The following is a 55,914-nucleotide window of genomic DNA, read 5'->3' on the forward strand; positions in this document are numbered from 1 at the left end:
TTCGGCGCCTCGATCGGTCTGTCGAAGGACTGGGCGGTGAACATCATCAAGGCCGTCGGCAATTACGGCGAGATCTTCGAGCGCAACATCGGCGTCAACACGCCGCTGGAGATCCAGCGCGGCCAGAACGCCCTGTGGACCAAGGGCGGCCTGCAGTACGGCATGCCGATCCGCTGATCCGGACTGCATTTCGCCTGATGTGCGGGCGCCCCTCGATCGGGGCGCCCATTTTCGGACAGTGCCGGAACTGGCAGGCCGTCGGCCGTTTGCTGGAGCGTGGGGCGTCGGGCCGCGCGCCCCGCCGGACGATCGCCGGTGCCTTGCCGGAGGTGGGAGTTCGTCGCCATGAGCGTCGAGACTGAGACCATGCCACGCCGCGTCAGCGGCTCGTCGATGCTCAACAATCCGACGGTGCGCAGCATCGTCATCCAGGTTTCGCTGATCGTCCTTCTCGTCGGCTTCACCTGGTGGATCGTCGACAACACGGCGCGCAACCTCGCGGCGGCCAACATCGCCTCCGGCTTCGGCTTCCTGTGGTCGCGGGCCGGCTTCGACATCGCCATCACGCCGATCCCCTATACGTCGAACGAGACCTACGGCCAGGCGCTGATCATCGGCGTCATCAACACGCTGATCATCTCGGCGGCCGGCATCGCGCTGGCGACGATCCTCGGCTTCGTCGTCGGCATCGGCCGGCTGTCCGGCAATTTCCTGATCCGCATGCTCTCGACCGTCTATGTCGAGATCTTCCGCAACATTCCGCCGCTGCTGGTCATCCTGTTCTGGTATTTCGGCGTCCTGTCGGTCCTGAGCGGCCCGCGCGGCCTCGAAGAGAACGCCTTCGGCGTCTATCTGACCAATCGCGGCCTGCAGATCCCGGCCATCATCTTCGGCGCCCTGGCCTGGGCTTCGCTCGCCGCCTTCGTCGTCGGCATCGTCGCGGCGATCGTGATCGCGAGGCGCAACAAGAAGCACCAGCTGGCGACCGGCGAGCGCAAGCCGCTCCTGTGGACGGCTCTCGCCCTGATCGTCGGCCTGCCGATCCTCGTCTTCCTGGTGACGGGCCTGCCCGCGGTGCTGGAATTTCCGACGGCCAATCGCTTCAATCTCGCCGGCGGCGTCCAGATCAGGCCGGAATTCATCGCCTTGTGGCTGGCCCTGTCGATCTATACCGGCGCCTTCATCGCCGAGATCGTGCGCGCCGGCATCATGTCCGTGTCGAAGGGGCAGAACGAGGCGGCTTCGGCGCTCGGCCTCAGGCGCGGCCAGGCACTTCGCCTCGTCGTCGTGCCCCAGGCCTTCCGGGTGATCATTCCGCCGCTCACCAGCCAGTATCTGAACCTCACCAAGAACTCTTCCCTCGGCCTCGCCGTCGGCTATCCGGAGCTCGTCGCGGTGGGCTCGACGGTTCTCAACCAGTCCGGCCAGTCGATCGAGGTCGTCTGCATCTGGATGGCCGTCTATCTGACGATCAGCCTGTCGGTCTCGGTGTTCATGAACTGGTTCAACGCCAAGATGGCTCTGGTCGAGCGCTGAGGGACGGATCGATGGAAGAGCAAGTTTTCCAATACGTGTCGAAGGACCAGAAGGCGGCGCTGCCGCCGCCCGAGAGCGAGGTCGGCGCCTTCGGCATCGTCCGGCGCAATCTCTTCGCCACGCCCGTCGACTCGATCCTCTCGATCGCCGCCGGCCTCTTCGTTCTCTGGGCGGTCTGGAACATCTTCCAGTGGGCGGTCGTCGACGCGGTGTTCACCGGCGAAAACCGCGAGGCCTGCCTGGTCGAGGGCGGCGGCCATGGCGGCGCCTGCTGGGCGTTCATCCGCGCCAAGTTCGGCCAGTTCATCTATGGCGTCTATCCCTTCGGCGATCGCTGGCGAGTGGATTTCCTGTTCGTCGCGCTGGTCGCCCTCGTCGCCGGACTGGCGATCCCGAGAGTGCCCTACAAGCGGCTGAACGCGGTTCTCCTCTTCGGCGTCTTCCCGGTGGTGACGCTGGTCCTCCTCACCGGCGGACGCTTTTCCTTCTCCGGCGGCGAACTGGCGGTGCTCTTCCTGATCGCGGCGGCCGTCACGATCAGCGACGTGTCGTCCGAACCGCAGGTCGGATTCCACAGCCTGCCGGTCAAGATCGCCCTCGGTGCGGCGCTGCTGTCGCTGGTCGCGATCCTGCTTTCCAACTTCGTCAGCGCCCGGACGCTGGTCTTTCTCGACTTCCGCTTCACGCTGCTGTCGCTGGTCTCCTTTCTGGCCGCGCTCGTCGCGCTCGGCCTCGTCGTCTTCCTCGGCTTCATGGCGCGGCGGGGGGAGGGCAACGTGGCACGCCTGTTCTATCCGGCGGCGGCGGTCATCCTCTTCCTCTTCCTGATGTCGACGAATTTCGGCCTCACCCAGGTGCCGACCAATCTCTGGGGCGGCCTGATGCTGACGCTGGTGGTGGCGCTGTCGGGCATCGGCGCCTCGCTGCCGCTCGGCATTCTGCTCGCTCTCGGCCGACGCTCCGACATGCCGGCTGTGAAGCTCCTCTCGGTGATCTTCATCGAGTTCTGGCGCGGCGTGCCGCTGATCACCGTCCTGTTCATGGCGAACTTCATGCTGCCGCTGTTCATGCCGGAAGGCGTGACCTTCAACCAGCTTCTGAGGGCCTGCGTCGGCGTCGCGCTGTTTTCGGCCGCCTATATGGCGGAGGTGATCCGCGGCGGCCTGCAGGCGATCCCGAAGGGCCAGTACGAGGGCGCCGACGCCATGGCGCTGACCTATTGGCAGAAGATGCGGCTGATCATCCTGCCGCAGGCGCTGAAGCTGGTGATTCCCGGTATCGTCAACACTTTCATCGGCCTCTTCAAGGATACCAGCCTCGTCTACATCATCGGGCTCGCCGATCTTCTCGGCACGGTGCGGCGCGGCTTCAACGATCCGAACTGGATCACGCCCTCGACGCCGGCAACCGGCCTGATCTTCGCCGCCTTCATCTACTGGCTGTTCTGTTTCTCGATGTCCCGCTACTCGATCTATACCGAGCGGCGTCTCGACACGGGTCACAGGAGCTGAAATCTTTTCGAGGAATAGCTGCCATGAGTCTCCAGAACGAAGCCGCCGCGAAAGACGATGTGGCCTCCGCCCCGGCGAAGAAGATGAAGGTGTCCGACGAGATCGCCGTCGAGATGATCGGCGTCAACAAGTGGTTCGGCGAGTTCCACGTGCTGCGCGACATCAACCTGACCGTCCGCAGAGGCGAGCGGATCGTCATCTGCGGCCCGTCTGGCTCCGGCAAGTCGACCACCATCCGCTGCATCAACCGGCTGGAGGACCATCAGAAGGGCAAGATCGTCGTCGACGGCATCGAGCTCACCGACGACCTGAAGAAGATCGACGAGGTGCGCCGCGAGGTCGGCATGGTGTTCCAGCACTTCAACCTCTTCCCGCACCTGACCATTCTCGAGAACTGCACCCTCGCGCCGATCTGGGTTCGCAAGATGCCCAAGAAGAAGGCCGAGGAAATCGCCATGCACTATCTGACGCGGGTGAAGATCCCCGAACAGGCGAACAAATATCCGGGCCAGCTCTCCGGCGGCCAGCAGCAGCGCGTGGCCATCGCCCGCTCGCTCTGCATGAATCCGAAGGTCATGCTGTTCGACGAGCCGACCTCGGCGCTCGATCCGGAGATGATCAAGGAGGTGCTCGACGTCATGGTCGGGCTCGCCGAAGAAGGGATGACGATGCTCTGCGTCACCCACGAGATGGGTTTCGCCCGGCAGGTGGCGAACCGCGTGATCTTCATGGATGCCGGCCAGATCGTCGAACAGAACGAGCCGCACGCCTTCTTCACCGATCCGCAGCACGAGCGCACCAAGCTGTTCCTGTCGCAGATCCTGCACTGATCCCGGCGGGTCGTGGCTTCGGCAAGTAAACGGGGGCCGGGGGCCCCCGTTCTTCGTCGCCTCCGGCCGAAGAGCGAGGCGGCCGCTTCATTCTTCCAAAACTATGCCTGGCTTTCGAAAGTGGAAATCAACTTCTAATAATTCCAATTTGCTGTACCCTTCGGGCAACGACGATTCGACCGGGAGGGTTGGCACGATGTCGGGCAGCTTCACGCGATGGCTGGTGGCCATCGCTTTCGCCGCGATGGCGGCGACCTCCGCCGATGCCGCCTGCGTGGCCTTGCAGAAGACGCCTCAGCTTCCCGACGACCTCGCCCTCTGCAAGCGCCTCGATCCGGTCGTGCGCAAGCCCGCCGCCCTGCCGCTCAACGAATACGAGGAAGCGCTCAACCAGTATTTCTCGCATTTCTGCCATCGGGACCCGGCCGCCGGCTGGGTTCGCGACAAATTCGTGCGCGACACCGGCCCCTATGTCGCCAGCCTCGTCAACGGCGCCTGGATGGGATCGGACCGCGGCACCCATGCCCCCGTCGTGATCTGGTATTCGCCGGAAATGCTCGACTGGCTGAAGACCGCGCGCCCTTCCGACGAAGCGGCGCGCCCGGCCGAGGAGCCGCCGGTCCCCGACGGCGCGATGATCGTCAAGGAGATGTATCCGGCGCCGGCGGCGCTCTGCGCCAAGGAAGATCCGGCCATGCTGAAGCCGACCAGCGGCGCGGCCTTCATGGTGCGCGACGCCAAGGCTTCCCATGACGGCTGGTACTGGGGCTGGTACGGCTGGAGCGACGATCCGAAGGCCAATATCGACTGGCCGCCGCGCCCCTCGAACGGGCTGCCCTATCAGGGCTTCGGCCAGTACTGCCTGAACTGCCATGCGTCGGCGCAGGCCAATTCGACCTTTTCCAGCCTGACGAACATCGAGGGCGAACCCGGCCGGCCGATCGCCTTCCTGTCGCAGGACTTCGCCCTCGATCTCGGGGCCGAGCCCCATCACGAGGCGCTGACCGACGTCGCGCCGGCGGTCGACGATCCGAAGCCCGCGCCGAAGGAACTCAATCCCGACGTCGCGGCGCTGTTCGACTACGTTTTCGCGCAGCTGCCGAAGGACGTCGGCTCGCTGCAGATGCCGTCGGCGAGCTACGACACGGTCTGGGTCAAGGAACACGCCGAGACCACCGAAAAGAGCCAGTACCTCACTTCGGACCAGTGCGTCGGCTGCCACGACGCCGGCAGCACCGGGCTGCAGTTCGACATGACCAGGCCGGCGCCGCTCGACAAGGTGCACAATCCGGACGGCTCGAAGCTGATCAACATGTCGCCCTACGGCACCTGGCGGAACTCGCCGATGGGCCTTGCCGGCCGCGACCCGATCTTCTTTTCGCAGCTGGCGAGCGAAACCCAGACCTTTCACCCCGACGTTTCGCCGGAAGTGCAGTCGATCTGCCTCGGCTGCCACGGCATCCAGGGCCAGCGGCAGTTTCAGCTCGACGGCGCCTCGAAGGGCGGAGGCTGCCCGAATTTCGAGCGCTCGATGGCCGACGCCGTGCCCTATCCGCCGAACAATCCCGGCGCCGAGCACGCGGATTTCGGCGCGCTCGCCCGCGACGGCATCTCCTGCACCGCCTGCCACCATGCGATCTTCAAGGATGCCGACATCGCCTTGGCAAAGGACAGCGAGGCCAATCGCTGCATCGTCGCCCGGCAGGATCAGCTCAATCCGAAGGACCTCGCCGAAGGCTTCGCGCGCACCTTCACCGGCAGCTATTTCGTCGGCGCGGCCGATCGCCTGAAGGGGCCGTTCGAGGATCCCAGGCAGGTCCCGATGAAGAACGCCCTCGGGATCCAGCCCGAGCACGACGAGACGTTCCTGAAGTCGGACCTTTGCGGCAGCTGCCACACGGTGCATCTGCCGGTGCTCGATCGGGGCAAGACCCTCGGCTACACCTTCGAGCAGACGACCTATCCCGAATGGGCCTTCAGCGACTACCGCACCGGACTGACGGCGAACGGCAGCCTTCCCGAAGGGGAGGGACCCAAGGCCCAGAGCTGCCAGGACTGCCACATGAAGAGCCACGACGAGACCGGTCAGCCGCTCGTCTCGAAGATCGCCAGCATCCAGGAGCACAGCAATTTCCCCGCGGCGGAAAACGCCCTCGGGCCGGACGCGATCGATCTGGAGCGCCGCGTCGGCTTCGCGCTCCACACTCTCGTCGGCCTCAACGTCTTCCTGATCGAGATGGCCGACCAGTTTCCGGATTTCCTCGGCATCGCCGTCCAGGATCCGATGCTGGTCTCGAAAGGCGTCGACAACATCGTCACGACCCGCGACAAGATGCTGGAGAATGCCGAGACGCTGTCGGCGTCGATTGCGGTGACGAAGGTCAGCCAGGCGGACGGGCGGCTCGCGGCGACCGTGAAGATCGCGTCCGACGTCGGGCACAAGTTCCCCTCCGGCGTCGGTTTCAGACGGGCCTTCGTCGAGTTCCGGGCGCTCGATGCGGCCGGCAAGCCGTTGTGGACGTCGGGCGGCACGAACGCCGCCGGCGTCATCGTCGACGGCAAGGGCGAACCGCTGCCGGGCGAACTGTGGTGGGAGCCGAACTGTTCGGCCCGCGTCGCGCCGCTGGAGCGGCGGCACCAGCCGCATTATCAGACGATCACCAGCGAGAGCGAGGCACAGATCTATCAGGAACTCGTCTCGACGCCGGCCCCCTCCGGCGAGGCGATGTGCGGCCACGACGCGGCGCCCGCCGGCCAACTGACGACGAGCTTCCTGTCGATCTGCAGCCATGTGAAGGACAACCGCATCCTGCCGTCGGGCTATCTGCCCTTCGAGGAGCGCGTGAAGATCGCCAATGCGCTCGGCTCGAAGGGCACGGCGCTCGCCGAGGACACGGGTTCGGTCGCCGTCGGCGACGACCCGGACTACGTCACCGGCGGCGGCGACACGCTCGACTACGAGATCGACCTGGCGTCGCTCGACGGTCAGGTCGCGAGCGTCGAGGCGACCCTCTACTATCAGGCGATTCCGCCCTTCTATCTGCAGGACCGCTTCTGCACGGCGAAGGGGACCGACCGCGACCGGCTGGCCTATCTGACCAGCCAGCTCGACCTCGACGACACCGCGGCGGCGGGCTGGAAGCTGAAGATGGTCTCGTCCGGGCCGGTGGCGGTCGGCGATTGAACGTCGGGTCCGGCTGGCCGAATGTCACGAGGGCGCGTGCCGGGGCGGGTTCTCTCGCCCTCTCGGCGGCGATCGAGCGGGGCCCGCACGACCATGGCGGGCCCTCAGCCTCGGCTATTATCGCGGAACTTTGAAGATCGCGCGCCGTTGAGATGGCAACTTTCGTGTCCGGGGGATGAATTGTCGTCGGAAAAAGAAGCCCACCGGCGGAGCGAGCAGCGCTCCACGACGATTTCCCCGACCATCGGTCTCGTCAACACGCAGAACTTCGAGACGGGCCCGCGCTGGGCCGTGGTCGGCATTTTCTTCATCCTCTTCTTCGGCGCACTCTATCTGACGGCAAGCTTTCTCCTGCCGGTGATCCTGGCAGTGATCTTCGCACTGGTGATGAGCCCGATCGTCCGGTTCCTGCGGCGCCGGCTGAAGATCTGGGAGCCGCTTTCGGCGCTCGTGCTGGTGGTCGGCTCGCTGATGACCCTGACGCTCGGCTTCTACATGCTGAGCGATCCGATCACCAATCTCGTCAACGACGCGCCACGTTACGCGGCGGCCGTCGACGACGAGATGCGGTCGATCCGCGACCGGCTGAACCGCTTCCAGGCGGCACAGAGAGAGGTCCGCACCGCCGCGTCCGAGGCAGCGCCCGGAGACCAGCAATCCGACGACGAGCCGCGGGAAGTGGTGGTCAAGAACCCCGGCCTCCTCGACAACGTCACGCAGACGGCGCCGCAGATCCTCGCCTCGATCGCCTTCTCGCTGATCTTTCTCTATTTCCTGCTCGCCTCCGGGGACCTGTTCTACCAGAAGCTCGTCCGGTCGATGCCGACGATGTCGGACAAGAAGCGGGCGCTGCACATCGCCCACGACATCGAGCGCGAGCTGTCGCGCTACCTCTTCACCATCACGCTGATCAACATCTGCCTCGGCATCGCCGTCGGCGCCTGCCTTTGGTGGGTCGGGATGCCGACGCCGGCGGTGTTCGGGGCGCTGGCGACGCTGCTCAACTTCATCCCCTATATCGGCTCGATCATGGGTATGGCGCTCGTCGGCGTCATCGCGCTGGCGGAATTCGGCCACCTGTCGAGCGCCGCCGTTCCGGTGCTGCTCTATCTCGCCTGTACGGCCGTCGAAGGCCAGTTCCTGACGCCGATGATCGTCGGCCGGCGCCTGGAGATGAACGCCGCCGCGATCTTCCTGTCGGTCGCCTTCTGGGGCTGGATCTGGGGCGTCGTCGGCATGTTCCTCGCCGTGCCGCTGATGGTCTGCATCAAGGTCTTCGCGAGCTATGTCGAGCCGCTGACCGCCCTCGGTGACTTCCTTTCCGCCGAGCAGGCCCGCCATACCGACGACGAAGACGAGGACTGATCGGCGGGAGTGTTTCGGCAGGGTGAGGGAGAAGACCCGCCCCGCCAAGCCGGCACCTGCCGTTCCAGTCTCACTCGGCGTAGATCATCTTGCGCGTCATGCCGCCGTCGACGACCAGAGTCTGGCCGGTGACGAAGCCGGCCTTCTCGCCGTCGAGGAGGAATGCGGCCGCATGGGCGATGTCTTCCGGCACGCCGACGCGGCCGACGAGATGCTGCTGGTGGTCGACCGGGCGCAGTTCATCACCCGAAACGTCGATCCAGCCGGGCGCGACGGCATTGACCCGGACGTCGGGCGAGAGGCTGACGGCGAGCGAATGGGCGAGGGCGAAGAGCCCGCCCTTGGTCGCGGAATAGGATTCGGTGTCGGCCTCCGACATGAAGGCGCGTGTCGAGGAGACGAGCAGCATCGCGCCTTTGGTCTCCCGCAGCTTCGGACCGCCATGCCTGGCGAAGAGGAAGCTCTGGGAGAGGTTGACGTCGAGGACCCGGTGCCAGTCTTCGTAGGACAGGTCCTGCGCGGGAATGCGCTTCATGATGCCGGCGTTGCAGACGATGCCGTCGATCGAGCCGAAATGGTCGCCCGCCCGGCGGATGCAGGCGGCGACGTCGTCCTCCTCGGCAACGTCGCCGACGAAAGTGTGCAGTCGTTCCCTGTCTGTCGTGCCGCCGCCTCGCGACAGCGCGTCGAGGCCGGCCCGGTCGGTGTCCATGGCAAGCACCTTGCCGCCCTCGGACAGCAACTGGAGGGCGACGACGCGGCCGATGCCGGAGGCCGCGCCGGTGACGATGAAGGTCTTGTCGGTCAGGCTCATCGTTCTCGTCCCTTTCATATGGATCGGGCCGGCGCTCCATCGAAGCGTCGGCCCGGTTTCGTTTTCTCGTTCAGCAACGGCCACCAGGAAGCGAGGTTTCCACGGCGGCCGCCGCCTTCGGGCCTGCGCCCTCAGTTGCCGGAGGTCTGGACCGGTTTCACCAGCGAGGTGATCCGGCGCACCGTCACCCGACGGTTTTCGCGGTTCTGCGCCTGCGTATCGACTTTCAGATACGCCTCGCCATAGCCTTGCGTGACGAGGTTTTCCGGCGGAACCTCGAAATATTCCGTCAGCGCGGTGGCGACGGCCTCGGCCCGCCGGTCGGACAGCGCCAGATTGGCGATCTCCGAACCCACTGCGTCGGTATGCCCTTCGATCAGGAAGGTTTCCGACGGATTCTTGTCGACGACCTCCTTGATCGCATCCGCCAGGGCTTCGAGATTGCCCACCTGTTCCTGGGCGATCTGGGAGGAGCCGAAGTCGAAATTGATGGTGTTGAGGTCGATCCGGCGAACCTTGTCGCGAATGCGCTCGGAGCGCACGACCTCGTCGACGGAATAGATCCGCTCGACCGTCTCGACCGGCGGAGCCACGAGCGTGCGATAGTAGAGGTCCTCGTCCGGACGAGCGACGTCGACGACATATTCGTCGCGCGGGATCTCGACTTCGAGCGGCGGCAGGTCGCGGCCGGCATCGATCTCGTAGGTCGGGCGGTCGTCGTCTCCCGAATAGGGATCGTAGAACAGCACGACCTCACGACCGTCCGGCAGGACGCGCGAGCGACGGACGATGTCGCCGTAGCGATTGGTGATGGTGATCACCTGGACGCCGTTCTCGCGGACGATGACCTGGCGGGTCCGGCCGCGCGGCAGCCGCTCGTAATAGGTCTCCTGGGCGTTGCGGGACAGGCGTGGCTGGTCGTCGCCCTTGATGAAATAGCTGGCAGCCGCGCCCGCGACGGCACCCGCCGCGGCGGCGCCGACGATCGACAGGATCTCGCGGCCGTCGTCGTCACGCTTGACCACCTCGACGTTCGGCGGCAGCTCGCCGTCGCGTCCCCGCTGACCGTCTCGCTCGCCGCGAGCCTCGCGGCCGTCGCGTCCGCCTCGGCGATTTCGCTCGCCGCGCTCGCCGCGCGCCTGCGGCTCGATGCGCTCGCCCTGCTCCTCGGTGATCGGCGTGATGTTCACCGGCTCGCGAAGCTGCTGGACCCTGGCGTCGCTGGCGTCGATCCGCCCGTCCTCGACGGGAGCGTTCTGAACGTCGGCCGGGACGGCCTGAGGCTGCTCGGTCGGTCGCTCCTGGGGGGCTGCGGCCTCCTGGCCTTCGCCCTCGCCGGACTGCGGCTGCTCGCCGTTTCCGGCAGGCGCGCCGGCGCCGGTGGCGTTCCGGCCGTCTTCGCCGTTGCCGCGAGGGGCGTCGGCTGCCGGCGCGGCGCCCGGTGCCGCGCTGGTTCCCCCGGCCTGATCGGATCCCTGTTCACCCGGACCGTCCGAGCCGCGCGGCTCGTTCGCGCGGTCTCGTCCACGCGATCCGCGACGCTCCGGTCGGGCGTCGCCCTCGGAGGCGGCGGGTTCGTCGCTCTCGCTCCGGGTCGGAGACGTCGACGGCACGGGGGCTTCCGGCGCCGCCTCGGTGGGCTTTTCGCCGGGGACGGGCTCATTCGCGGGCCGATCGGTCGGCGCGGGGGCGGCTTTCTCTTCCGCAGCGGGCGGGCTCTCGGGCGCCGGCGCGGCATCGGCCGGTGATTGCGTGTCCGTCGCGCCTGCCGGCTCGTCCGGCGTCTCGGCAGGGGCTTCCGCTTCCGGCTGTGCCGGGGCGGGCTCGGGTTCCGGGGCCGCGGCAGCGGGCGCTTCGGGCTCGGCCGGCGCCGGCTCGGCCGGAGCCTCGCTCGGCGCGGGGGCCGGCTCCTCGGCAGCAGGAGGTTCGGCCTGCGCGGGTGCGGGTTCGGGCGCCGGGGCTGGTTCCGGAACTGGTTCGGGTGCCGGCTCGGGCGCCGCCTGTTCGGGTGCCGGTTCCTCGCGAGGCGGGAGCTCTTCGGCCGGCGCTCCGGCTGCGGGAGCCTCGTCCGCCTGGGCGACCCGGAACGATCCCGGCTCGCCCATGTCGCTCGGAGCGGTTCCGGCAGCGACGGCGCTGCGCGCGATCGGCGCGGCGAAGGCTGGCGCTGCGACCGGACCCGAAAGGGCCGTCGATGCGGCGAGGGCGGCGATACCGACGAACCTGCCGCGGCGTTTGATATTCGACATGAAGATTATGACCTTCGCGTTTCGTCCCTTGCAACGGCCTGACGCCCACGGGTGCCGATGGATGGCTCTTCGGCCGTCGTCGGCACCGTTCCCGGGTCGATCAGGGTCAGGACAAACGGTCGGACGCGGCGGGGCGTTCCGTCACCGCGGGACGCCGACGTCGTCGGCGTGCGGACGATCCGCCGCCAGGGCCGGCGCGCGCCAGTCGTAGAGCCAGGCGAGATCGGCCCTCAGCGCGTCATGGGGTCGCAGCGCCAGAGCCATGTCGCGGCCGAGCGAGAAAGGGGCCGGCAGATGGTAGACGAAACGGTGGAACCCGACGCGCTTGCGGACCGCGTCGATGCGCGGCCGTCGTGCGGCCTCGTAGCGGCCGGCAGCCGCACGAGGCTCGTTCGTTCGGACGATCGCTTCGGCGAGGACGGCGGCATCCTCGATCGCCATGCCGGCGCCCTGTGCGGCATAGGGCGCCATGGCATGGGCGGCATCGCCGACGAGGAGGATGCGGCCGTTGCCGAGGGTGAAGGGGCGCGAGCCGGGGGCGGCGAAAAGCGGCCAGGGCGTCGGGGCCGGTGCGCGGCCGATCAGCCCGACGAGCTGCGCGTCCCACCGCGAGAAGCCGGCGATCAGGCGGTGTGCGGCGCCGGGGTCGTCGTCGGAGCGGGTGATCATCACGAGATTGACGGCGCGGCCGGCGCGGATCGGATAGGCGACCGCATGCCGCCTGGCGCCGAGCCAGGCGCGGATGCCGTCCCCGGCGCCGGGGGGCGTCTCGCCGTCGTCCTCGGTCTCGCCGTCGTCCTCGATTGTCGTGCGCCAGGCGGTCGTTCCCGTCGGCGTGGCGGGCGCGAGCCCCATCTGGCGGACGATTGCCGATCGGACGCCGTCGGCAGCGATCACGAAATCGGCGAGGACGGTTTCACCGCCATTCGCCAGACCGAGTTCGACCGCATGCTCGCCCGGGCCGAGGGCGGCGATCTCGGCGCCGAGCCGCAGCGAGATCTTCGGCTCGCGCAGGACGGCGTCGAGCAGCACGGCCTGGAGGTCGGCGCGATGCAGGGAGAGATAGGGTGTTCCGTCGCCGGCATGAACCGGCACCGCGGCGATCGTCCGGCCGCTCGAGCCGCGCTTGAGAACCACGCGGTCCGCCGCGACGCCGACCGCTTTCAGCGCCGGCAACAGGCCCAGCCGGTCCATCACCGAGAGGGCATTGGGCGAAAGCTGCAGCCCGGCCCCGACTTCGGACAATTCGTTCGCCCGTTCGAAGATCGTCGAGGCGAGGCCGACGCGGGCGAGACAAAGGGCGGTCGTGAGGCCGGCGACGCCGCCGCCGACGATCGCGATGAAGGGTTGGCTCTGGCTCATGATGCTGCAGCCGTTTCGGCCGATGGCGCGGAAAAGAAGCCGGCGAGATGCAGTCCCGCCTCCGGGCCGGCCGGTGCGCCTTTCCTCAGGCGGCCGCGGCGAAGAGGCAGCCTTCCGGCCGCGTCTCGTCCGCCTTCAGGGACGGGTCGTAGCGGTAGAGCGTCGAGCAGTAGCTGCAGACGATCTCCGGCTCGTCGCCCATGTCGAGGAAGACATGGGGATGATCATGGGGCGGATTGGCGCCGACGCACATGAACTCCTTGACGCCGACCGAGATGGTCGCGTGCCCGGCGTCGTTCGAAAAATGCGGAATCGGATGACCGGCCATGACTGCTTGCAACCTTAAAAACGTCCTGCCTGCGATGGAGCCGGACCATATTACCGCAATTGCGAAAAGAACAGGGGGTGTCAGGCAGTCTCGCCCGCGCTATCGAATGTCCATGACCCGACGGACCCCCAACAGCATGCAGGAACGGCCATGACCACCGGCACATTCGAACATGACGGGCTCGCCCTCGCCTTTCTCGACGAGGGCGAGAAGGACCGGCCGGCCGTCCTCCTGGTGCACGGCTTCGCCTCCTCGATGCGGGTGAACTGGATCGAGCCCGGCTGGGTCCAGGCGCTGACCGAGGCGGGCTACCGCGCCGTCGCCTTCGATCATCGCGGCCACGGCAAGAGCGACAAGCCGCAGGATCCCGCCGCCTATACGCCGCGGATGATGGCGTCGGACTGTTTCGCGCTGCTCGATCATCTCGGCATCGGCTCGGCCACCTTCTTCGGCTATTCGATGGGCGCCCGGGTCTCGGCCTTCGCGGCGCTGGCCGAGCCGCAGCGCGTGGAGCGGCTCGTCCTCGGCGGTCTCGGCATCGGCCTCGTGAAGGGTGTCGGCGACTGGGATCCGATCGCCGCGGCGCTGCGGGCGCCGTCGCTCGACGACGTCAGCCACCCGCGCGGCCGGATGTTCCGCGCCTTCGCCGACAAGACGAAGAGCGACCGGCTGGCGCTCGCCGCCTGCATCGAGACCTCTCGCGACGAATTGACCGAGGAGGAGGTCGGGCGGATCGGCCAGAAGGTGCTGATCGGGGTCGGCACGGAGGACGACATCGCCGGGGCGCCGGAGCCGCTCGCGGCGCTGCTGCCAAACGCCGAGGTGCTGGCGATCGAAGGGCGCGACCACATGCTGTCCGTGGGCGACCGGCGGTTCAAGCAGCGGGTGATCGCCTTCCTGAACGCGCCCTCTTGAGCTTTTCTCGAAGACCCGTCGAGAAGAACTCGCGGCGACGGCGGCGCGAGGATCCGGCACCCGCCCTTTCCCTTCCCGCGCCGATCGCTTAAATCTCCTCCAACTTGGCGCGCCGGACGACACCCGCCGCAATTTGCCATGGGAGAACACCATGAGCGTCGCAAGCACGAAGAGCCAGGACAGGATCCAGGCCATCGACCCGATCTTCGCGGAGATCCGCGGCGAAGCGAAGGGCGTCGCGGCCGACGAGCCCGTCCTCGCCAGCTTCATCCACGCAACGGTCCTCAACCAGCCGAGCTTCGAGGCGGCGCTGGTGCACCGGATCTCGCAGCGGCTCGACCATCCGGACGTGCCGGCGGTGCTGATCGCCCAGGCCTTCGGCGACATGATCGCCGCCGATCCGGACTTCGCCGAGACGGTGCGCATCGACATCCAGGCGGTCTACGACCGCGATCCCGCCTGCGAGCGCTATCTGGAGCCGCTGCTCTACTTCAAGGGCTTCCACGCCATCCAGACTCATCGGCTGGCTCACTGGCTGTGGGAAACGGGGCGGCGCGACTTCGCGCTCTATCTCCAGTCCCGCTCCTCCGCCGTGTTCCAGACCGACATCCATCCGGCCGCGCGGATGGGGCGCGGCATCTTTCTCGACCATGCCACGGGGCTCGTCGTCGGCTTCACGGCCGTGATCGGCGACAACGTTTCGATCCTTCAGGACGTGACGCTCGGCGGCACCGGCAAGGAATTCGGCGACCGCCATCCGAAGATCGGTTCGGGCGTCCTGATCGGCGCAGGCGCCAAGGTTCTCGGCAACATCAGGATCGGCAACTGCTCGAAGATCGCCGCCGGCTCGGTGGTGCTGAAGGAAGTGCCGGCCAATGCCGTGGTGGCCGGCGTTCCGGCCAAGGTGATCGGCGAGGCGATCTGCGACCAGCCGGCCCGCGAGATGGACCAGGGATTCGGCCGCGAGGAGTGATCCGAGGCCGGAAGTCCGCAAGCGATCAAAAACGAGGCCGGAAGGGATGCCGGCCTGTTCTTCCGTCCGCAATTCGCCTGGGGCGCGGATGACGACGCCCGGCAGGCAGCTGTCGCCCGGTCTTGAAAGGCGCCAAAAGGAGTGGAGCGTCGCCTCCGCGGTCGCCGTTCGCCGGGATGCTTGACCGGGCGGGCATCGTCGGCCGCGGCGAGGTTCTCGCAACGACCGTTCCCGCCTCCCGTGGGGTAACGGATGCCGGATCGCGGGACGCCGACGTATGGACGGCTTCGTTCGCTCCGCTGCATCCGTCATCGGCCCGGACGACCACGAAGGACGGGGCCTCGCCGGAAATCCCCGGCCCCCATCGAACTCGCCGCGATCCACCCTAGCTAAACGTTTACCACAGCAGCGAGGAGAGAGCATTGAGCCCCGCCGAAATCAGAAAGCTCGAAGCCTATCTGAAAAGAACCTTCGATGGCGTCGATCTGTCCGTGCGCGGCATGCCTCGCAAGACGGACTCCGCGGAACTCTACATCAAGGACGAGTTCGTCGGCCTGATCGCCAAGGACACCGATGAGGGCGAACTGTCCTACCACCTGACCATGACGATCCTCGACATCGATCTCGAATGACCGGCTGACCGGAGGGTAACCCGGAGGCTGGACGCCGCGAGCGGCGAGCCAGCCCCCGGAACCTCCCGGGCGGGACGGGTCGCCCGGGGCGGTCTGACGACTCCCGACGGCCGAATCGGCCAGGGCGTCGGTCTTTCAGTGGGGCCGGTCCGGCCGGCGAGGCCCCCGTCGAGGCGGTGGCGACGGGCAGCCGCGGCGGCTGCCGCTCCGCAAAATTCAGCGCACGCTGCCGACGAGGAGATTGCGGTCGTCGACGATGCCGACCCACTTGCCGGCGTCGTTCGCCGACTGCCGCTTCAGATAGGTGTAGCTGGTCGCCTGCCAGGGCAGGATCTGGGTCTCGAGGTTGTCGAGGACGAAGTCGCCCTGGTCGGTCCGCAGCGTGAGCACGGCATGGCCGTCGCCATTGGTCTGCTTGACCACGGTGACGAGCAGGGCCGAGGCCGGAATACCTTCCCGCTCCAGCATGTACTGCTTGAGGAGAGCGAAGTCTTCGCAGTCGCCTTCGCTGGTCGGATAGGCCCAGTATTCAGCGACGCCGTAGATCTCTTCGTCGGTGCGCGGGAAGATGTTGTTGTTCACCGCCGCATTGACGTCGACGATGCGCGCCCAGATCCGCGGCGTCAGCTTGAGCGCCGCCGAGGTGGCGTTGGCCTCGCAGCTCGTCGCATAGCGCTTGCAGAATTCGTAATGGCCGATCGGCTGCGACGTGTAGCCCGTGGTCGGCATGGGCGAGGAAGCGGCCGCTTCGGCGCCCTGGGCCGAAGCCAGAAGGCCGATCATTCCGAGGGCGAAACCCAGCGCCTTCTTGGTCTTGTTCATCGTCGTTCTCCTCGTCGTTGGGAGGAGATTGACATCCGGATTTTACTTCCGATCGAAATGTCGAAGCGAAATTATATTCAAATTTGACGCAATTCGTGGATGGATATACTTGCAATAATATGGACGGCTTGCGCGAAATTGCAGCGTCGACGTTCATCGATCGGAAAGCATGCCGGGCGTGGCGAAATCGGGCGCGCGTGCGCCCTCGCAGCGGGCGACACGCGTCGTCGCCAACGAAACGCCGGCTTTCCAGGGGATCGGCCGATCGCTTCGGACCGCCCGACGTCTTGTCGGGCCATTCCCCATCGCAGTCCAGGCAGCGGCCCATGCGCCCGGATGTCGTCGGTCCGGCCTCTGCGCGTCGCCATCAGGGAGGCCGGCGGGACCCCCGAAAGGTTAATGCGAAGGCGATTCGAGCGCTGGCAGCCCGGAATTTTTCGATCTCGGGCCGTTTGCGTGGTTAACGAAGGGCTGCAACGCGGGGACGCCCGTGCGAGACGAGAATTTTTCGCCCTGCCGATAGGGCACGGCATGGCGAGGGTGCATGCACGGGAAGAAAAAAGAGCTTTCTCGGCCATTTCCATGCGTAAGAAACGGCGCTAAGAGCAAGACGCCGGAACGTCGATTTCGGTTTTTCCTGAAAGGTATCAGTGTCATGAGAACCGCGAGGGCGATCTGTCTCGCCGTCTGCTTCCTTGCTTTCGTCCCGGCGACCCCGGGGCTTGCCGCCGGCGCCATCGCGGTGGACGACGAGGAGGGCATGAAAGCCGGTGACGTCGGCTACGGCACGGCGACCGGCTATTCGACCCGCGAAGCGGCCGGCGCCGCCGCGCTCAAGAACTGCCGGGACGAGGGCAACGGCAATTGCAAGGTCGTGGTGCGCTTCGACACCTGCGGCGCCTATGCCGGCTCCGCCGACTACTTCGGCATCGGCTGGGGCGAGAGCCAGCGAGCGGCGGAGTCCGCGGCGCTCGAGCAGTGCGGCAACAATTCCTGCAGGATCGTCGTCTCCGACTGCGAATGAACCCTGGGTCCGGGCGGCGGGTGTTCTTCACCTGCCGTCCGGCGGCGATCGGCGAGTTCGGCTCGATCGGTGCCCGCTCGCCGGCGCGGAGCGCCTCCTGATCGTGACGGTTTCGAGCCGCCGGAACGCGCGTCCGGCGTTGCCCCTTCGGCTGAGATGGCTTAGAGACGGCGCAACTTCTCACACTCTTCGACACGAAAGAGGCAGCGCGCCATGGCTCGCCAGTTCATCTATCACATGTCGGGTCTCTCCAAGGCCTACGGGAACAAGAAGGTTCTCGACAACATCCATCTGTCCTTCTACCCGGACGCCAAGATCGGCATCCTCGGCCCGAACGGCGCCGGCAAGTCGACCCTTCTGAAGATCATGGCGGGGGTCGACAGGGAATTCACCGGCGAGGCCTGGGCCGCCGAAGGCGCCAAGGTCGGCTACCTGCCGCAGGAGCCGCATCTCGATCCCGACAAGACGGTGTTCGAAAACGTCATGGAAGGCGTCGCCGACAAGCAGGCGATCCTCGACCGCTACAACGAATTGATGATGAACTACTCCGACGAGACCGCGGAGGAGGGGGCGAAGCTCCAGGACGTCATCGACGCCCAGAACCTGTGGGATCTCGAAAACCAGGTCGAGATGGCGATGGACGCGCTGCGCTGCCCGCCGGCCGACGCCGAGATCGCGCCCTTGTCCGGCGGCGAGCGCCGCCGTGTCGCGCTCTGCAAGCTGCTCCTGTCGAAGCCCGACATCCTGCTCCTCGACGAGCCGACCAACCATCTCGATGCCGAGACGATCCTGTGGCTGGAAAAGCACCTGCGCGAGTATGAAGGCTCGGTGCTGATGGTCACCCACGACCGCTACTTCCTCGACAACGTCACCGGCTGGATTCTCGAGCTCGATCGCGGCCACGGCGTGCCCTACGAGGGCAACTACTCGGTCTATCTCGAAAAGAAGGCCAAGCGCATGGCCCAGGAAGGCCGCGAGGACGACGCCCGCATGCGGGCGATCAATCGCGAGCGGGAGTGGATCCAGCAGGGCGCCAAGGCCCGCCAGACCAAGTCGAAGGCCCGCATCAAGGCCTATAACGAGCTGGTCGAGGCGGCCGAGAACAGAAAGCCGGCCGACGGCAAGATCGTCATCCCGACCGGCGAGCGGCTCGGCAACAAGGTGATCGAGGTCGAGAACCTGACCAAGAGCTTCGGCGACCGGGTGCTGATCGAGAACCTCTCCTTCAAGCTGCCGGCCGGCGGGATCGTCGGCATCATCGGCCCGAACGGCGCCGGCAAGTCGACGCTGTTCAAGATGATCACCGGGCAGGAGAAGCCCGACTCCGGCAAGATCGACATCGGCGAGACCGTCGATCTCGGCTATGTCGACCAGAGCCGCGACGACCTCGACCCGAACCACAACGTCTGGGAAGAGATCTCCGGCGGCGTCGACATCATGAAGCTCGGCAAATACGAGATGAACTCGAGAGCCTATGTCGGCAACTTCAACTTCAAGGGCCCGAACCAGCAGCAGAAGGTGGGCACGCTCTCCGGCGGTCAGCGCAACCGCGTTCACCTCGCCAAGATGCTGAAGTCCGGCGCCAACGTCATCCTGCTCGACGAGCCGACCAACGATCTCGACACCGAGACGCTGACGGCACTGGAAGACGCGCTGGAGGAATATGCCGGCTGCGCCGTGGTGATCAGCCACGACCGCATGTTCCTCGATCGGCTCGCCACTCACATCCTCGCCTTCGAGGGCGACAGCCACGTCGAGTGGTTCGAGGGCAACTTCGAGGATTACGAGCAGGACAAGATCCGCCGCCTCGGCCCGGAATCGGTCAATCCGAAGCGCCCGACCTACAAGCGCCTGACGCGGTGAGGGGGAAGCCCCGCAGCCATGCGGGGCGGCTCCTCCCGTTTCGACGGGGAGACCGGATCGCTGCAGAATTTTCCTCCCGCAAGGCCCCGCGATGGCGTAAGATCGCGCGGGGCCTTGCGGGAGTTCGTTCGATGCGCCACTCATGTCTCGTTGCGGCCGGTCTTGCCGCCGCAATGCTTGTCGGCGTCGCGACGACCGCCTCGGCCAAGCCGGCGCGCTGCTTCACCACCGACGACGGCTATTATCCTTGCGACTTCCGTGCGACGGACCGCGCCGGCAGCTTCGACATTTCCGCGCCGGGCAAGCCGACCTTCTCGCTGATCGTCGACCGGCCGGGCTTTGCCTCCGCCTTTGCCGATTTCGGCACCGGCCGGAACGTCTCGCTGCCGGGCATGTATGTGCGCGAGCGCGACGAGCCGGCCTGCTGGTCGAACCCCGAGACCTCGACGAAGATCTGCGCCTGGTAACCCTCGGCCGGGCATCTCTCGTCGGCGTGCCGCCGCCTGGATTGTCATCCATTGCCGGAAGTCGAGGCTGCTCGCGTTCCGAGGGCGCAAAGGGGCCAGTCACCCATGCTTTCGCATGACATTCCCGTGACGGCATGCACTGTGTGCATGGCAGTTCCCGAAATCGCGTGCTTCTGGCGAAATGTTTCCCAGCTTATGTGCAGTGCACCAAAAGCAAAAACATCTCGCTGGAGTCCAGGACAATGCACCGCTCGCGCCTTACGGCCATCGCCATGGATCACGTCGCGCTCGCCCGCGTCACGGGGCGCGGAGCCGTCAACGGCGAGGCCATGCGCCGTCCGCAGCTTTCGATGATGAAGACGCTCGGCATCGACACGCCGTTCATGATGCGGGCGCGCTGAGGCGTCTGCCGCCGCAGCAGACTCGGCTGGTTCGGGCACCGTCGATTTCAGCAGAGACTGGCTTCGAGAAACTGACGCGAAGACAAAAGGGAAAGGCGCCGCGGTTCACCGCCGGCGCCCTTCTTTCGTCTGCGGCATCGTGCGGGGCGATTTCCGCTCCCGCCCTTCGCCTACTCCATCGCCGGCGCGTGACCGGCTTCCCCGCCCGCCTGCCTCTTCGGCGGGCTCATCAGCGCGAGAAGCGGGATGGCGCAGAGCGTGATGATCATCATCATCTTGAAGTCGTCGACATAGGCGACCATCGCCGCCTGCGCCGAGGCGGCCTGATTGAGGACGGCCATCATCGTCGTCTGGTCGAGGGGCAGGCTGCCCGCGACATCGGTGAAATTCGGGTCGAACGGCGTGATGTGCGAGACGAGATCGGCCTTCGAGATCACCATGTTGCGGGCGAGCTGCACCGAGACGATCGAGATGCCGACCGCCGAGCCGATGTTGCGCATCAGGCTGAACAGGGCCGCGCCATCGGCACGAAACCGCGGCTCCAGCGTGGCGAAGGCGAGCGTCGACAGGGGCACGAAGACGAGACCCAGCCCCAGGCCCTGCACCACGCCCGAAACGATGATCAGCGTGTCGTCCATGGTCGTCGAGAAGCCCGACATCTGCCACAGCGAGATCGCCGTGAGCACGAGGCCGGCGAAGATCAGGATGCGCGTATCGACCTTGCCGACGAGGCGTCCGACGACGAGCATCGAGACCATCGTGCCGACGCCGCGCGGGGCGAGCACGAAGCCGGTCGTCACCACCGGATAGTTCAGGATGTTCTGCAGCATCGGCGGCAAGAGCGCGAGGCCGGCAAGCAGGATCATGCCGACGACGAAGATCATCACCAGCGCGATGACGAGATTGCGGTCGGTGAAGATCTTCGGGTCGATGAAGGCGTGCTCGCGCCCGGTGATGTGCAGCGTGAACACCCAGAGGCCGGTGATGGCGAGGCCGAGTTCGATCCAGATCTCGGCCGAAGAGAACCAGTCCGCCTGCTCGCCGCGGTCGAGGAAGAGCTGCAGGGCGCCGATGAACAGCGACAGCATGGCGAAGCCGAAGAAATCGAAGTCGCGCTGGCGTCTCGGCGTGTTCGGCAGGAAGAAGACCATGCCGACAAGCGCCAGGGCGCCGATCGGCAGGTTGACGAAGAAGACGTAGCGCCAGTTGAAGGTCTCGGTCAGCCAGCCGCCGAGCGTCGGGCCGATGATCGGGCCGACCATGATGCCGGCGCCCCAGATCGCCATGGCGCTGCCGTGCTGTTCCTTGGTGTTGATGGTGAGCAGCACCGTCTGGGACAGCGGGACCAGGGCGGCGCCGCAAAGCCCCTGCAGCAGCCGGAAGAAGATCATCTCCTCGAGGCTGGTCGCGATGCCGCAGGCCATCGAGGTGGCGACGAAGCCGGCCGCGGAGGCGATGAAGAGTTGGCGGAGACCGAAGCGGTCCGACAGCCAGCCGGTCACCGGCGTCATGATCGCGGCGGCGACGATGTAGGAGGTCAGGACCCAGTTGATCTGGTCCTGCGAGGCCTGGAGCGAGCCCTGCATGTTCGGCAGCGCGACGTTGGCGATCGTCGTGTCGAGCACCTGCATGACCGTCGCGAGCATGATCGAGACGGTGATCAGGCCCTTGTAGGGGACGTTGGTGGGGTCGACTGCCGCACCCGAGCCGGCGGTGCTCATTGCGAGCGGGTCGCGCCGGCGGCCCCTCCCGTGGTCGTTGCAGCCGGGACGGGCGCGTCGGAGCCCTTCGTCGTGGCCAGCTTGGCGCCGTCCTCGTCGCGGGTGGCGGCGACGGCATTCTGGCTCCGGATCCACTGGTCGAGGCCGAGCGCGGTGGTGACCGGTTCCATGAAGTCCGGGAAGCCGCGCACCTGGCCGGTATCGACCGTGACGTCGGCGCTCATGCCGGCGCGCAGCGGCGGCAGGTCGGCGTCCTTTTCGATGTGGATGCGCACGGGCACGCGCTGAACGACCTTCACCCAGTTGCCGGTAGCGTTCTGCGCCGGCAGGAGCGCGAATTCCGAACCGGTGCCGGCGCCGATCGAACCGACGATCCCGTCCAGCGAGACGTCCGGATAGGCGTCGAAGGTGAGGGTGACGGGCTGTCCCGCCCGCATGTGGGTGAGGTCGGTTTCCTTGTAGTTCGCGTCGACCCAGCTTTCATCCCCTTCGACGATCGCCATGACCGACATGGAGGGCGTGACGTACTGGCCGACCTGGAGCCTGTCGGTCTGGCTGACGACGCCGGGCTCGGAGGCGCGGACGACGGTGTGGTCGAGATCGAGCTGGGCGGAATGAAGCGCGGCGAGCGCCTGCATCACGGTCGGATGCTTGTCCGTGGCGATGTTCGGATCGCCGGCGAGGGCGGCTTTGGCCGAAATCACCGCCTGCTGGGCGCTGGCCTGATCTCCCTGCGCCTTCTGCAGCGCCAGGCGGGCGTCGTCGAAGGTGCTCTGGGAGGAGACGCCGTGCTTCACCAGGGCCTGCTGGCGGTCGAAGGTCGCCTGCGCGGTGGCGACGGAATCGCCCGTCGTCCTGGCGTCGACGACGGCCTGCTGGTAGGCGGCCTTCAACTTCTCGACCGTCAGCCGCGCGCTTTCCAGATTGGCCTTCGCCTGCTCGACCGCGGCGCGGTAGGCACTGCCGTCGATGGTGAAGAGCACCTGCCCGGCGCCGACCTCCTGGTTTTCGGCGACCTCGACCTCGGCGATCTCGCCGGACACCTGCGGCATGACGGTGACGCGGTCCTGATGGACATAGGCGTCGTCGGTCTCGACGTAACGGCCGCCGGTCACCCAGTAGTAGGCGCCGGCGACGGCGAGGACGAGAGGAACCGAGACGATCAGGAGACGGCGGAGGCCCCCGCGCTTCTTCTTGGCGGGCGTCGAAGCCGTATCGGGCGCGGCACTCTCCGCGGCGGGCTCCGCTTCGCCCGTCGCGGTCTTGGCGCCGTCGTCCGACTTTGCGGTCTCCGCCGGAGCGTCGGCCGGAAGCGGCTTCGCCTCGGCCAAGTCCTGCTTGCGAGGCTGGGCATTCATGCGGTGGTCTCCTGACGGGCTTCGGCACGGCGACGCGGAGCAGCGGCTTCGGGCGCGCTCATCGCCGTTTCGGCATCGGATAGGTTCTTGACGACGACGGACAGTGCCTCGTGAAGCTGCCGCCGCGCCTCCTCGGACAGCCCCTCTTGCGCCTCCGCGAAGATCTCCTCGGCTCGCAGGCGCATCGGATGGATCAGCTCGCGCGCCTTGTCCGTGGTGAAGAGCTGACGGGCGCGGCGATCGTTCGGATCCTGCTTGCGGACGACGAGGCCGGCGCTCGCCATGCGATCGATGTGCCGGCAAAGGGTCATCGGCTCGAGATCGACCAGCGTGGCGAGGCCCACTTGGCTGATGCCCTCGTTGCGCGACAGCCGCGCGATGATGCGCATCTGGGCGGAGGTCATGTCGATGTCGCGGCTCTTCTGCTCGAAGCGGCGGCGCATCAAACGGGCGGCATCGGCGAGCAGGAAGCCGAGGCTGAGATCGGCGGAAAGGGGATCTTGGCTTTGCATGCCATGTATATAATAAGCGTAGTTATGATAGGCAAGCCGAGAATGACCCGGATTGCTGCCGGTGCATCTGAAAACCGGTGGGCAAGAGACGTCTCGGCGCAGGCCGCGGCGCGCGGGAGGAAAAGCTGCAATCTCCTGCGCTGTCACGCGTAGGGCAGCATCAAACTGGAGCGATCGAGGGATTCTGCGCCGGTGTCGCGATCGGACGGCGGCGGCGCCGGCGGTTCGGCGACGGACCCGCCTGCCGGCGCGGAAAGCGAGGCGGCGCGCGACGAGGAAGACTGCGGCCTGCCGGTCACACCGCCAGGGCGCGGGCCTCGTAGGGCGTTTCGCCGAAGATGCGCTTGTAGCGCTCGACGGCTTCGGGCTCGCCGGTGGCCTTGGCGGGATTGTCGGAGAGCTTGACCGCCGGGCGGCCGTTGACCGAGGCGACCTTGCAGACCAGCGAGATCGGATCGAGGCCGCCCATCGGCTCGGGCGCGACGCCGCGGAAGTCGTTGGTCAGGTTGGTGCCCCAGCCGAAGCTCGTGCGCACGCGCCCGTCGAAATGGCGATAGGTCCGCTCGATCGTGTCGGAATCCATGCCGTCGGAAAACACCAGCAGCTTCTCGCGCGGGTTCTCGCCCATCATCCGCCACCAGGCGATGATCTCCTCGCCGCCCTGGATCGGCGGCGCGGAATCCGGCCGAAAGCCGGTCCAGCGCGCGAGCCAGGCCGGCGCCTTGGCGAGGAACGAACCGGTGCCGAAGGTGTCGGGCAGGACGATCAGCAGGTTGCCGCCGTAGTAGCTCTGCCACTCGGCGAGCACCTCGTAGGGCGCCTCCCGCAGGTCTTCGTCGGTCTCGGCGAGAGCCGCCAGGACCATCGGCAGTTCGTGGGCGTTCGTGCCGATCGCCTCGAGATCGGCCTCCATGGCGAGGAGGACGTTGGACGAGCCGATGAAGCGATCGCCGAGCCCTTCCTTCAGGGCTTCGACGCACCAGCGCTGCCACAGGAAGGAATGGCGCCGCCGCGTTCCGAAATCGGAGATCTTCAGCTTCGGCAGGGCCTGCAGGCGCTCGACCTTCTCCCACATCTTGGCTTTGGCGCGGGCATAGAGGACGTCGAGTTCGAAGCGCTTGAACTCCTTCATCACGGCGCGCGAGCGCAGCTCGTTGATGATCGCCAGCGCCGGGATTTCCCACATCATGGTGTGGGTCCAGGGGCCGTGGAAGTCGAGTTCGAACTGGCCGTCGACGCGCCGCAACTCGTATTCCGGCAGCCGGAAATCCGCCAGCCATTCGAGGAAATCCGGACGGAAGATCTGCTTGGTGCCGTAGAAGGTGTTGCCGGCGAGCCAGATCATCTCGCGTTTGGAGAAGGTCAGTTCGCGGGCATGATCGAGCTGATCGCGGAGTTCCGCCTCGTCGATGATGTCGGCGAGCCTCACGTCCCGCGACCGGTTGATCAGCGAGAAGGTGACGTCGACGTCCGGGTGCAAGCCGCGAACCATCTGCAGCATCAGGAGCTTGTAGAAGTCGGTATCGAGCAGGCTGCGCAGGATCGGGTCGAGCTTGAACGTGTGGTTCCAGACCCGGGTGGCGATATCCGTCGCGACCATTCCGTTCATCGATCCATCTCGCTCAACTCGTGCGGCAAGCGGGCGACCCTCGCGACATTGCGGCCGGGCGCCGTCGTCTGCTTCATGCGGGGCGAGACGCCGCCGCGTCAAGCGATGCCGTCTTGTCCGGGCGGTGGCCGCTCTACCGCACAGGCCGCCAAGACCGTCGGCCGGAGCGTCCGGGACGATCGGCCGACGTCGTCACCACCGGCGGCAAGACGCGCCCTGGCCTGGAAAGAAAGGCGCTTTCCACAAGGGTTCCGGTCAGCCCTTGCGGCCGTCGATGCGGTTGACGACGCGCTTCAGCGACGTCATCGACTGGGTGACGTTGCGGCAATCGTGCTGGGCTTCGGCGAGGGCCTCGGCACTGACCGGCTGGCCGTTTTCGAGATCGGCCAGGAACTCGCAGATCTCGCTGACGCGAGTGCCGATCGAATCGATCGCGCCCTCGAGGTCCTTCGACGTGACGCTCATCTTCACCTGCCCCTCTGACCCCCGCAGGCATCCCGCCGTGCGAGCGACACCCCTGCCGCTCGCCCATCAATATCCCATGGCCGGGGTGGTGAAAAGAACCTGCGAGAGAGCGACGTCGCCGAAGGTTGGAGGCGCTATGCCACCAGCCCGGCCATCGGCCGGACGCCGATGCTGTCTGGGAAGATTTCGCGCGCGAGGGTCTTTTCCGAGAGACCGAGATGGTCCTTGAGGACGCCCTTCAGCACGGCGCGCAGGTCGGTGGTCGGCTTGAGGTCGCGGCCTTCGTGGAGATCTGCCTCGCGCAATCCCGGCCAGTCCGCGACGACGCGGCCGCCTCTCACCGCACCGCCGAGGAGGAATGCGGTCGTGCCGGTGCCGTGATCGGTGCCGCCGCCGCCGTTGCCCCAGGCGGTCCGGCCGAATTCCGTGACGACGGCGACCACCGTGTCCTTCCAGGCCGGGCCGAGACCGCGCGCCAGATCGTCGAGGGCGAGATCGAGCGCGGTGAGATTTCGCGCCAGGCGGCCGTGATCGGCGCCTTCCTGAACGTGGGTGTCCCAGCCTTCGTAGCTGATCGCGGCGAGGCGCGGGCCGTCTTCCTGGGCGAGCAGCTTTGCCGCTCCGTTGGCCATGATGCGAAACGAGCGGGCCGGTCCTTTCTCGATGTCGAAGGGCGTACCCGCCATCATCCCGTCGGTCACCAGTCCTTCCGTCAGGAGCTTGGCGAGTTCGTGATCCGTCTCGCCATAGAGTGAAGCGAGGCGCATCGCGGTATCCTCGCGGGCAGGCCGGAAGTTCTGCGGAGACCATGTCAGCGTGCCAGCCGGCCCCGCGAGGATGAGGGGGATCGTCGGGCCGATCGCGAGACCGGACTGTGTCCTGACCCGCTCGCCGGCGGGCAGTGCGGTGGCGACCCGGTTCAGCCAGCCGCTCTGGGTCCCCGAAGGGCCGTCGAGGCCGCTTTCGAGAACGTTCTGCCCGTCGAAATGCGATCGGTCGCGGTAAGGCGTCGCGGCAGCATGGACCACGAGCGCCTGGCGCCGGGCAAAATACGCGTCGAACTTCGGCATCGCATCGTTGAGAGCGAAGAAGCCGTCGTTCAGCGGAAGCACCTCCCTGCCGCCCTCACCGAGAGCGAGCGCGCCTCGCAACGATCGATAGTTCGGATCGCCGATCGGGGCGACCGCCGCTAGCCCATCGAGCGCGCCGCGCAGGATCACCACCACGAAACGTGGATCTCGGGCGCCGGCAAAGCCGACCTTGGGCATGGTCGCCCAAGCGGCGAAGACGCCGGATCCGACGAGAAACCTTCGACGCGACAGGGCGGGATAATTGCAGCGTTCCATCACGCTATCTCCGCTGGAATTCGGGGCTCATCACGAGCAGCGCATAGGCCTGGCCGGGAGTCTCCGCCCGTTGGATCGCCTCCCGGGTCGAGGCGGAAAGGAGATTGCCCAGAACCGCATCCGCCAGCGCCTGCGTATCGACCGGGCGCTTGCGCGCGGCAAGAAACTGCGCGACGTCGAGCCGATTGGTCATCGCATCGGCAGCGAGCCAGTAGCGCGAATCGCCGGGATAGCCAGCGGGAGAATTCGGTTGCCAGAACATCTGCCCGAGCATCGCCAGGGCCCGCCGGGCTTCGTTCGGCCGAAGCGGAACATCGAGGGCGCGAACCGAGGCAATCACGAATTCCTGAGGGCTGCGGAGCTTGGACCGCGGTGCCTCCCAGCTCTCCGGCGAGGTGACGAGCGCCTTGGTCACGGCGAAGAGATCGCCGTCGGTTCTCAGATAGACGTCGGCAAGCCGGGCGACGAGGTCGGCCGGAGGTTCGTCGGCGACGAAAGCTTGCACGAGTTTGCGGGAGAGATGTCGGGCCGTCGCCGGATGGCGGGCGAGATCGGAGATGATCGCCGCAGCCTGTTCCTCGCCCTTTTGCCCGTAGTTCGTGCCGAGGACCGTGACGGGGCCGGGCTCGTGCATTCCCGGTCTGAACACGAACGTTCCCACCTCTTCGGGGCGTTTGATGTTCAGTCCCATCGTCCAGCCCGACAAGGCGTTCGCCAAGGCTCTGACATCGGCCTGATCATATCCGCCGTCGACCCCGAGCGTGTGGAGCTCCAGCAGCTCGCGGCCGAAATTCTCGTTGAGCCCGCGGTCCTTGCGGATCGTCGCCGCCCGGCTGTGAACGCCCACCGACAGCCAGTTGTCGAGATAGGTCAGCATGGCCGGATGCCGGGCGACGGCAAGCAGCATGGTCTCGAAGCGACCGAGAACATGAGGCCTTATGGCCTCGCGCTCATACGCGCCGATGGTCGCGCGGGTGTAGAAGGACTTGTCGACCTCGATGGCGAAATGGTTCGACCAGAAATCGACGAGGCGCTCGAAAAAGCCGATCGGAGCGGTGAATTGGCGGTCGAGTTTGGCTGCGAGATCGGCCTCGTACGCGACGATGTGGGGCGGCTTTCCGCCGTCCGGCTCCGATTTCATGCCGGGCCCCGGCCGTTCGTTCGTTTCGGCCATCGACATGGAGCGGACCTTGGCGGAAGGTTCGACATCCGCGGATTTTTCCGCTCTGGTCAGCGCCACCTGGCGAGCCTGATAGGTCCGGAAGTCCAGCAGGATCTCGGGTGTCGTCCGCAGCCCGCCGTCGGCGAGCGGGATCTTCGATTGGGCCATCGCCTCGTCGAGGAGTGCCGCTGCCGGATCGCCTCCCAAGGATGCGCCGTCCTGCGAACGCAGTCCAAGCCCGAAACGGCATGCTGCAAAGGCGGCAGAACTTTTCGTCATGGCGCACTGTCTTGGTCTTTGCCGCACCGGCAAGGCGATCGGCTGCCGCCCTTCGACGATCCTGCGCACGGCCCTGATCGTAACGGCGGCTTATCCGCGCCCAATGCGTCTGAACGAAGGCGCGCGAAGCCGAAATGCCCCGACTTCCACGATTTGTTGCACGGGGCGTGCGTCCGGGTGAGATGCGCCCGGACCGCTCGCGAAATCCGGCCCGACCCCATTTCTGTTTGCCTGCGCTTGCGTTAGACGCGGAGTGAGGCGCGCGCCGCGCCACCGATTCCAAACTTCGACGGGAGGGCAACATGGCTGACGCGCAGCATGTCTCGGACGCGCCTTCTCCCGAACCGAGAAGCGGCATCTACGATGCGGACGGCTATCTCGCCGAGGACTTCCTCGACCGGGTCAAGCAGGCGATCGAGGCCGAGGACGCGGCCTATCTGCGCGAGACCGTCGGGCCGCTGCACGAGTCCGAACTCGGCGACGTCCTGCGCAATCTCGGCCATGACGAGCGCCAGGCGCTCGTCCGCCTCATGGGCGAAGAGTTCGACTATACCGCGCTGACCGAGGTCGACGAGGCGATCCGCCTGTCGATCGTCGACGCGATGCCGAACGAGCAGGTCGCGGAAGCCCTGCGCGAACTCGATTCCGACGATGCCGTCTACATTCTGGAGGACCTCGAGGAAGAAGACCGCAAGGAGATCCTCGCCAAGCTGCCGTTCCGCGAGCGGCTGCGGCTTCGGCGGTCGCTGGAATATCCGGAGGAATCGGCCGGCCGGCGCATGCAGACGGAGTTCGTCGCCGTGCCGCCCTATTGGACCGTCGGCCAGACCATCGACTACATGCGCGACGAGGAGGACCTGCCGGAATCCTTCGCCCAGATCTTCGTCGTCGACCCGACCTTCAAGCTTCTGGGCGCGGTCGATCTCGACCGCATCCTGCGCACCCGCCGCCCGGCCAAGATCGAAGAGATCATGCACGAGACGCGGCACGCCATCCCGGCCGAGACCGACCAGGAAGAGGCGGCGCAGATCATCGAGCAGTACGATCTCCTGTCGGCCGCCGTCGTCGACGAGAACGAGCGGCTGGTCGGCGTGCTCACCATCGACGACGTCATCGACATCGTCCAGCAGGAGGCCGAGGAGGACATCCGCCGCATGGGCGGCGTCGGCGACGAGGAGATCTCCGATACCGTCGTCACGGCGGCGCGCTCGCGCTTCCTCTGGCTGTTGATCAATCTGGCGACGGCGGTCCTCGCCTCGCTGGTCATCGGCATCTTCGACGCGACCATCCAGCAGATGGTGGCGCTCGCCATCCTGATGCCGATCGTCGCCTCGATGGGCGGCAATGCCGGCACCCAGACGATGACCGTCACGGTGCGGGCGCTCGCCTCCCGCGATCTCGACATCTACAATGCCGGTCGCATCGTCAGGAGAGAGGTGCTGATCGGCCTTCTCAACGGCGTCGTCTTCGCCGTCGTCATCGGCATCGTCGCCTCGCTCTGGTTCGAGGACGTCGCCCTCGGCCAGGTGATCGCCATCGCCATGGTCGTCAACATGCTGGCGGCGGCGCTGGCCGGCATCCTGATTCCGCTGCTGCTCGATCATTTCGGCGCCGATCCGGCGATCTCCTCGGGCACCTTCGTGACGACGGTGACCGACGTCGTCGGCTTCTTCGCCTTTCTCGGCCTGGCAGCATGGTGGTTCGCGCGGTGAAGGAGCGGTGATCGTTGCATGGCCGTCCGGTCAGTCGATCAGGTCCTGCCAGCGCCGGGCGCCATGCAGGACGCGGATGATCTCGGCGTCGTCGTCGCCGCTTTCCCGGTAGAGAATGAGATAGTTGCCCACCGGAAAAGTCCGCAGGTCCGGCCGGATTTCCGGCCTCGCGACCCCCGCGCGCGGCATCCGACCGAGATTGCGGCAATGCTTCAGGATGTCGTCCTGCCAGCGCAAGGCGGCCTTCGGGCTATGACCGGCGATGTAGAGTGCGATCTCGGTGATGTCCGTCTCGGCCCGCGGCGTGAGACGAAACGCCATCAGTCGTCGCCGCTTGCGAGGCGTCCGTCGACCCTTCGCCGAATCCGGGCGAAAGCGGCTTCGCCATCGGTCGGTAGTCCGCTCGCCAGCCCTTCGTCCCAGAGCCGGCCGAGCTCCTGACGGGCCTGATGTCGGTCGGTCCGGCGAATTTGCCAGTCGCGCAGAGCCTCGCTCATCACCTCGTCCTGCGAGGCGTATTCGCCCGAGGCGACGGCCGTGCGCAGGGCGGCTGCCAGTTCCGCCGAGACGGAGATGCTGAGTTTTTCCTCTTGCGCCATGACATGCCTTCTCCGACTGCCTACACGATGGGAACATCGGAGAGGATATACAATGGACGGGGACGTTTGGAGTAAATATCGCCGCTGCCGCTGATGGGATGGTTGGGGAAGGCGGTCGCTCGATGCGGATTTGACTTTTACGTAAGTCGTGGCGCAAGCATGGCCGGGGCACGTCTGCAGCCGGGGAACCCATGCGGGAACACTACACGATCACTGAACTCACGCGCGAGTTCGGCATCTCGACGCGGACGATCCGCTTCTACGAGGACGAAGGTCTCATCCATCCGATCCGGCGCGGCCGCACCCGGCTGTTCCGGCCGTCGGACCGCCAGCTCCTGAAGAACATCCTGCGCGGCAAGCGGCTGGGCTTTGCGATCTCGGAAATCCGCGAGATCGTGCAGATGTATCGCGAGCCGCCCGGCGAGGCCGGGCAGCTGCGCGCCATCCTGCGCAAGGTCGCCGACCGGCGGGGCGAACTCGAACAGAAGCGCCGCGACATCGACGACATGCTCGGCGAATTGGAAGCGGCGGAGGAGGCCTGCCTCACCCGCATGGCCGAACTCGGCGTCGGCCAGACCGTGCGCTCGGGCTGATCCCGGCCCGCGACTGCTCCCTCCTCGGCTCGCCCGTCACTCGCCTGCGGGCCGCGCGGCGTCGAAGCTGCAGGAGGTGGTGATCTCCCGGATGCGGGTCATCTCGCCCGGGCCGGCGTCGTTCTCCATCAGCATGTCGAACAGGTCCTCTTCCTTCAGCCGCCGCTCGGCGCAGCCGCAATAGCGTTCGCAGAAGGCGGCGTCCTGGCTGGCGAGGCAGGCCTTGTTGCAGTCGGCGCGGAAGATCGCCTCGCGATCGGCCGGCGCGACGAAGGAAAACAGCGCGACGAGGCCGAAGAGCAGCGGCTGGTGCAACAGATAGACGATCAGCGCGTGGCGGCCGGCGAAGGCGAGAGGCGACAGCCGCTTCAGCCGGTCGTTCCAGCCGCGCATCACGGCGAGGACGTCTCTGTCGACGGCGATGCGCCCGGCCGCGATGCCGATCAGCACCGCCCCGAAGAACGGGAAGATCGGCACCAGATCGTTCGACAGCGGCATCGTATCCGAAAACCAGCCGATCCAGGCGAGCCAGCGGCTGTCGAAGCCGGGCAGGCTGACGAAGCTCGGCGCCGCGACGACGAGAATGCCGGCAAGCGCCGTCAGAAAGGCCGGCAGCCGCAGGAAGGCGAGACCGATGAGGCTCGCCAGCGCGATGTGGTGCAGGATGCCGAAGAAGACGAAGCTGTTCGGCGTGGCGAAGAGCGTCGCGATCGTGACGGCGAGGGCGCCCGCGACGATCTGTCCGAGCCGGATTGCGTATTTCCGCCAGCGGATCCGCTCGCCATGGGCGAGCACTAGGGAGAAGCCGACGAGGAAGAGGAAGCTTGAGGCGATGCAGCGGGCGAAGATCCGCCACCCGCCATGGGCCGTCAGACCCTCCTGGACGTAGGAGAAATGCTCGAGATCCCAGGTGAAATGGTAGATCGCCATCGCGACGATGGCGACGGCCCGGGCGAGATCGACGATCTCGATCCGGCCGCTCAAGGGCGGTTTGACGCTGTCTGACACGGACGACCCCTTTGACGTCCGGCAGGCTCTACAGGGTTCGTCGGCGGCGCGAAAGCCGGACGCCTCGCCGCGGGCGATGGAACACGGGCGGCACCGCCTAATTTCCTCTTTTTGAACAGCGCCGAACCGATGGCGCCCGCAGACCGCTCGAAAGGGAACCCATGAAAGTCATCGAAGCCGGCCCGGCGAAAATCCCGGCCATCGGTCTCGGCACCTATACGCTCGAGGGCGACACCTGCATCGACATGGTGCAGCGGGCCATCGAGGCGGGTTACCGCCACATCGACACCGCCAGGATGTACGGCAACGAGCGCGAGGTGGGGGAAGGGATCCGCAGGAGCGGCATCGCGCGGGACGAGGTGTTCGTCACCACCAAGATCTGGTGGACCGACCTCGGCGAAACGGCGCTGGCCACGGCCGCGCGCGATTCGATCGAGACCATCGGCATCGGCGCCGTCGACCTCCTCCTCATCCACTGGCCGAACCCGGACGTCGCCCTCGAAGAATCGATCGACGCTCTCTGCGCGACGGTCGACGACGGGCTGACGAAGCACGTCGGCGTCGCCAACTTCACCTCGACCCTCCTCGACGAAGCGGCGACGATGGCGTCCCGCCCGCTGGTCTGCAACCAGGTCGAATACCATCCCTTCCTCTCGCAGGAGCAGGTCCGCGCCGCCTGCCGCCGCCACGACATGGCGATGGTCGCCTATTCGCCGATCGGCCGCGGCGGCGAGGTCCTCAGCCATCCGGTGATCCGCAGCGCCGCCGAGCGCCACGGCAAGTCGCCGGCGCAGATCATCCTGAGATGGGAGATCGAGCAGGACGGCGTCGGCGCCATCCCGCGGACCTCCAGGCCGGAACGGCTCGCCGAGAATCTCGAGATCTTCGACTTCGAACTCTATGACGACGAGCGGGCCGCGATCACCGCCCTGACGAAGCGCGACGAACGGCTGGTCGATCCGTCCTTCGCGCCGAACTGGGACCGCGCGTGATGGACTCGGCGCTGCTGGGGCGCATCGAGACCCAAGTTTCCGGCTGGGTTCATTCGGCGCTGCAGTTCTTCTATCAGCCGTCGACCCTGGCGCAGATCGCGGCGATCGCGATCTGTGCGCTTCTCGCCTTCGGCCTCGACCGTCTCACGCGAGGCGCGATCGAGGCGCAGGCGCGCAAGATCCGCGCCGCGCCGAGCCTTCTCAGGATCATCGTGGCGCTGCGCCGGCGCATGAAGCTGGTCTACTTCGTCTTCGGCCTCTGGCTCCTGACCCTCGCCGACAGCGCCGCCGGCGGCCCGCGATCCTCGCTGATTTCGGTCGTCTTCAACCTGGCTCTGGCCTATCTGGTGATCTCGGTCGGCTCGCGGGTCGTCCGCAACCGCCTCGCCGCCCGGATCATCACCATCACCGCCTGGATCGTCGCGGCCCTGTCGATCCTCGATCTGACGGAGCCGGTCTCCCGTGCCCTCGACGCGACGGGTGTCTCGATCGGCGAAGCGCGCATCTCCGCACTTCTGGTGATCAAGGCCGTGATCGTGCTGGCGATCACCCTGTGGTTCGCCTCGATCGTCGGCAACTTCCTCGACACCCGCGTCAAGCGCAGCGAGGAGCTGACGCCGGCGCTGCGGGTCTTGATCGGCAAGCTGCTGAAGGTCGGGCTGATCCTGATCGCCTGCGTCGTCGCGCTGGCGGCGGTCGGCGTCGATCTCACGGCGCTGACGGTGCTCTCCGGCGCGCTCGGCGTCGGGCTCGGCTTCGGCCTGCAGAAGGTCGTGTCGAACTTCATCTCGGGAATCATCATCCTGACCGACCGGTCGATCAAACCGGGCGACACCATCTCGCTCGGCGATACCTTCGGCTGGATCCGTGAACTGCGCGCCCGCTTCGTCTCGGTGATCACCCGCGACGGCAAGGAATATCTGATCCCGAACGAGGACTTCATCACCAATCAGGTGATCAACTGGTCGTTCTCCAACGAACTCGTGCGAATCGACGTCACCTTCGGCGTCTCCTACGATTCGGATCCGCACACGGTGATCCGCATCGCCAAGGAGGCGACGGGTTCGGTCGGCCGTGTCGTCTCGGACCGGCCGGTGGTCTGCTGGATGACCGGCTTCGGCGATTCCTCCCTCGACTTCGTGCTGCGCTTCTGGATCCGCGATCCCCAGGCGGGTCTCACCAACGTCAGGGGCGAGGTGCTGCTGGCGCTTTGGGACGCCTTCAAGGAAAACGGCATCAACATCCCGTTCCCGCACCGCGAGATCCTGATGAAGACGCCGGTGACGCTGGCCGGCGAAGGGCCTGCGACTCCGGCGCCGGAGGAAAGCGTCGAAGCGACGGCGGCGAGGCGGCAGGGCGCCGACGGGGCGGAAAGCGAGCAAGGGGAGGGCGGATCGCCGGCCGCGGCCAAGTAGCAACAGCGTCGGGCAAAGCCCTTGCCGGCGGCTGTGCGCCGGCCGCGAGAGGGCTATGGTCCGCGCCATCTGCCCCCGTTGGACCGTCCCGGAGTATCAGGCCCTGTTCTTCTACGTCGCCAAACTCGGCTGGTTCGTCGTTCAGCCGCTCGTCGCCATTCTCCTCCTGGCGGCGCTCGGCCTCGTTCTCGCGTGGCTGGGCCGGCGCCGGTTCGGACCATCCCTCGTCGTGCTTGCGCTCGTCCTCCTCGCCGTCGTCAGCCTCAGCCCGCTGGGCCTGGTGATGACCGCGGCGCTGGAAGACCGGTTTCCGCGGCCCGAACTGCCGGAGAGGGTCGCCGGCATCGTCGTCCTCGGCGGTGCCTTCGACACCCGGATCGCGCGGACGCGCGGCAATACGGAGTTCAACGACGCGGCCGACCGGGTCACCGAGGCGCTGATTCTCGCGCGCCGCTACCCTGAGGCCAAGGTGATCTTTTCCGGCGGCGACGCCTCGATCCTCGCCGAGGACGTTCCCGAGACGCTGTCGGCAAGGGACTTCTTTCTCGGCGCCGGCCTTTCGCCCAACCGGCTGATCCTCGACGGCAAGGCCCGCGACACCTTCGAGAATGCCGTTTACGCCAAGGAGTTGGCCGCGCCGAAGCCGGGCGAGACCTGGCTTCTGATCACCTCGGCCTTCCACATGCCGCGGGCCGTCGGCTGTTTCCGCCAGGCGGGTTTTCCGGTGCTGCCCTATCCAGTCGACTATCGCACGCCGGCGGGGACCGAGGTGCTGCGCCCGTCCACCGCCTCGATCCGCAACGTCGAAAAGGTGCATTTCGCCATTCGCGAATATCTCGGCCTCCTGGCCTATCGGCTGCAGGGGCGAACCGACGCGCTTTTCCCGGCACCGAGGGCCGGTGACGGAGCGCCTATTCCCGAAGCATCCGGATCGCCGGCGAGCGGAACTGCCGGTTGACGAGGATCGCGACGACGAAGGCGGTCGAGGCGATCAGCACGATCGGGCCGATCAGCCAGCCGAGATAGGCGACGGCGAAGAAGATCGCCCTCAGGCCCGCATTGAAATGCCGGCCGGCGATCTGGTTGATCAGAATCGTCCGCTCGACGGCGCGCTCGGCGCCGGCGGGATCTGCCGCTGCGTCCTCGCGCATCGGCACCGCGCCGATCAGGATCGAACAATAGTTGAACAGCCGGTAGGACCAGCCGAACTTGAAGAAGGCGTAGCAGAAGATCACCACCAGGCCGAACAGCTTCAGTTCGACCAGTGCCTTGTCGAGGCCGCCGGAAAACGGCAGGTCGGCGGCGATCGCCGAGATCCGCTCGGCCGAGCCCAGAAGGGCGAAGCAGCCGCCGATGGCGAAGATGCAGGCCGAGGCGAAGAAGGCCGTGCCCTGCTGCAGCCCGGCCATGATCGCCGTGTCGATCATCCTGAGGTCGCGGGTCAGCATCGCCCGCATCCACACCGCCCGCTGGACGTTCATCGCGCCCGAAAGCCCGATGCCGCGGCGTGCATATCCGTCGAGCACGAGATTGTAGACGAGCCAGCTCCCGAGGAAGACGGAGACGGCGATGCTGTCGGCTGGGGAGAGGATCATGTCGATCGGACACCGTAGCGAGATCGAAACCACGTCGGCAGGGAACAGGCCTTCTTCATTCCCCGTTAGGCGCCGGCATGCAAGCTCGAGGTCAAGTCCGGCGCAAGGCTGCCATGCAAGATCGGATGGGAAAATTAGGTGCGGGGCCCGCTTGTGGACGCCCGTATTAAGCGATAATTAACGCGCGGGTCACCCGATCGGGGGAAATGATCGGTGACTCGGGATTCTGGGGTTCAGGACAGCTTCTGATCATGGATGACAGCGTGCGAAAGTCGTGCTGGGGCGTTACCGTTTGGACGGTCGCGATCTTCTCGGCACTGATGGTGCTGGGTTTTCTCTGTTCCAGCGCCGAGACGGTGGCGATAGCCGCCAACTAGCCGAGCGGATCGGCAATCGATCGCGACGTGCGGACTCCGCCGGATCGACGATCGAATCCGAACGGTTCGCCGGCAATGCCGCCCTCGCCGGGGCGAGGCGGCCAAGGCAAGATCTCAGCTTCGATACGGATGACGCGAGCGCGCCGCCTTCGCCGCCGGCGAAAACGCGCGTGCTCTTCGGCTCGTTCGGCGTGAGGACACCGCCTCGCGGTGCGGCTCGCCGGCCACGTGATCGGCCGGGGTCGTCGCCGTCTGCCGTCGTCACCCGGCGTTGCTGGGGATTACGGCGACGCGGCCACGGGCGGTGCTTGGAAAGGCAAGCGCGATTGGCCACATTGGGCCGATGGCTCTCCACCTGCTCAAGCTCTGCGTCGGCGCCGTCAGCGCCGAGGATCTCGCCGCCCATATCGACCGTCGCCTCGCATTGAGCGGGGCGCCGACCTATTGGCACGTCACCCGGATGGTGCCGAAGCGTGCCGAGGAACTCTCTTCGGGCGGTTCGCTCTACTGGATCATCCGCGGCAGCGTGCAGGCGCGCCAGCAGATCCTCGGGATCGAGCCCTTCACAGACGAGGAGGGGATCGGTCGCTGCAAGATCCTGCTCGACCGGAACCTCGTCCTCACCCGCCACCAGCCGAAGCGCCCCTTCCAGGGCTGGCGCTATCTGAAAGGCGAGGACGCGCCGGCCGATCTGCGCGCTTTCGACGAGGCCGGCGACGGCCTGCCGCCGGAACTCGCCTCCGCCTTGCAGGAACTCGGCGTCATCTGACGACGGGCGGACGCGTCTGCGTCCAAGCCCCGTGAGACGCCATCTTCCCCGGGCTGGCCGGCGGAAGGGATCGCCGTCTCAGCGGAACCGCATGCGAACGGCGGTCGAGCCGTTCGGCGCGATCGAGCGGATCCGCGTGTGGCTGACCGGCTGCGAGGCGCGCCACGCCCTGGCGCCGTAGGACAGGAGCAGACCGACCAGCTCCTTGGCCTTCATCCGCGAGCGGCCGTCGCGGGCTTCGCCCAGCCGCAGGGCCGCCTGCTGGAGAGGATGGACGCCGACCGGAACCGCATCCGGCCGGGAACCGGACAGGGTCGGAACGATCAGGTTTCGGCCGTGATTCTCCATCGACATGACTTCCCCTCGGAACGCTTCACACAAAGGGCGGCGGATCGTGCTTGCCGGGCCGCCACCGGAACCATCGGGCGGATCGGCCCGCCCTCTGCGCATCTCCGCCGCCGCCCATCCCCATGGGCCCGGTCGGTATCCGCGCGACTTTCCGTCATTGCGGCGTCATGCCGTCGGACCGGTCGGCGTGGTGCTGCCGTCACCGGCAGACCGTCTCCCCCGGCGCCAGCCGGTCCCCCGGGAGGGGCACAAACAGGCCCCCTGGCGAGACGTCATGCCTCACCGATCCCCGTCTCGATGCGGCGCCGTGTGCCGGCGCCCCGCCTACGTCCGTGTCAGTTCGCCACGGCGTAGCAGTTGTAGGAGTTGCGCTTCAGCGCCGCGCAGGCGTCCCACGCCTGGTCCTTGCTGTGGAAGCCGGCGAAGCGTGCGCGGTAGAGCGTGCCGCCGCCGGTGTCGACGCTTTCGGTGAACGGCTCGGCCGTGGCGAGCTGCGCGCCGGCGGCGCTCTTGGCCTTCTTCAGCATCGTCATCGCCTGCGAGGCCGATTCCGTCGCCGCGATCTGGACGACCCAGGGCGAGGGCTTCGTCGGCTGCACCACCATGGCCGGGACGTTCTGGGCGACGGAACCGGTCGCCTGGACGTCGACGTCGCCGCGCAGGAGGGCCGCGGCCTTGCGCCCGTCCTGGGCTGCGGGCCGGGCGAGCGGCAGGATCGCGGCGACGGCGCTGGAGGCGGCGGGGCGCTCTTCGACCAGAGCGGCGCGGATCGCGTCGCGGCCCATCAGCGGACGGGAGGTCGGCGTCGGCATCCGCGCGGCGATCTGCTCACCCTCGTCGCTGCCATAGGCCATGGCGATCCGGTCGTTGATCGAGATGCCGCCCGCGGTCGGACGGAAGTCCGGGATCGGGCCCTTCTTCGGCAGGTCCGGCTCGATCGCCGCGACCACGACGTCGGCACTCGGCTTGGCGGCGATCAGCGGTCCGCCGTCGCGCCGGCTGGCCTTCGGCATGGTGCGCTTCAAAAGGTCGACCATGTGGTCGTCGCGTGAGCGGCCCGAGGTGCCGCCGAAGACGGCGGCGACGACGCTCTTGCCATCGGTCTTCACCGAGGTGACGAGGTTGAAGCCCGACGCGTTGATGTAGCCGGTCTTGATGCCGTCGACGCCGTTGTAGCGGTTGAGAACGCGGTTGTGGTTGCCGATCCGCGCGCCGCGGAAATTGAACGAGCGCGTGGAGAAGTAGTCGTAATATTCCGGGAAATGCTCGCGGAGCGCGATGCCCAGCGTGGCCATGTCGCGGGCGGTCGTATGCTGGGCGGGATTGGGCAGGCCGTTGGCATTGCGGAACTCGGTGCGCGACATGCCGAGGCGATGGGCCTTGTCGGTCATGCGCTTGGCGAAGTCGGTCTCGGAGCCGGCGAGAAATTCCGCCAGGACCACCGCCGCGTCGTTCGCCGAGCGCGTCACCAGCGAATAGATCGCCTCTTCGACGGTGAGCGTCGTGCCGGGGCGCAGCCCGAGCTTCGACGGCGGCCGGGCCGAGGCATAGGCCGACACCGGCATCTTGTCGTTCTTCGAGATCTTGCCGCTCTTCAACGCCTCGAAGGTGAGGTAGAGCGTCATCATCTTGGTCAGCGACGCCGGATAGCGGTATTCGTCGGCGCGGTCCTGATACAGCACCTTGCCATTGTTGGCGTCGATGACGAAGCCGGCATATTTCGGATTGGCGGCATCAGCCGCTCCGGTTCCCCCGGCAAGGCAGATGCCGGCGCCGACGAGGGCGACGGCGATCGTCCGGGTGAAGGTTCTGGCGGCACGTCTGAATTGCGACAGGTCGATTGGCACGCAAAAACTCATCGATCGTGTTGCTGGCACGGTAGTTTCGCTCCGGCGCTGGTCGACGAGCGCGACGCGAACCTTCCAAGGGGCCGTTCTGATGTCCGTCAGGCTAAGCCGCGTCGCTTACCAATCGGTTTATATCATTCGGATTGTGTTCACCTTGCCCGGCTTTTTCCGTGAAACGCGTCATTCCACAATTTCGTGAGGAGAGTGTGGTCGCGATTCGATTCGCATCGCGGCGCACCCGTTGAAACCCGTTGTGCAGTGCAATATATTTACGGTCAGACACGAGAGCGGGGCGTCGCCCCGGCGTCGCCCGTGGCGCCGACGGCTCCCGCCCGGACCGTATGGAAAGGAAAACCGACATGAGCATGACGATGAACGCCTATGACGACGCCGGCAAGCTGACCAAGGAAGCGATGGACAACACGCTGCGGTCGTTCGCTGCCATGACCAAGGGCTTCCAGCAGATTTCGGCCGAGACGGCCGACTTCACCAAGCGGTCCTACGACCAACAGACCGCCATGATGGAGAGGCTGTTCCAGGCCAGGACCCTCGACAAGACGATCGAAGTCCAGAGCGACTTCGCCAAGACGGCCTACGAGGCCTGGGTCGCGCAGATGACCAGGATGAGCGACATCTACGCCGGCATCGCCAAGGAAACCTACAAGCCGTTCGAGCAGACGGCCAAGTCGGCTTCTGCCGTCGCGACCAAGGCCGCGATAGACACGACGTCGCAGGTCGATCGGGCCGCCGGGGAAGCGGCGGACGTGGCTGAGCACGCCGTCGATGCCGCCGAGCAGCAGGCTCACGAGACCGCCCACTGAGGCCGTGAAGGCCTGGCGTCTGCGAAGCCGGAAGGGCTTCGCAGACGTCCGTGAGTGACGAATTTGATTGCCGGGCCCGGTTCCAGCCGGGCCTTTTTGCGTTACGTTGAGGCTTGCGTCTGCGGGGCGCGATCGGTGCAGCGGTTGCGCTGCAACGGCGGCGCCGCATCGGCTCCTTAAAATCTCATGACACATGCATACATACGATCCATGGCGATGCTGGCTGAACGGACACGACGAGGGATGGACCAGAAGCTGGGCGGCAGGCCGATCAGGCTTCAGGGCGGGGACGAAAAGGGCGGGGGCACCGATCGCGGTACTTCCGTCATCACCCGGACCAGCCCGAAAACCAAACGACCGAGCCTTTACAGAGTGCTGCTTCTGAACGACGATTACACTCCGATGGAGTTCGTCATTCACGTCCTCGAACGCTTCTTTCAGAAGGATCACGAGGCCGCGACCAGAATCATGCTGCACGTTCACAACCATGGCGTCGGCGAGTGTGGAGTCTTCACCTTCGAAGTGGCGGAGACGAAGGTCACCCAGGTCATGGATTTTGCCCGCCAGCACCAGCATCCGCTGCAATGCGTGATGGAAAAGAATTGAGGTGACGCTTGCCGACATTTTCGCAAAGCCTTGAGAAGGCACTTCATCAGGCGCTCACTCTGGCCAACGAACGCCATCAGGAATTCGCGACGCTGGAGCACCTGCTCCTCGCTCTTCTCGAAGACAAGGACGCTTCGGCCGTGATGCGCGGCTGCAGCGTCGATCTCGACCTGCTTCGCAAGAACCTGGTCACCTACATCGACACCGAACTCGCCAATCTCGTCACCGGGCACGAGGAAGATTCCAAGCCGACGGCCGGCTTCCACCGGGTGATCCAGCGGGCGGTGATCCACGTCCAGAGTTCCGGCCGCGAGGAAGTGACCGGCGCCAACGTGCTCGTCGCGATCTTCGCCGAGCGCGAGAGCCATGCCGCCTATTTCCTGCAGGAGCAGGAGATGACCCGCTACGACGCGGTGAACTTCATCTCCCACGGCATTTCCAAGCGCCCCGGCGGCTCGGAGAGCCGGCCGCTGCGCGGCGCCGAGGACGAAGCCTCGACCATCGGCCCGGACGAGGAAGGCAAGCGCAAGGCGGCGCCGGATGCGCTGACGGCCTATTGCGTCAACCTCAACGAAAAGGCCCGGGGCGGCCGGATCGACCCGCTGATCGGGCGGGCCGAGGAGATCAACCGGACGATCCAGGTTCTCTGTCGGCGCTCCAAGAACAATCCGCTCTATGTGGGCGATCCCGGCGTCGGCAAGACGGCGATCGCCGAGGGCCTCGCCAAGCGGGTCGTCGAGGGCGACGTGCCGGACGTTCTCGCCGACGCGACGATCTTCTCCCTCGACATGGGCACGCTGCTCGCCGGCACCCGCTACCGCGGCGACTTCGAGGAGCGGCTGAAGCAGGTCGTCAAGGAACTCGAGGAGTATCCGGGCGCCGTCCTGTTCATCGACGAGATCCACACGGTGATCGGCGCCGGCGCCACCTCGGGCGGGGCGATGGACGCCTCGAACCTTCTGAAGCCGGCGCTCTCCTCCGGCGCGATCCGCTGCATCGGTTCGACCACCTACAAGGAGTATCGCCAGTTCTTCGAGAAGGACCGGGCGCTCGTGCGGCGGTTCCAGAAGATCGACGTGAAGGAGCCGTCCGTCGACGACGCGGTGTCGATCCTCAAGGGCCTGAAGCCCTATTTCGAGGACTTCCACCGGGTGAAGTTCACCAACGACGCGATCAAGTCCGCCGTCGAGCTTTCGGCCCGCTACATCACCGACCGCAAGCTGCCGGACAAGGCGATCGACGTGATCGACGAGACCGGCGCCTCGCAGATGCTCCTGCCGGAAAACCGGCGCAAGAAACAGATCGGCGTGAAGGAGATCGAGGCGACGATCGCGACCATGGCCCGCATCCCCGCCAAGTCCGTCTCCAAGGACGACGAGGAGGTGCTCGCCCATCTCGACGAGCAGCTGAAGCGCGTCGTCTACGGTCAGGACGAGGCGATCGCCAATCTCGCCTCGGCGATCAAGCTCGCGCGCGCCGGGCTGCGCGAGCCGGACAAGCCGATCGGCTCCTATCTGTTCTCCGGCCCGACGGGCGTCGGCAAGACCGAGGTGGCACGCCAGCTGGCGTCGTCTCTCGGGGTCGAACTCCTGCGCTTCGACATGTCGGAATACATGGAGCGGCACACGGTCTCGCGGCTCATCGGCGCGCCTCCGGGCTATGTCGGCTTCGATCAGGGCGGCCTGTTGACCGACGGGGTCGACCAGCATCCGCATTGCGTGCTCTTGCTCGACGAAATCGAGAAGGCCCATCCGGATCTGTTCAACATCCTGTTGCAGGTCATGGATCACGGCCGGCTGACGGATCACAACGGCAAGCAGATCAACTTCCGGAACGTGATCCTGATCATGACCACCAATGCCGGCGCGGCGGAGATGGCCAAGGCGACGATCGGCTTCGGCCATTCGCGCCGGACCGGGGCGGACGAGGAGGCGATCAATCGCCTGTTCACGCCGGAGTTCCGCAACCGTCTCGACGCGGTCATCCCCTTCGGCCCGCTGCCGACGCCGGTGATCCATCAGGTGGTCGAGAAGTTCGTCATGCAGCTCGAGGCGCAGCTTTCGGAGCGCGGCGTCACCTTCGAGCTGTCGCCGGAAGCCATCGCCTGGCTTGCCGACAAGGGCTATGACGAGAACATGGGGGCGCGGCCGCTCGCCCGCGTCATCCAGGAGCACATCAAGAAGCCGCTGGCCGACGAGGTGCTGTTCGGCAAGCTGAAGCGCGGCGGTACGGTGAAGGTCACCGTCGTCGACGACGGCGCCGGCGGCAAGAAGATCGCCCTTGAGGCGATCGCCGACGAGGTTCCGCCGCCGAAGGCCGGCAAGTCTGCGAAGAAGCGGGCCGTGGTTGCTGCCGACGGATCGGACTTCGACGAGCCGGTCGACGACGACGAGGCCGGCGACGACGGTGACGAGGACGAGGACGAGGACTCGTCTCAATCTTCGAACCAAGCGGCGGCAGCGCCGGCGAAGAGCCGCGTGAGTTCGGTGCCGAAGGTGCCGCGGCGCTCCAACTGACGAACGGCGGCGGCCGCCGGCCTTTCGGCGGTCGCTCGGCGCCGCGGATTTGACGGCGGCTGTCGTCAGTCACTATGACGAACGAGGCCCGGTCGGCGATGCGCTGGTCGGGCCTTCTTCTTTTGCCCACCTCGCGGAACCGCCTCGGGCTCATGACCACGCATCTTCCCGCCGTTTCCGAGCGCTCCGACCTCGGCTGGATCGCCCTCGGCATGAAGGGGATCCTGAGCCCGCCGGCGCTGATCCTGACGACGGCCTTCTTCGGCTTCGCCGGGCTCTGCCGCGAGGCCGGCATCTCCTGGCAGGAAGCGGGCTTCATGACCGCCGTCGTCTGGGCACTGCCGGCCAAGATCATCCTCCTCGGCGCGATCACCGCCGGCACCTCGCTGCCCGCCGCCGCCTTCGCCGTCGCGCTGTCCTCGCTGCGGATGACGCCGATGGTGGTGGCGCTGATGCCGGAAATTCGCGGGCCGAAGACGAAGGTGCCGACGCTGCTCTTCCTGTCGCATTTCGTCGCCATCACCGCCTGGGTCTTCGCCATGGAGCGGATGGGCGACGTGCCGCGGGACAAGCGGACGCTCTATTTCGGCGGCTTCGCCGTGACGCTGACGGCGATGAACACGGTGCTGGTCGCCATCGTCTTCAACCTGATGGGCCAGCTTCCGGCGCTGGCGACGGGGGCTCTCGCCTTCCTGACGCCGGTCTATTTCTTCAATTCGCTCTACGGCTCGGCCCGGGACGCCACCGGCCGTCTGGCGCTGTTCTGCGGCATGGCGGCACTGCCGCCGGCGCACTGGCTTTCGCCCGGCTACGAACTCCTCATCGCCGGGATCTGCGGGGGGCTCGCCGCCTATGTCGGCGGCCGCCTCCTCAAGCTCCGCCGGGGCGCCGCCTGATGGCCGACTGGGTCTATTCCGACGTCGTGCCCTGGTGGCCCTACGTCTTCATCCTCCTCGCCGGCTGGCTGCCGACGGACATGTGGCGCTATCTCGGCGTCGTCTCGGCGAGCCGGATCGACGAGACCGGCGAGGCGGCCAAGATCGCCCGCACCATCGCGACGTCGCTGGTGGCCGCGGTGATCGCCCAGCTGGTGTTCTTTCCGTCGGGGGCGCTCGCCGGGATCCCGACGCTCGTCCGCCTGCTCGCCCTCGCGGTCGGCTTTGCCGCCTATCTCGCCTCCCGAAGGCGGATCCTGGTCGGCATCGTCGCCGCCGAGCTAGTGATCGGCGGGTGGGCGCTGGTGGCGGCTCTGGATTGAACTGGTCTCGGGAGAGGGGCAGGGGGCCTTCGACATATGTCGGGCGGTAGCGCCGAGGCACCCCCCGCTGCTCTCGAAGCCATGGATCACGACGAGAACCAAGCCGAAAAAGACGAGCCGGCCGGCAGCAGGACGCGGACGGAAAGCCTACCCCTTCGCCAGCGCCGCCCGGATCGCCTCGGCATGCTCCTTGATCGTCTCCATCGGCACGTCGCCGAAGGCGTGGCGCTTCAGTTCGACGCCCCGATACATCGGGATGACGTGGAAGTGCAGGTGGAAGACGGTCTGGCCGGCCGGCTCCTCGTTGAACTGGGCGACGCGGACGCCATCGGCGGAAAACGCCTCCTTCGCCGCGCGGGCGAGCCGCGCCACCCGCGGCATCACCGCCTCCAGCGTCTCGTCCGACGCGTCGAGGAGGTTGCGCGAGGGCGCCTTGGGAACGACCAGGCAGTGACCCTTCGACTGCGGCATCACGTCCATGATCGCGACGGCGACGTCGTCCTCGAAGAGCTTTTCGCTCGGGATCTCGCCCTTGAGGATCTTGGCGAAGACGTTGTCGTCTTCATAGGCGGGCGTGGCGGGGGTCATGAGGACTCCTGAAGCTGTGATTCGTCGTGCCGGATGGTAGGCCACGCAACAATCGAGTCCATGGAGGCGCGATCGAGGATCGCTTCGAACGTCGGGCGGCCCATCATCGCCGATTCATGCTTGCATTTCTGTATGCTACACGCACCTTTGTGCGGGCGCTTTGGAATGAGGAACGGCGTGATGTCCGAAGTCGATTTGAAAGACGCGCATAGGGATCTCGTCACCCTCGTCGAGCGCGCCGCCGGCGGCGAAACCGTGACGGTCACGAAAGCGGGCAAGGCCGTGGCAACGATCGCGCCCGTCACGGAAGCGACAGAGAGATCCGACCAAGGACCAGGCTCCCGGCCCAGCCTGGCGGAGTATCTCCAGACCTTGCCGGTCGATATCGAATTCGAGCGCAATCGCTCTCCGTCGCGAGACGTCGATCTTTGACGGGATTTCTTCTCGATACGAATGCCATCTCCCTGCTGGCGCCGACCAAGGCGAAGCCCGTTCCGGGGTTCGCCGAATGGGTCGAGCGCCGGGATTTCGAAGGAAAGATCTTTCTGTCGGCAGTCAGCATCCACGAAATGCAGAGAGGCATCCATCGTCTTGACGCGGCTGGGGCGGTGAGGAAGGCGGAAGCGCTCAAGAGGTGGCTCTTGGGACTGATCGAAGGCTACGACGAGAAGATACTTCCCGTCGCCTTGTGGACTGCGATTCTTTCCGGCCAAGCGGAAGCAGCAGCCATCGGGGCAGGTCGAAATCCCGGGATGGCAGATGCTCTGATCGCTGGAACGGCAAGAGAATTCGATCTCATAGTCGTGACTGATAACCTCGGCGATTTCATCGCCTGCGGAATGTCGCCGTTGCGCCCGATCGATGCGGTTGGACAGGAGTGAGTGCCGGTTTCCGGGAGGATCACCGACGGCTCGTCAGAATTACCCCCGCCGGAACGGCGTGTGCTCGCCGAGCACCTCGCCGACGCGCTCCACCTCGTCGCGTTCGGCCGTGAGATAGTCGCGGATGGCGCGGCGCAGGCCCGGATGGGCGATGTAGTGGGCCGAGTGCGTCGTCACCGGCTCGTAGCCCCGCGCGATCTTGTGCTGGCCCTGCGCTCCCGCCTCGACCACGGCGAGCTTGTTCTCGATCGCGAAGTCGATCGCCTGATGGTAGCAGATCTCGAAATGCAGGAACGGATGGTCCTCGATGCAGCCCCAGTTGCGGCCAAAGAGGGCATCGGCGCCGATGAAGTTCAGCGCGCCTGCGACGTAGCGGCCTTCGCGCTTCGCCATGACGAGGAGGATGCGGTCCGCCATCCGCTCACCGATCAGCGAGAAGAAGCGGCGGTTGAGATAGGGCCGGCCCCATTTGCGGCTGCCGGTGTCCATGTAGAAGGCGAAGAAGGCGTCCCAGGCGGCTTCGGTCAGATCCTTGCCGGTGAGCCATTCGACGGTGATGCCGTTCGCCAGCGCCTCGCGCCGCTCCTTCTTCAGCGCCTTGCGCTTTCGCGAGGCCAGCGTCTCGAGAAACCGGTCGTAGCTGTCGTAGCCGCGGTTGAAGAAGTGGAACTGCTGGTCGATGCGGTGCAGCCAGTCGGCCTCCGACAGGGCTGCGACGTCGGCTTGGTCGAGAAAGGTCGCGTGGACCGAGGAGATGCCGGTCTGGGCGAGATAGGCCCGCGCGCCGGCGGCGAGCGCCGTTCGGTTCGCCGCGGCGTCCGGCCCGTTGCCGACGAGCAGCCGCGGCCCCGTGACCGGCGTGAACGGCACCGAGATCTGAAGCTTGGGATAATACTCGCCGCCCGCCCGTTCGAAGGCGTCGGCCCAGCCGTGGTCGAAGACGTATTCGCCCTGGCTGTGGGATTTCAGATAGGCCGGCGCGACGCCGACCACCTCGCCGTCCTCGCCCTCCAGGACCAGATGCTGGGGCAACCAGCCGGCGCGCTCGCCCACGCAGCCGGCGTCCTCGAGCGACTTCAAAAAGGCGTGCGACAGAAACGGATTGGCGGGCGACGGCCCGCTCTTGCCGCCGGAAGCGGCGGTTGCGGCCGTACGCGTCTCGGCCAGCCCGTCCCATAGCACCGGGTCGACCGCCGAAATCGTGTCGGCGACCCTGATGGTGACCGCCCGCTCGCGGGCTTCGCGCTGTTGCGTCATGGGCTTGAGAAGTAAGCCTTCGCAGCCGCAGCGCAAGGGATCATTGCTGCGGCGCGAAGTCCTCGAAGGTGATCTGGTCGGCATGCCGGCAGCTGACGGCATACTCGTCCTCGTTGCGGACGGTCCAGGAGATGACCGGCGCCCGGCGCTCTTCCCGCACCCAGCCGACGAAACCGTTCGGCAGATCGTGGACGTCGTAGGAGACGAAGTCGCAGCCGCGCTCGAAGACGGTGCGGTGGGCGGCGAGGACGCTCGCCCGTCTTCCGTCCGCCGTCAGCCCGATCGGTCGGCCTTCCGGTCGGTCGGCGAGCATCTGGTCGACCAGCCAATCCTCGAAGGACATCAGCGCCAGGGGACCGGAATAGGCGTCGACCAGCGGCTTCACCCGGCTGAAATAGTCCCGATCGCGGGTCTTGTCGTTGCTCTTCAGTTCGATCACCACCGGAACCTGGCCGGCAACGACGGCAAGGAACCGCTGCAGCGTCGGAATGGTCGCGGTCGAGCGGCCGAGGGTCAGGCCGGCGAGGTCGCCGTCCGACTGCGTGGCGACCGCGGCGTGGCGTCCGGTCATCCGGTTCAGCGTCGCGTCGTGGAAGACGTGCGGGGTGCCGTCGGCGGACATCTGGACGTCGCACTCGATGGCATAGCCCGCCGCGATCGCGGCGAGCGCGGCGGGAACCGAATTCTCCGGGATGGCACGGTTGCCGTCGTGCAGGCCGCGGTGGGCGATGGGCCGCTCCACGAGCCAGCGGAACGGCCCGTCATAGGATGTCGTCACGTCAGGCGATCTCGAACGTCGCTTCGACTTCGACGGCGGCATTCATCGGCAGGGCCGGCACGCCGACGGCCGAGCGGGCATGGCGGCCCTTGTCGCCGAGGATCTCGACCAGGAAGTCCGACGCGCCGTTCGCCACCTTGTGCTGCTCGGTGAACGACGGGTCGCTCGAGACGAAGACCGTCAGCTTCAACAGCCGGCCGATCTTCGACAGATCGCCGCCGAGCGCGGACTTCGCCTGGGCGAGAACGTTGATGGCGCACAGCCGCGCCGCCTTCTGGCCGGTCGCGACGCCGACCTCGCCGCCGAGCTTGCCGGTGACGGCGAGGGCGCCGTTCTCCATCGGCAACTGGCCGGACGTCTGCAGGATCTTGCCGTAGGTGACGGTCGGAACGTAGTTGGCGGCGGGCGCGGCGGCCTCGGGCAGGGTGACGCCGGCGGCCTGGAGGCGGGTTTCGATCGTATCGGCCATGATGTTGTCTTCCTTTTCTGACGCGGATAGGACGAAGTGTCGCGTCGCCCGGCGGTGTCCGGCTGCCGCGACGATCGGCAAGTTGCGCTGCAGCGTCGGTAGCCGATCCTCACAGCGAGTGAAAGATTGAACTTGATGTCGCAACGCGGCTTGCCATCGCATTTTCTCGCCGCAGCGCTCGTGACGGGGATGGGGCTCGCCATGCCGGCCGGCGCGGCCGGGGCCGCCGAGCCCGTCGCCCTCAGCCCGCACCGGGCGTCCTACGAGGTCGCCCTCGACCAGGCGAGCGAGGATCTCCTCAGCGTCGACGGCCGCATCGCGGTGGCCCTCGGCGAGCCCGGCGACTGCAAGGGCTACGGCATCGACTACCGGTTCGTGGCGCGGTTCCTGAAGGACCAGGAGATCGTCGTCACCGACCAGCAGATCCGGCTGACCGAAAGCCGCGACGGCAAGGACTTCGCCTTCGATGCGGAGAGCTTCGTCGATTCCCTGCCGGACATGACGACCAAGGGGACGGCCAAGACTGCGGGTGACGCCACCGTCGTCACCTACGAGGAGCCGGTGGCCCGCGAGATCCGGCTGCCGGCCTCGACCTTTCCCGTCCATCACACCCGGCACGTCGTCGAAGCCGCCAAAGCGGGGGTGCCGATCTTCGAATCCCACGTGTTCCAGGGCGATGCCGACGCCGAGAAGACCATGACGAGCACCGTCGTCATCACCCCGCTCGGCACCGAGGCGATCGCCGGAGAGATCGCCGGCTACGGCGGGGCGCCGTCGCGAAAGGCAGAAGTGAGCGACGGGGCCTCGGGCGAGGATGGCACGGGCGCGGCCGGCGACGCCATGGCCGCGGGGGAGCCGGATGGAGCACCCTCGAGGGACGAGGCGGCGGAGCCGCAGAACGACGCGGCGGCCGGCGATGACGCACCGCCCGTGGCCGCCACGCCCGCCGATGCCGATGCCGCGGGCAAGGATCCGTCTGCCTCCGATCCCGCCGCGATCGCCGAACGGCTGAACGGGCTGAAGGCCTGGAAGATCACCGAATCCTTCTACAATTCCGACAGCGACGAGGACGGACTTCCGGTCTTCGAGACCAGCTACACGCTGTTCGAGAACGGCGTCACCGGCAACCAGATCCTGAAATACGACGGCTATACGCTGAAGGCGCGGCTCTCGAGCCTCGAACTCGAAACCGCGCCCGATTGCCCGGCCCCGGCCGGGGAGTGACCGAGCGCCTCTCGCGGCGGGCATCCATGCCGGGCCGCCATCCTGTGATGATGCGGGCCGTCAGATCGCTGCGGCGAAACCTCACTCGAACGGCGTGTTCGTTCGATTCCTACGACCAAGCGTGATACAGCCAGAACGTGCCGTTGAAAATCACGTTCGACCCTATGAAGCGCGACGATGTCCTCAGAGAACGAGGCGTCGATATCCTCTACGCCGCGCTTATCTTTGAAGGGGAAACCCTCGATGTCGTCGACGAAAGACACGACTACGGTGAAAAGCGGATCATATCCATCGGCAAGGTCGGGGACGAGTACTATACGGTCGTGCACGTGGATCACGATGAGCCCATCCGTATCGTGACTGCCTGGAAAGGAGGACGGCGTGCGAAAAAGAAATATGATGACCGTCACGCTTGAAGAGATCCGGGCGATGCAGGCGCGCGGAGAATTGTGCCACAATCCCGACGCGCCCGAGGGACCGGACCTGCCGGACGAGTTCTGGAACGGCGCGGAGGTCGTGACGCCCGAGAGCCGCGAGCTGATTTCGATGCGGGTGCCGCCGGAAGTCAAGGCGTTCTTCCAGGGCGAAAGCGAAAAGGGCTACACACGCCGCATGGCAGAGGTGCTGACGGCTTACGTTCGGGCACAACGAGCCAAGTCGTGATTTGATTGCCGGCAGCGCCGCCCGGGCGATCCTCCTGGCGGGCGAGCTTGAAGCCCGCATGCGTCGTTGCCATCTTCCCGGTATGGCGTCCTGAAGCCTCTTTCTGCGCGGCATGATTTGCCAAAGCCGGCGGTTTGCTGTATGGCGCGCCCCATTCCACACACGGAAACCGGGTTGGAACGGCTGGAACGAAGGTTCCGGTCCGCTCCCGCCCACCGGTGGCGACGTCGCGTCGCTTCTTTCCGTGGAGGCATAACCGGTCAAAGGAAGACACTGATATGGCTCTGCCAGACTATTCGATGCGCCAGCTCCTCGAGGCGGGCGTCCACTTCGGCCACCAGACCCATCGCTGGAACCCGAAGATGTCGCCCTATATCTTCGGCGCGCGCAACAACATCCACATTCTCGATCTCGCCCAGACGGTTCCGCTGCTGCATCGTGCGCTGCTCGCCGTCTCGGATACGGTCGCCCGCGGCGGCCGCGTGCTCTTCGTCGGCACCAAGCGGCAGGCCTCCGAGCTCGTCGCCGACGCGGCGCAGCGCTCGGCCCAGTACTACGTCAATTCGCGCTGGCTCGGCGGCATGCTGACCAACTGGAAGACCATCTCCCAGTCGATCCAGCGGCTGCGCAAGCTCGACGAAATGCTCGCCGGCGGCGAGGCCCAGGCCTTCACGAAGAAGGAGCGGCTGACGCTCACCCGCGAGCGCGACAAGCTCGACCGGGCGCTCGGCGGCATCCGCGACATGGGTGGCGTGCCGGACATGATCTTCGTCATCGACACCAACAAGGAGTCGATCGCGATCGAGGAAGCCCGGCGCCTGCACATCCCGATCGTCGCGGTGGTCGATTCGAACTGCGATCCGCTGCCGATCGACTATCCGATCCCGGGCAACGACGACGCCGCCAGGGCCATCGCGCTCTACTGCGACCTGATCGCCCGGGCCGCCGTCGACGGCATCGCCCGCCAGCAGGGCGACATGGGCATCGACATCGGCGAGATGGAAGAAGCCCCGGTCGAGGAACTGCCGGAAGAGGCGGCGACCGGTGGCGGCTCTGCCGAACAGGCGGCCGAACTCGCCGACAACGCGACCGGCCAGCCCGCCGCAGGCTGATCCGTCCTTTCGGGACGAGGGCGGCCAGCCGGGGCTGCGTCGCACCTCGAACCGTTCGTGCGTGTAATCACTGCGTCACAATTTCGGCGCACCCAGCTTGTTGCGAGCCGGTGCGCCAAATCATTTCCGAGGAAGGCTAAGATGGCAATTTCCGCTTCGATGGTGAAGGAACTCCGCGAGAAGACCGGCGCGGGCATGATGGACTGCAAGACCGCACTCGCCGAGACCAACGGCGACATGGAAGCTGCGATCGACTGGCTGCGCAAGAAGGGCATCTCGAAGGCCGACAAGAAATCCGGGCGCACCGCCGCCGAGGGTCTGATCGGCGTCGCCGCCGAAGGCACGAAGGCCGTCGTCGTCGAGGTCAATTCCGAGACCGACTTCGTCGCCCGCAACGAGGCCTTCCAGACGCTCGTCCGCGACGTCGCGACCGTCGCGCTGTCGACCGACGGCACCGTCGAGGCGGTTTCCGGCGCGACCTATCCGGGGTCGGACAAGACCGTTCTCGAGAGCGTCCGCGAGGCCGTCGCCACCATCGGCGAGAACATGAGCCTGCGCCGGTCGGCGCTGCTCTCGGTCTCGGACGGCGTGGTCGCCACCTACATCCACAACCAGGTCGCCGACGGTCTCGGCAAGCTGGGCGTGCTGGTCGCGTTGGAATCGACCGGCGACAAGGACAAGCTCGCCGCCTTCGGTCGGCAGGTGGCGATGCACGTCGCCGCGACCAACCCGCTGGCGCTGTCGGCCGACGAGATCGATCCGGCGGTGGTCGAGCGCGAGAAGGCGATCTTCTCCGATCAGGCCCGCCAGTCCGGCAAGCCCGAGAACATCATCGAGAAGATGGTCGAGGGTCGGCTGCGCAAGTTCTACGAGGAGGTCGTTCTCCTCAAGCAGAACTTCGTCATCAACCCGGACCTCACCGTCGAGAAGGCGCTCGCCGAAGCGGAGAAGGACATCGGCGCGCCGACGAAGATCGCCGCCTTCGTGCGCTTCGCCCTCGGCGAGGGCATCGAGCGCGAGACCAGCGACTTCGCCGCGGAAGTCGCGGCGGCCGCCGGCAAGAAGTAAGCGCCGCTCCGGCCGTTGCGCCGGAACCGGCCGACGTCGCCGCGCGCGGCGATGATCGGCCCTAGCGGAACAACTCGGGCGGGCGCTCGCTTCACAAGCGGGCGCCCGTATTGTATCGGCAGGCAGAAGCGCGGCGGCAGAAGGCCTTCGCGACAAGGGCCCTTCGGGTGCGGCGTGCCACGGCGCGCCGACCGTGGGCAGAGGACAAAGACGGTCCGACGCGTGGCGATGCGGGGCGTTTCGACTGGAACGGGATACTCGATGACCTCAGAAATCCGCTATCGCCGCGTCTTGCTGAAGGTCTCGGGTGAAGCTCTCATGGGCGAGCAGGGCTTCGGCATCGACGTCGCCGTGGTCGACCGGATCGCGTCCGACATCGCCGAGGCGCGGGCGCTCGGCGTCGACATCTCGGTGGTGATCGGCGGCGGCAACATCTTCCGGGGCGTCGCCGTCGCCTCGAAGGGCGGCGACCGCGTCACCGGCGACCACATGGGCATGCTCGGCACGGTCATCAACGCGCTCGCCTTGCGCACCTCGCTCACCAAGATGGGCGTCGACGCCATCGTCCTGTCGGCCATCGCCATGCCGGAGATCTGCGAAAACTTCACCCAGCGCGCCGCACTCGCCCATCAGGCGGCCGGGCGCGTCGTGATCTTCGCGGGCGGCACCGGCAATCCCTTCTTCACGACCGATTCGGCCGGCGCGCTGCGCGCCGCCGAAATGGGTGCCGCGGCGCTGTTCAAGGGCACCCAGGTCGACGGAATCTATTCCGCCGATCCGAAGAAGGTGCCCGATGCCGAGCGCTACGAGCACCTGACCCATTCGCAGGTCATCGACCGCGGCCTGCAGGTCATGGACATCGCCGCCGTCGCGCTCACCCGCGAAAACCACATTCCGATCGTCGTCTTCTCGATCCACGAGAAGGGGGAATTCGCCAGAATTCTCGCCGGCACCGGCCGCGCGACGACCGTGTCGGACTGAAGACCCCCGGCCCGACCCGCCAGCATCCCACGAGAGGAAACGACCATGGCCGAACTCGATCTCAACGAACTGAAGCGCCGCATGGAAGGCGCGATCAACAGCCTGAAGAGCGATCTGGCGGCGCTGAGGACGGGCCGCGCTTCGGCCAATCTCCTCGATCCGATCACCGTCGAGGCCTACGGGTCGCAGATGCCGCTGAACCAGGTCGCCAACGTCTCCGTGCCCGAGCCGCGCATGGTCGCGGTGTCCGTCTGGGACAAGCAGATGGTCGGCAAGGTCGAGCGGGCGATCCGCGAATCGCATCTCGGGCTGAACCCGATCACCGACGGCACCACCCTGCGCATCCCGCTGCCCGAGCTCAACGAGGAGCGGCGCAGGGAACTCGTCAAGGTCGCCCACCAATATGCCGAAAGCGCCCGCGTCGCCGCCCGCCACGTGCGCCGCGACGGCATGGACAGCCTGAAGAAGAGCGAAAAGGCCGGCGAGATTGGCCAGGACGACAGCCGGCAGCTTTCGGACAAGGTCCAGAAGATGACCGACGACACGATTGCCGAAATCGACAATTTGCTTTCCGGCAAGGAAGCCGAAATCATGCAGGTGTAGGATCTTACGATCGCCGACCTTTCGCGTCGGCAGTCGTTTCGCAGGAGAGGGCGAGGATGGTGCGGCATCCCCGACATGTGGCCATCATCATGGATGGCAACGGGCGCTGGGCACGGGCACGTGGCCTGCCGCGCAGCATGGGCCATCGCCGCGGCGTGGAGGCCGTGCGTTCGGCCGTCCGGGCCGCCGGCGAACTCGGCATCGACTATCTGACGCTGTTCGCCTTCTCCTCGGAGAACTGGCGCCGTCCGAAGGACGAGGTCGAGGAACTCCTGGGCCTGCTCAAGCACTTCATCCGCCGCGATCTCGCCGATCTCCATAAGGAGAACGTCCGGGTGCGGGTGATCGGCGCACGCGACGACCTGTCGCCGGACATCCGCGGGCTTCTCGAAGAGGCGGAGAACCTTACCAAGGATAATGATCGCCAGACCCTGGTGATCGCCTTCAACTACGGCGCCCGCGACGAGGTCGCCCGTGCCATGCGGCGGATCGCCGAAAAGTTCGCCGCCGGCGAGGTCACCCTCGACGCGCTCACGGCCGACTATCTCGGCGAACACATGGATACGGCCGGCATTCCCGATCCCGATCTGATCATCCGCACCAGCGGCGAACTCAGGCTGTCGAACTTCCTCCTGTGGCAGGCCGCCTATTCGGAATTCGTCTTCCTGCCGTGCCTGTGGCCCGACTTCGACCGTCAGGCCTTCGAAGGCGCCCTTGCCGAATATGCCAGCCGCGACCGCCGCTTCGGGGGCTTGTCGCGGGAAATCGCTTCCTGACCGGATGGGGCTCGGCGTCAGACGGTTCTTCAGCGAGGGAAGCTGGAGCGATCTGAGATCGCGGCTGATCTCCGCCCTGGTGCTCGGCATCCTCGTCTGCCTGCTGGTCTTCGCCGGCGGCTGGGGGTTCCGCCTGCTCTGCTGTGCCACCGGCTTCATCGTCTTCGACGAGTGGTCGCGGATCACCCGGGCCCGGCGGCTGAGGCCGCATTTCACCTTCGGACGGCGCGTCTTCTATTTCTCGCTCGTCGCCTTCGCATTCGGCTTCGAACTCGCCGCCATCGTGATCTTCCTCGCCGGCACCGGCTTCCTCGCCTTCATCGATCGCGA

The 55,914-nt window shown here is 66.6% G+C and carries 57 protein-coding genes (2 of these 57 only partly in view); 35 read left to right on the top strand and 22 right to left on the bottom strand.

Annotated elements, in window-relative coordinates; translation table 11 throughout:
* From LZD57_RS04655 to LZD57_RS04680, 6 genes are all read left to right on the top strand, one after another.
* Positions 1-177: the 3' end of an amino acid ABC transporter substrate-binding protein gene (locus LZD57_RS04655; RefSeq protein ID WP_233717966.1), read on the top strand. It extends 843 nt beyond the left edge of the window; 177 of the gene's 1,020 nt are visible here — the last part of the coding sequence; its start codon lies beyond the left edge, outside the window; the stop codon is at positions 175-177.
* 168 nt (positions 178-345) lie between these two features.
* Positions 346-1,536 carry an amino acid ABC transporter permease gene (locus LZD57_RS04660; protein WP_233717967.1) on the top strand — a complete coding sequence of 397 codons (1,191 nt, stop codon included), beginning with the start codon at positions 346-348 and terminating at the stop codon, positions 1,534-1,536.
* An 11-nt stretch (positions 1,537-1,547) separates the two neighbouring features.
* Positions 1,548-3,047 carry an amino acid ABC transporter permease gene (locus tag LZD57_RS04665; RefSeq protein WP_233717968.1) on the top strand — a complete coding sequence of 500 codons (1,500 nt, stop codon included), beginning with the start codon at positions 1,548-1,550 and terminating at the stop codon, positions 3,045-3,047.
* 59 nt (positions 3,048-3,106) lie between these two features.
* Positions 3,107-3,877, top strand: coding sequence for an amino acid ABC transporter ATP-binding protein (locus LZD57_RS04670; RefSeq protein WP_338034683.1), 771 nt, complete (start codon positions 3,107-3,109; stop codon positions 3,875-3,877).
* A 196-nt stretch (positions 3,878-4,073) separates the two neighbouring features.
* Positions 4,074-7,061, top strand: a complete 2,988-nt coding sequence (locus LZD57_RS04675) for a cytochrome P460 family protein (RefSeq protein WP_233717969.1) — start codon at positions 4,074-4,076, stop codon at positions 7,059-7,061.
* A 180-nt stretch (positions 7,062-7,241) separates the two neighbouring features.
* The gene (locus LZD57_RS04680) at positions 7,242-8,426 is read left to right on the top strand and encodes an AI-2E family transporter (RefSeq protein ID WP_233717970.1); all 1,185 of its coding nucleotides are present in this window, start codon (positions 7,242-7,244) and stop codon (positions 8,424-8,426) included.
* A 70-nt stretch (positions 8,427-8,496) separates the two neighbouring features.
* On the opposite strand, the gene LZD57_RS04685 is transcribed toward LZD57_RS04680, so the two are convergent.
* The 4 genes from LZD57_RS04685 to LZD57_RS04700 form a co-directional block, all read right to left on the bottom strand.
* Positions 8,497-9,240: an SDR family oxidoreductase gene (locus LZD57_RS04685; protein WP_233717971.1), complete on the bottom strand. Its 744-nt coding sequence runs from the start codon at positions 9,238-9,240 to the stop codon at positions 8,497-8,499.
* Positions 9,241-9,371: 131 nt separating this feature from the next.
* Positions 9,372-11,489, bottom strand: coding sequence for an OmpA family protein (locus tag LZD57_RS04690; RefSeq protein WP_233717972.1), 2,118 nt, complete (start codon positions 11,487-11,489; stop codon positions 9,372-9,374).
* A 141-nt stretch (positions 11,490-11,630) separates the two neighbouring features.
* Positions 11,631-12,851 (bottom strand): FAD-dependent monooxygenase, encoded by a 1,221-nt coding sequence (locus LZD57_RS04695; RefSeq protein ID WP_233717973.1) that lies wholly within the window; start codon positions 12,849-12,851, stop codon positions 11,631-11,633.
* Positions 12,852-12,936: 85 nt separating this feature from the next.
* Positions 12,937-13,179, bottom strand: coding sequence for a zinc-finger domain-containing protein (locus LZD57_RS04700; RefSeq protein ID WP_233717974.1), 243 nt, complete (start codon positions 13,177-13,179; stop codon positions 12,937-12,939).
* A gap of 150 nt (positions 13,180-13,329) precedes the next feature.
* On the opposite strand from LZD57_RS04700, the gene LZD57_RS04705 reads away from it, so the two are divergent.
* The 3 genes from LZD57_RS04705 to LZD57_RS04715 all read left to right on the top strand — a co-directional run bounded on the left by LZD57_RS04705 (position 13,330) and on the right by LZD57_RS04715 (position 15,699).
* On the top strand, positions 13,330-14,094 hold the full coding sequence (locus tag LZD57_RS04705) for an alpha/beta fold hydrolase (protein WP_233717975.1): 765 nt from the start codon (positions 13,330-13,332) through the stop codon (positions 14,092-14,094).
* A 151-nt stretch (positions 14,095-14,245) separates the two neighbouring features.
* Positions 14,246-15,067: a serine O-acetyltransferase gene (gene cysE / locus LZD57_RS04710; RefSeq protein ID WP_233717976.1), complete on the top strand. Its 822-nt coding sequence runs from the start codon at positions 14,246-14,248 to the stop codon at positions 15,065-15,067.
* Positions 15,068-15,489: 422 nt separating this feature from the next.
* Complete coding sequence (locus tag LZD57_RS04715; RefSeq protein ID WP_233717977.1) at positions 15,490-15,699, top strand: DUF3126 family protein; 210 nt, start codon at positions 15,490-15,492, stop codon at positions 15,697-15,699.
* A 216-nt stretch (positions 15,700-15,915) separates the two neighbouring features.
* Here LZD57_RS04715 and LZD57_RS04720 read toward each other — a convergent pair whose 3' ends face one another.
* Positions 15,916-16,521, bottom strand: coding sequence for a transglutaminase-like cysteine peptidase (locus LZD57_RS04720; protein ID WP_420844742.1), 606 nt, complete (start codon positions 16,519-16,521; stop codon positions 15,916-15,918).
* A gap of 655 nt (positions 16,522-17,176) precedes the next feature.
* Here LZD57_RS04720 and LZD57_RS04725 point away from each other — a divergent pair.
* The 4 genes from LZD57_RS04725 (at position 17,177) to LZD57_RS04740 (ending at position 20,276) form a co-directional block, all read left to right on the top strand.
* On the top strand, positions 17,177-17,545 hold the full coding sequence (locus LZD57_RS04725; RefSeq protein ID WP_233717978.1) for a DUF4189 domain-containing protein: 369 nt from the start codon (positions 17,177-17,179) through the stop codon (positions 17,543-17,545).
* Positions 17,546-17,758: 213 nt separating this feature from the next.
* Positions 17,759-19,408 carry an energy-dependent translational throttle protein EttA gene (ettA, locus tag LZD57_RS04730; RefSeq protein ID WP_233717979.1) on the top strand — a complete coding sequence of 550 codons (1,650 nt, stop codon included), beginning with the start codon at positions 17,759-17,761 and terminating at the stop codon, positions 19,406-19,408.
* A gap of 131 nt (positions 19,409-19,539) precedes the next feature.
* Positions 19,540-19,875, top strand: a complete 336-nt coding sequence (locus LZD57_RS04735) for a hypothetical protein (protein WP_233717980.1) — start codon at positions 19,540-19,542, stop codon at positions 19,873-19,875.
* 242 nt (positions 19,876-20,117) lie between these two features.
* Positions 20,118-20,276, top strand: a complete 159-nt coding sequence (locus LZD57_RS04740; RefSeq protein WP_233717981.1) for a hypothetical protein — start codon at positions 20,118-20,120, stop codon at positions 20,274-20,276.
* A 170-nt stretch (positions 20,277-20,446) separates the two neighbouring features.
* Here the strand turns inward: LZD57_RS04740 and LZD57_RS04745 are convergent, their stop codons facing one another.
* From LZD57_RS04745 to LZD57_RS04775, 7 genes are all read right to left on the bottom strand, one after another.
* Positions 20,447-21,997, bottom strand: a complete 1,551-nt coding sequence (locus LZD57_RS04745) for a DHA2 family efflux MFS transporter permease subunit (RefSeq protein WP_233717988.1) — start codon at positions 21,995-21,997, stop codon at positions 20,447-20,449.
* A complete protein-coding gene (locus LZD57_RS04750; protein WP_233717990.1) occupies positions 21,994-23,355 on the bottom strand; it encodes an HlyD family secretion protein in 1,362 nt (453 codons plus the stop codon). Before LZD57_RS04750 ends, LZD57_RS04745 begins: the two co-directional genes overlap by 4 nt.
* Positions 23,352-23,867 (bottom strand): MarR family winged helix-turn-helix transcriptional regulator, encoded by a 516-nt coding sequence (locus LZD57_RS04755; protein ID WP_233718000.1) that lies wholly within the window; start codon positions 23,865-23,867, stop codon positions 23,352-23,354. Before LZD57_RS04755 ends, LZD57_RS04750 begins: the two co-directional genes overlap by 4 nt.
* A gap of 295 nt (positions 23,868-24,162) precedes the next feature.
* A complete protein-coding gene (pncB, locus tag LZD57_RS04760; protein ID WP_233718618.1) occupies positions 24,163-25,467 on the bottom strand; it encodes a nicotinate phosphoribosyltransferase in 1,305 nt (434 codons plus the stop codon).
* Between the two features lie 264 nt (positions 25,468-25,731).
* Positions 25,732-25,941, bottom strand: a complete 210-nt coding sequence (locus tag LZD57_RS04765; RefSeq protein ID WP_233718001.1) for a hypothetical protein — start codon at positions 25,939-25,941, stop codon at positions 25,732-25,734.
* A 134-nt stretch (positions 25,942-26,075) separates the two neighbouring features.
* The gene (locus LZD57_RS04770) at positions 26,076-27,287 is read right to left on the bottom strand and encodes a DUF1501 domain-containing protein (protein ID WP_233718002.1); all 1,212 of its coding nucleotides are present in this window, start codon (positions 27,285-27,287) and stop codon (positions 26,076-26,078) included.
* A 4-nt stretch (positions 27,288-27,291) separates the two neighbouring features.
* The gene (locus tag LZD57_RS04775; RefSeq protein ID WP_233718003.1) at positions 27,292-28,656 is read right to left on the bottom strand and encodes a DUF1800 domain-containing protein; all 1,365 of its coding nucleotides are present in this window, start codon (positions 28,654-28,656) and stop codon (positions 27,292-27,294) included.
* A 374-nt stretch (positions 28,657-29,030) separates the two neighbouring features.
* Between LZD57_RS04775 and mgtE the strand changes: the two genes are divergently transcribed.
* Entirely contained in the window at positions 29,031-30,440 is a 1,410-nt protein-coding gene (gene mgtE, locus LZD57_RS04780; RefSeq protein WP_233718011.1) for a magnesium transporter, read from the top strand.
* 30 nt (positions 30,441-30,470) lie between these two features.
* On the opposite strand, the gene LZD57_RS04785 is transcribed toward mgtE, so the two are convergent.
* Positions 30,471-30,761: a type II toxin-antitoxin system RelE/ParE family toxin gene (locus tag LZD57_RS04785; protein ID WP_233718013.1), complete on the bottom strand. Its 291-nt coding sequence runs from the start codon at positions 30,759-30,761 to the stop codon at positions 30,471-30,473.
* Positions 30,761-31,039 (bottom strand): ribbon-helix-helix domain-containing protein, encoded by a 279-nt coding sequence (locus LZD57_RS04790; protein WP_233718015.1) that lies wholly within the window; start codon positions 31,037-31,039, stop codon positions 30,761-30,763. The genes LZD57_RS04785 and LZD57_RS04790 overlap by 1 nt, the downstream gene beginning before the upstream one ends.
* Before the next feature lie 191 nt (positions 31,040-31,230).
* On the opposite strand from LZD57_RS04790, the gene LZD57_RS04795 reads away from it, so the two are divergent.
* Complete coding sequence (locus tag LZD57_RS04795; RefSeq protein WP_233718016.1) at positions 31,231-31,632, top strand: MerR family transcriptional regulator; 402 nt, start codon at positions 31,231-31,233, stop codon at positions 31,630-31,632.
* A gap of 36 nt (positions 31,633-31,668) precedes the next feature.
* Here LZD57_RS04795 and LZD57_RS04800 read toward each other — a convergent pair whose 3' ends face one another.
* Positions 31,669-32,640: a heparan-alpha-glucosaminide N-acetyltransferase gene (locus LZD57_RS04800; protein ID WP_233718018.1), complete on the bottom strand. Its 972-nt coding sequence runs from the start codon at positions 32,638-32,640 to the stop codon at positions 31,669-31,671.
* A 161-nt stretch (positions 32,641-32,801) separates the two neighbouring features.
* On the opposite strand from LZD57_RS04800, the gene LZD57_RS04805 reads away from it, so the two are divergent.
* Genes LZD57_RS04805 through LZD57_RS04815 form a run of 3 tightly spaced genes read left to right on the top strand, consistent with a single transcriptional unit; the run spans position 32,802 to position 36,005 of the window.
* Positions 32,802-33,632 carry an aldo/keto reductase gene (locus tag LZD57_RS04805; RefSeq protein ID WP_233718027.1) on the top strand — a complete coding sequence of 277 codons (831 nt, stop codon included), beginning with the start codon at positions 32,802-32,804 and terminating at the stop codon, positions 33,630-33,632.
* A complete protein-coding gene (locus tag LZD57_RS04810; protein ID WP_233718032.1) occupies positions 33,632-35,047 on the top strand; it encodes a mechanosensitive ion channel family protein in 1,416 nt (471 codons plus the stop codon). The genes LZD57_RS04805 and LZD57_RS04810 overlap by 1 nt, the downstream gene beginning before the upstream one ends.
* 55 nt (positions 35,048-35,102) lie before the next feature.
* Positions 35,103-36,005, top strand: a complete 903-nt coding sequence (locus LZD57_RS04815; RefSeq protein ID WP_233718034.1) for a YdcF family protein — start codon at positions 35,103-35,105, stop codon at positions 36,003-36,005.
* Here LZD57_RS04815 and LZD57_RS04820 read toward each other — a convergent pair.
* Entirely contained in the window at positions 35,959-36,642 is a 684-nt protein-coding gene (locus LZD57_RS04820; RefSeq protein ID WP_233718036.1) for a DUF599 domain-containing protein, read from the bottom strand. The genes LZD57_RS04815 and LZD57_RS04820 overlap by 47 nt on opposite strands.
* 720 nt (positions 36,643-37,362) lie before the next feature.
* Here LZD57_RS04820 and LZD57_RS04825 point away from each other — a divergent pair.
* Positions 37,363-37,788, top strand: a complete 426-nt coding sequence (locus tag LZD57_RS04825) for a DUF1489 family protein (protein ID WP_233718038.1) — start codon at positions 37,363-37,365, stop codon at positions 37,786-37,788.
* 78 nt (positions 37,789-37,866) lie between these two features.
* Here the strand turns inward: LZD57_RS04825 and LZD57_RS04830 are convergent, their stop codons facing one another.
* Positions 37,867-38,142 (bottom strand): hypothetical protein, encoded by a 276-nt coding sequence (locus LZD57_RS04830; RefSeq protein WP_233718040.1) that lies wholly within the window; start codon positions 38,140-38,142, stop codon positions 37,867-37,869.
* 329 nt (positions 38,143-38,471) lie between these two features.
* Positions 38,472-39,983, bottom strand: coding sequence for an SPOR domain-containing protein (locus LZD57_RS04835; protein ID WP_233718042.1), 1,512 nt, complete (start codon positions 39,981-39,983; stop codon positions 38,472-38,474).
* A 359-nt stretch (positions 39,984-40,342) separates the two neighbouring features.
* On the opposite strand from LZD57_RS04835, the gene LZD57_RS04840 reads away from it, so the two are divergent.
* The 5 genes from LZD57_RS04840 (at position 40,343) to LZD57_RS04860 (ending at position 45,184) form a co-directional block, all read left to right on the top strand.
* Complete coding sequence (locus LZD57_RS04840; protein WP_233718044.1) at positions 40,343-40,804, top strand: phasin family protein; 462 nt, start codon at positions 40,343-40,345, stop codon at positions 40,802-40,804.
* A gap of 243 nt (positions 40,805-41,047) precedes the next feature.
* On the top strand, positions 41,048-41,410 hold the full coding sequence (gene clpS, locus LZD57_RS04845; protein ID WP_233718046.1) for an ATP-dependent Clp protease adapter ClpS: 363 nt from the start codon (positions 41,048-41,050) through the stop codon (positions 41,408-41,410).
* A gap of 8 nt (positions 41,411-41,418) precedes the next feature.
* Positions 41,419-43,926: an ATP-dependent Clp protease ATP-binding subunit ClpA gene (clpA, locus tag LZD57_RS04850; protein WP_233718048.1), complete on the top strand. Its 2,508-nt coding sequence runs from the start codon at positions 41,419-41,421 to the stop codon at positions 43,924-43,926.
* Positions 43,927-44,078: 152 nt separating this feature from the next.
* On the top strand, positions 44,079-44,822 hold the full coding sequence (locus tag LZD57_RS04855) for an AzlC family ABC transporter permease (protein WP_233718050.1): 744 nt from the start codon (positions 44,079-44,081) through the stop codon (positions 44,820-44,822).
* Positions 44,822-45,184 (top strand): AzlD domain-containing protein, encoded by a 363-nt coding sequence (locus tag LZD57_RS04860; RefSeq protein WP_233718052.1) that lies wholly within the window; start codon positions 44,822-44,824, stop codon positions 45,182-45,184. Before LZD57_RS04855 ends, LZD57_RS04860 begins: the two co-directional genes overlap by 1 nt.
* Before the next feature lie 147 nt (positions 45,185-45,331).
* Here the strand turns inward: LZD57_RS04860 and LZD57_RS04865 are convergent, their stop codons facing one another.
* Positions 45,332-45,772, bottom strand: a complete 441-nt coding sequence (locus LZD57_RS04865; RefSeq protein ID WP_233718054.1) for an HIT family protein — start codon at positions 45,770-45,772, stop codon at positions 45,332-45,334.
* Positions 45,773-45,952: 180 nt separating this feature from the next.
* Here LZD57_RS04865 and LZD57_RS04870 point away from each other — a divergent pair, with 180 nt between their 5' ends.
* Positions 45,953-46,204 (top strand): type II toxin-antitoxin system Phd/YefM family antitoxin, encoded by a 252-nt coding sequence (locus LZD57_RS04870; protein ID WP_233718056.1) that lies wholly within the window; start codon positions 45,953-45,955, stop codon positions 46,202-46,204.
* The gene (locus tag LZD57_RS04875; protein WP_233718060.1) at positions 46,201-46,653 is read left to right on the top strand and encodes a PIN domain-containing protein; all 453 of its coding nucleotides are present in this window, start codon (positions 46,201-46,203) and stop codon (positions 46,651-46,653) included. The genes LZD57_RS04870 and LZD57_RS04875 overlap by 4 nt, the downstream gene beginning before the upstream one ends.
* Before the next feature lie 39 nt (positions 46,654-46,692).
* On the opposite strand, the gene LZD57_RS04880 is transcribed toward LZD57_RS04875, so the two are convergent.
* The 3 genes from LZD57_RS04880 to LZD57_RS04890 are packed head-to-tail and all read right to left on the bottom strand — an operon-like array spanning position 46,693 to position 49,157.
* Complete coding sequence (locus LZD57_RS04880) at positions 46,693-47,910, bottom strand: GNAT family N-acetyltransferase (RefSeq protein ID WP_233718062.1); 1,218 nt, start codon at positions 47,908-47,910, stop codon at positions 46,693-46,695.
* A gap of 40 nt (positions 47,911-47,950) precedes the next feature.
* Positions 47,951-48,688 carry a glycerophosphodiester phosphodiesterase family protein gene (locus tag LZD57_RS04885; protein WP_233718064.1) on the bottom strand — a complete coding sequence of 246 codons (738 nt, stop codon included), beginning with the start codon at positions 48,686-48,688 and terminating at the stop codon, positions 47,951-47,953.
* Between the two features lies 1 nt (position 48,689).
* Complete coding sequence (locus LZD57_RS04890; protein ID WP_233718066.1) at positions 48,690-49,157, bottom strand: RidA family protein; 468 nt, start codon at positions 49,155-49,157, stop codon at positions 48,690-48,692.
* A gap of 135 nt (positions 49,158-49,292) precedes the next feature.
* Between LZD57_RS04890 and LZD57_RS04895 the strand changes: the two genes are divergently transcribed.
* The 9 genes from LZD57_RS04895 to LZD57_RS04935 form a co-directional block, all read left to right on the top strand.
* The gene (locus LZD57_RS04895) at positions 49,293-50,381 is read left to right on the top strand and encodes an EipB family protein (RefSeq protein WP_233718073.1); all 1,089 of its coding nucleotides are present in this window, start codon (positions 49,293-49,295) and stop codon (positions 50,379-50,381) included.
* A 143-nt stretch (positions 50,382-50,524) separates the two neighbouring features.
* The gene (locus LZD57_RS04900) at positions 50,525-50,797 is read left to right on the top strand and encodes a BrnT family toxin (protein ID WP_233718074.1); all 273 of its coding nucleotides are present in this window, start codon (positions 50,525-50,527) and stop codon (positions 50,795-50,797) included.
* Positions 50,781-51,044 (top strand): hypothetical protein, encoded by a 264-nt coding sequence (locus LZD57_RS04905; protein WP_233718076.1) that lies wholly within the window; start codon positions 50,781-50,783, stop codon positions 51,042-51,044. Before LZD57_RS04900 ends, LZD57_RS04905 begins: the two co-directional genes overlap by 17 nt.
* Before the next feature lie 278 nt (positions 51,045-51,322).
* Complete coding sequence (gene rpsB / locus LZD57_RS04910; protein WP_233718078.1) at positions 51,323-52,156, top strand: 30S ribosomal protein S2; 834 nt, start codon at positions 51,323-51,325, stop codon at positions 52,154-52,156.
* Between the two features lie 141 nt (positions 52,157-52,297).
* Entirely contained in the window at positions 52,298-53,224 is a 927-nt protein-coding gene (gene tsf / locus LZD57_RS04915) for a translation elongation factor Ts (RefSeq protein WP_233718079.1), read from the top strand.
* 261 nt (positions 53,225-53,485) lie between these two features.
* Positions 53,486-54,205, top strand: a complete 720-nt coding sequence (gene pyrH / locus LZD57_RS04920) for a UMP kinase (protein WP_233718090.1) — start codon at positions 53,486-53,488, stop codon at positions 54,203-54,205.
* Between the two features lie 45 nt (positions 54,206-54,250).
* Positions 54,251-54,808 (top strand): ribosome recycling factor, encoded by a 558-nt coding sequence (gene frr, locus LZD57_RS04925; RefSeq protein ID WP_233718091.1) that lies wholly within the window; start codon positions 54,251-54,253, stop codon positions 54,806-54,808.
* A gap of 56 nt (positions 54,809-54,864) precedes the next feature.
* A complete protein-coding gene (locus tag LZD57_RS04930; protein ID WP_233718092.1) occupies positions 54,865-55,584 on the top strand; it encodes an isoprenyl transferase in 720 nt (239 codons plus the stop codon).
* Between the two features lie 4 nt (positions 55,585-55,588).
* A protein-coding gene (locus tag LZD57_RS04935; protein WP_233718093.1) for a phosphatidate cytidylyltransferase crosses the window boundary here: on the top strand, positions 55,589-55,914 show its 5' end (the start). It continues 526 nt past the right edge of the window; the window shows 326 of its 852 coding nt (coding positions 1-326); the start codon lies at positions 55,589-55,591; its stop codon lies off the right edge, out of view.

The organism is Jiella avicenniae, assembly GCF_021390325.1.
GTDB lineage: Bacteria > Pseudomonadota > Alphaproteobacteria > Rhizobiales > Rhizobiaceae > Jiella > Jiella avicenniae.

Coding starts and splice junctions, on each gene's coding strand:
- LZD57_RS04665 (WP_233717968.1), top strand. CDS start 1,548: ATGGAAGAGCAAGTTTTCCAATACGTGTCGAAGGACCAGAAGGCGGCG.
- frr (WP_233718091.1), top strand. CDS start 54,251: ATGGCCGAACTCGATCTCAACGAACTGAAGCGCCGCATGGAAGGCGCG.
- LZD57_RS04815 (WP_233718034.1), top strand. CDS start 35,103: ATGGTCCGCGCCATCTGCCCCCGTTGGACCGTCCCGGAGTATCAGGCC.
- LZD57_RS04750 (WP_233717990.1), bottom strand. CDS start 23,355: ATGAATGCCCAGCCTCGCAAGCAGGACTTGGCCGAGGCGAAGCCGCTT.
- rpsB (WP_233718078.1), top strand. CDS start 51,323: ATGGCTCTGCCAGACTATTCGATGCGCCAGCTCCTCGAGGCGGGCGTC.
- LZD57_RS04700 (WP_233717974.1), bottom strand. CDS start 13,179: ATGGCCGGTCATCCGATTCCGCATTTTTCGAACGACGCCGGGCACGCG.
- LZD57_RS04930 (WP_233718092.1), top strand. CDS start 54,865: ATGGTGCGGCATCCCCGACATGTGGCCATCATCATGGATGGCAACGGG.
- ettA (WP_233717979.1), top strand. CDS start 17,759: ATGGCTCGCCAGTTCATCTATCACATGTCGGGTCTCTCCAAGGCCTAC.
- LZD57_RS04880 (WP_233718062.1), bottom strand. CDS start 47,910: ATGACGCAACAGCGCGAAGCCCGCGAGCGGGCGGTCACCATCAGGGTC.
- tsf (WP_233718079.1), top strand. CDS start 52,298: ATGGCAATTTCCGCTTCGATGGTGAAGGAACTCCGCGAGAAGACCGGC.
- LZD57_RS04740 (WP_233717981.1), top strand. CDS start 20,118: ATGCACCGCTCGCGCCTTACGGCCATCGCCATGGATCACGTCGCGCTC.
- LZD57_RS04765 (WP_233718001.1), bottom strand. CDS start 25,941: ATGAGCGTCACGTCGAAGGACCTCGAGGGCGCGATCGATTCGATCGGC.
- LZD57_RS04795 (WP_233718016.1), top strand. CDS start 31,231: ATGCGGGAACACTACACGATCACTGAACTCACGCGCGAGTTCGGCATC.
- pyrH (WP_233718090.1), top strand. CDS start 53,486: ATGACCTCAGAAATCCGCTATCGCCGCGTCTTGCTGAAGGTCTCGGGT.
- LZD57_RS04720 (WP_420844742.1), bottom strand. CDS start 16,521: ATGAACAAGACCAAGAAGGCGCTGGGTTTCGCCCTCGGAATGATCGGC.
- LZD57_RS04755 (WP_233718000.1), bottom strand. CDS start 23,867: ATGCAAAGCCAAGATCCCCTTTCCGCCGATCTCAGCCTCGGCTTCCTG.
- clpS (WP_233718046.1), top strand. CDS start 41,048: ATGGACCAGAAGCTGGGCGGCAGGCCGATCAGGCTTCAGGGCGGGGAC.
- LZD57_RS04685 (WP_233717971.1), bottom strand. CDS start 9,240: ATGAGCCTGACCGACAAGACCTTCATCGTCACCGGCGCGGCCTCCGGC.
- LZD57_RS04895 (WP_233718073.1), top strand. CDS start 49,293: ATGTCGCAACGCGGCTTGCCATCGCATTTTCTCGCCGCAGCGCTCGTG.
- LZD57_RS04890 (WP_233718066.1), bottom strand. CDS start 49,157: ATGGCCGATACGATCGAAACCCGCCTCCAGGCCGCCGGCGTCACCCTG.
- LZD57_RS04690 (WP_233717972.1), bottom strand. CDS start 11,489: ATGTCGAATATCAAACGCCGCGGCAGGTTCGTCGGTATCGCCGCCCTC.
- LZD57_RS04745 (WP_233717988.1), bottom strand. CDS start 21,997: ATGAGCACCGCCGGCTCGGGTGCGGCAGTCGACCCCACCAACGTCCCC.
- mgtE (WP_233718011.1), top strand. CDS start 29,031: ATGGCTGACGCGCAGCATGTCTCGGACGCGCCTTCTCCCGAACCGAGA.
- LZD57_RS04840 (WP_233718044.1), top strand. CDS start 40,343: ATGAGCATGACGATGAACGCCTATGACGACGCCGGCAAGCTGACCAAG.
- LZD57_RS04855 (WP_233718050.1), top strand. CDS start 44,079: ATGACCACGCATCTTCCCGCCGTTTCCGAGCGCTCCGACCTCGGCTGG.
- LZD57_RS04675 (WP_233717969.1), top strand. CDS start 4,074: ATGTCGGGCAGCTTCACGCGATGGCTGGTGGCCATCGCTTTCGCCGCG.
- LZD57_RS04865 (WP_233718054.1), bottom strand. CDS start 45,772: ATGACCCCCGCCACGCCCGCCTATGAAGACGACAACGTCTTCGCCAAG.
- LZD57_RS04725 (WP_233717978.1), top strand. CDS start 17,177: ATGAGAACCGCGAGGGCGATCTGTCTCGCCGTCTGCTTCCTTGCTTTC.
- LZD57_RS04790 (WP_233718015.1), bottom strand. CDS start 31,039: ATGGCGCAAGAGGAAAAACTCAGCATCTCCGTCTCGGCGGAACTGGCA.
- LZD57_RS04825 (WP_233718038.1), top strand. CDS start 37,363: ATGGCTCTCCACCTGCTCAAGCTCTGCGTCGGCGCCGTCAGCGCCGAG.
- LZD57_RS04805 (WP_233718027.1), top strand. CDS start 32,802: ATGAAAGTCATCGAAGCCGGCCCGGCGAAAATCCCGGCCATCGGTCTC.
- LZD57_RS04870 (WP_233718056.1), top strand. CDS start 45,953: ATGTCCGAAGTCGATTTGAAAGACGCGCATAGGGATCTCGTCACCCTC.
- LZD57_RS04660 (WP_233717967.1), top strand. CDS start 346: ATGAGCGTCGAGACTGAGACCATGCCACGCCGCGTCAGCGGCTCGTCG.
- pncB (WP_233718618.1), bottom strand. CDS start 25,467: ATGGTCGCGACGGATATCGCCACCCGGGTCTGGAACCACACGTTCAAG.
- LZD57_RS04830 (WP_233718040.1), bottom strand. CDS start 38,142: ATGTCGATGGAGAATCACGGCCGAAACCTGATCGTTCCGACCCTGTCC.
- LZD57_RS04770 (WP_233718002.1), bottom strand. CDS start 27,287: ATGGAACGCTGCAATTATCCCGCCCTGTCGCGTCGAAGGTTTCTCGTC.
- LZD57_RS04905 (WP_233718076.1), top strand. CDS start 50,781: ATGACCGTCACGCTTGAAGAGATCCGGGCGATGCAGGCGCGCGGAGAA.
- LZD57_RS04695 (WP_233717973.1), bottom strand. CDS start 12,851: ATGAGCCAGAGCCAACCCTTCATCGCGATCGTCGGCGGCGGCGTCGCC.
- LZD57_RS04735 (WP_233717980.1), top strand. CDS start 19,540: ATGCGCCACTCATGTCTCGTTGCGGCCGGTCTTGCCGCCGCAATGCTT.
- LZD57_RS04705 (WP_233717975.1), top strand. CDS start 13,330: ATGACCACCGGCACATTCGAACATGACGGGCTCGCCCTCGCCTTTCTC.
- LZD57_RS04785 (WP_233718013.1), bottom strand. CDS start 30,761: ATGGCGTTTCGTCTCACGCCGCGGGCCGAGACGGACATCACCGAGATC.
- cysE (WP_233717976.1), top strand. CDS start 14,246: ATGAGCGTCGCAAGCACGAAGAGCCAGGACAGGATCCAGGCCATCGAC.
- LZD57_RS04810 (WP_233718032.1), top strand. CDS start 33,632: ATGGACTCGGCGCTGCTGGGGCGCATCGAGACCCAAGTTTCCGGCTGG.
- LZD57_RS04860 (WP_233718052.1), top strand. CDS start 44,822: ATGGCCGACTGGGTCTATTCCGACGTCGTGCCCTGGTGGCCCTACGTC.
- LZD57_RS04820 (WP_233718036.1), bottom strand. CDS start 36,642: ATGATCCTCTCCCCAGCCGACAGCATCGCCGTCTCCGTCTTCCTCGGG.